The 57,671-nt window shown below is 73.0% G+C and carries 29 protein-coding genes and 4 pseudogenes (1 of these 33 running past the window's edge); 23 read left to right on the forward strand and 10 right to left on the reverse strand.

Annotation, left to right across the window (positions count from 1 at the left end; all coding sequences use genetic code 11):
- Positions 1 to 92: 92 nt before the first annotated feature.
- Together IG78_RS0126910 and IG78_RS0126915 are read right to left on the reverse strand one after the other, a co-directional pair.
- Positions 93 to 2,072: a hypothetical protein gene (locus IG78_RS0126910; RefSeq protein WP_030567653.1), complete on the reverse strand. Its 1,980-nt coding sequence runs from the start codon at positions 2,070 to 2,072 to the stop codon at positions 93 to 95.
- Positions 2,073 to 2,227: 155 nt separating this feature from the next.
- Positions 2,228 to 3,166: a helix-turn-helix domain-containing protein gene (locus IG78_RS0126915; RefSeq protein ID WP_037686410.1), complete on the reverse strand. Its 939-nt coding sequence runs from the start codon at positions 3,164 to 3,166 to the stop codon at positions 2,228 to 2,230.
- Between the two features lie 218 nt (positions 3,167 to 3,384).
- Here IG78_RS0126915 and IG78_RS0126920 point away from each other — a divergent pair, with 218 nt between their 5' ends.
- From IG78_RS0126920 to IG78_RS50665, 4 genes are all read left to right on the forward strand, one after another.
- Positions 3,385 to 4,428: a saccharopine dehydrogenase family protein gene (locus IG78_RS0126920; RefSeq protein WP_030567658.1), complete on the forward strand. Its 1,044-nt coding sequence runs from the start codon at positions 3,385 to 3,387 to the stop codon at positions 4,426 to 4,428.
- Positions 4,429 to 4,610: 182 nt separating this feature from the next.
- Positions 4,611 to 5,855 carry a cytochrome P450 family protein gene (locus tag IG78_RS0126925; protein WP_030567660.1) on the forward strand — a complete coding sequence of 415 codons (1,245 nt, stop codon included), beginning with the start codon at positions 4,611 to 4,613 and terminating at the stop codon, positions 5,853 to 5,855.
- Positions 5,856 to 6,034: 179 nt separating this feature from the next.
- Positions 6,035 to 6,991, forward strand: coding sequence for a non-homologous end-joining DNA ligase (gene ligD / locus IG78_RS0126935; RefSeq protein ID WP_030567662.1), 957 nt, complete (start codon positions 6,035 to 6,037; stop codon positions 6,989 to 6,991).
- A 268-nt stretch (positions 6,992 to 7,259) separates the two neighbouring features.
- Complete coding sequence (locus tag IG78_RS50665) at positions 7,260 to 8,348, forward strand: hypothetical protein (protein ID WP_030567664.1); 1,089 nt, start codon at positions 7,260 to 7,262, stop codon at positions 8,346 to 8,348.
- 191 nt (positions 8,349 to 8,539) lie between these two features.
- Here IG78_RS50665 and IG78_RS49430 read toward each other — a convergent pair whose 3' ends face one another.
- The gene (locus IG78_RS49430; RefSeq protein WP_030567666.1) at positions 8,540 to 8,944 is read right to left on the reverse strand and encodes an ATP-binding protein; all 405 of its coding nucleotides are present in this window, start codon (positions 8,942 to 8,944) and stop codon (positions 8,540 to 8,542) included.
- A gap of 333 nt (positions 8,945 to 9,277) precedes the next feature.
- Between IG78_RS49430 and IG78_RS49435 the strand changes: the two genes are divergently transcribed.
- The 11 genes from IG78_RS49435 (at position 9,278) to IG78_RS0127000 (ending at position 22,072) form a co-directional block, all read left to right on the forward strand.
- The gene (locus IG78_RS49435; protein ID WP_051852975.1) at positions 9,278 to 10,144 is read left to right on the forward strand and encodes a Scr1 family TA system antitoxin-like transcriptional regulator; all 867 of its coding nucleotides are present in this window, start codon (positions 9,278 to 9,280) and stop codon (positions 10,142 to 10,144) included.
- The gene (locus tag IG78_RS0126955; RefSeq protein ID WP_030567670.1) at positions 10,137 to 10,931 is read left to right on the forward strand and encodes an SAM-dependent methyltransferase; all 795 of its coding nucleotides are present in this window, start codon (positions 10,137 to 10,139) and stop codon (positions 10,929 to 10,931) included. The genes IG78_RS49435 and IG78_RS0126955 overlap by 8 nt, the downstream gene beginning before the upstream one ends.
- 153 nt (positions 10,932 to 11,084) lie before the next feature.
- Entirely contained in the window at positions 11,085 to 11,693 is a 609-nt protein-coding gene (locus IG78_RS0126960) for a class I SAM-dependent methyltransferase (RefSeq protein ID WP_030567672.1), read from the forward strand.
- A 134-nt stretch (positions 11,694 to 11,827) separates the two neighbouring features.
- Positions 11,828 to 12,271 carry a cupin domain-containing protein gene (locus IG78_RS0126965; RefSeq protein WP_030567674.1) on the forward strand — a complete coding sequence of 148 codons (444 nt, stop codon included), beginning with the start codon at positions 11,828 to 11,830 and terminating at the stop codon, positions 12,269 to 12,271.
- Between the two features lie 208 nt (positions 12,272 to 12,479).
- Positions 12,480 to 14,885 carry a sensor histidine kinase gene (locus IG78_RS0126970; RefSeq protein ID WP_051852976.1) on the forward strand — a complete coding sequence of 802 codons (2,406 nt, stop codon included), beginning with the start codon at positions 12,480 to 12,482 and terminating at the stop codon, positions 14,883 to 14,885.
- Entirely contained in the window at positions 14,870 to 15,544 is a 675-nt protein-coding gene (locus IG78_RS0126975) for a response regulator (RefSeq protein ID WP_030567678.1), read from the forward strand. Before IG78_RS0126970 ends, IG78_RS0126975 begins: the two co-directional genes overlap by 16 nt.
- Before the next feature lie 66 nt (positions 15,545 to 15,610).
- A complete protein-coding gene (locus IG78_RS0126980; protein ID WP_030567680.1) occupies positions 15,611 to 15,928 on the forward strand; it encodes an SCO4225 family membrane protein in 318 nt (105 codons plus the stop codon).
- Positions 15,929 to 15,995: 67 nt separating this feature from the next.
- On the forward strand, positions 15,996 to 17,144 hold the full coding sequence (locus IG78_RS0126985; protein ID WP_078965594.1) for a sulfotransferase: 1,149 nt from the start codon (positions 15,996 to 15,998) through the stop codon (positions 17,142 to 17,144).
- Positions 17,145 to 17,327: 183 nt separating this feature from the next.
- The gene (locus tag IG78_RS0126990) at positions 17,328 to 18,986 is read left to right on the forward strand and encodes an ABC-F family ATP-binding cassette domain-containing protein (protein ID WP_030567684.1); all 1,659 of its coding nucleotides are present in this window, start codon (positions 17,328 to 17,330) and stop codon (positions 18,984 to 18,986) included.
- Between the two features lie 399 nt (positions 18,987 to 19,385).
- Positions 19,386 to 21,347 (forward strand): Kelch repeat-containing protein, encoded by a 1,962-nt coding sequence (locus IG78_RS44295; RefSeq protein ID WP_169749720.1) that lies wholly within the window; start codon positions 19,386 to 19,388, stop codon positions 21,345 to 21,347.
- Positions 21,348 to 21,580: 233 nt separating this feature from the next.
- On the forward strand, positions 21,581 to 22,072 hold the full coding sequence (locus IG78_RS0127000) for a hypothetical protein (protein ID WP_157855879.1): 492 nt from the start codon (positions 21,581 to 21,583) through the stop codon (positions 22,070 to 22,072).
- Between the two features lie 91 nt (positions 22,073 to 22,163).
- On the opposite strand, the gene IG78_RS0127005 is transcribed toward IG78_RS0127000, so the two are convergent.
- Both IG78_RS0127005 and IG78_RS0127010 read right to left on the reverse strand, forming a co-directional pair.
- Entirely contained in the window at positions 22,164 to 22,622 is a 459-nt protein-coding gene (locus tag IG78_RS0127005) for a DinB family protein (protein ID WP_030567691.1), read from the reverse strand.
- Positions 22,623 to 22,809: 187 nt separating this feature from the next.
- Positions 22,810 to 23,793, reverse strand: coding sequence for an ArsR/SmtB family transcription factor (locus IG78_RS0127010; RefSeq protein WP_107055009.1), 984 nt, complete (start codon positions 23,791 to 23,793; stop codon positions 22,810 to 22,812).
- A 195-nt stretch (positions 23,794 to 23,988) separates the two neighbouring features.
- Here IG78_RS0127010 and IG78_RS46330 point away from each other — a divergent pair, with 195 nt between their 5' ends.
- The gene (locus IG78_RS46330) at positions 23,989 to 24,546 is read left to right on the forward strand and encodes a hypothetical protein (protein ID WP_199813310.1); all 558 of its coding nucleotides are present in this window, start codon (positions 23,989 to 23,991) and stop codon (positions 24,544 to 24,546) included.
- 474 nt (positions 24,547 to 25,020) lie between these two features.
- On the opposite strand, the pseudogene IG78_RS46335 reads toward IG78_RS46330, so the two are convergent.
- From IG78_RS46335 to IG78_RS0127035, 5 genes and pseudogenes are all read right to left on the reverse strand, one after another.
- Positions 25,021 to 25,339 (reverse strand): annotated as a pseudogene (locus IG78_RS46335) (transposase); the annotation flags it as partial.
- A gap of 85 nt (positions 25,340 to 25,424) precedes the next feature.
- A complete protein-coding gene (locus IG78_RS52460) occupies positions 25,425 to 25,985 on the reverse strand; it encodes a site-specific integrase (RefSeq protein ID WP_318657885.1) in 561 nt (186 codons plus the stop codon).
- A complete protein-coding gene (locus tag IG78_RS52465) occupies positions 25,985 to 26,941 on the reverse strand; it encodes a hypothetical protein (RefSeq protein WP_318657886.1) in 957 nt (318 codons plus the stop codon). The genes IG78_RS52460 and IG78_RS52465 overlap by 1 nt, the downstream gene beginning before the upstream one ends.
- Positions 26,942 to 26,986: 45 nt before the next feature.
- Entirely contained in the window at positions 26,987 to 27,562 is a 576-nt protein-coding gene (locus IG78_RS42725) for a tyrosine-type recombinase/integrase (RefSeq protein WP_051852978.1), read from the reverse strand.
- A gap of 511 nt (positions 27,563 to 28,073) precedes the next feature.
- A pseudogene (locus IG78_RS0127035) lies at positions 28,074 to 28,748 on the reverse strand (DNA polymerase ligase N-terminal domain-containing protein); the annotation flags it as partial.
- Between the two features lie 1,301 nt (positions 28,749 to 30,049).
- Between IG78_RS0127035 and IG78_RS0127040 the strand changes: the two are divergent.
- From IG78_RS0127040 to IG78_RS0127060, 7 genes and pseudogenes are all read left to right on the forward strand, one after another.
- Positions 30,050 to 31,258 (forward strand): cytochrome P450, encoded by a 1,209-nt coding sequence (locus tag IG78_RS0127040; protein ID WP_030567697.1) that lies wholly within the window; start codon positions 30,050 to 30,052, stop codon positions 31,256 to 31,258.
- Positions 31,259 to 31,348: 90 nt separating this feature from the next.
- On the forward strand, positions 31,349 to 32,698 hold the full coding sequence (locus IG78_RS0127045; protein ID WP_030567699.1) for a serine hydrolase domain-containing protein: 1,350 nt from the start codon (positions 31,349 to 31,351) through the stop codon (positions 32,696 to 32,698).
- A 113-nt stretch (positions 32,699 to 32,811) separates the two neighbouring features.
- Entirely contained in the window at positions 32,812 to 45,891 is a 13,080-nt protein-coding gene (locus IG78_RS42730) for a non-ribosomal peptide synthetase (protein ID WP_249926142.1), read from the forward strand.
- Between the two features lie 450 nt (positions 45,892 to 46,341).
- Positions 46,342 to 47,084, forward strand: a pseudogene (locus IG78_RS52760) (AMP-binding protein); the annotation flags it as partial.
- Positions 47,001 to 50,682: pseudogene (locus IG78_RS51650) on the forward strand (condensation domain-containing protein); the annotation flags it as partial. The pseudogenes IG78_RS52760 and IG78_RS51650, both read left to right, overlap by 84 nt.
- A gap of 226 nt (positions 50,683 to 50,908) precedes the next feature.
- Positions 50,909 to 51,433, forward strand: coding sequence for a phosphopantetheine-binding protein (locus IG78_RS51655; protein ID WP_030567701.1), 525 nt, complete (start codon positions 50,909 to 50,911; stop codon positions 51,431 to 51,433).
- A 14-nt stretch (positions 51,434 to 51,447) separates the two neighbouring features.
- Positions 51,448 to 57,671 carry the 5' end (the start) of a non-ribosomal peptide synthase/polyketide synthase gene (locus IG78_RS0127060; RefSeq protein WP_037686399.1) on the forward strand. The gene runs 14,317 nt beyond the window's last position, so the window shows 6,224 of its 20,541 coding nt (coding positions 1-6,224); it begins with the start codon at positions 51,448 to 51,450; the stop codon falls past the right edge of the window.

The raw sequence follows: 57,671 nt of genomic DNA on the forward strand, positions 1-57,671 counted from the left end.
CGTGCGGTGAAGATTCGACACCTCCACCACACACGGGGGCCTTCGCCATGTTCAAGACCCAACCGTGTCAACAACGTCCGTGATCAATACACCTAGGGCCTGGGGCGTCCCACCCCCACCGGTGCCAGCGTCCCGCCCGTGCTGAGCCGTGCGCGCACCTGGACCCGGGCGCCCCGGGGCGCCCGTTCCGCGAGGGTCCGGCCCGACCCGGACGCGCTCACGTCCCCGGAGGCGTAGATGCCGGTGACCTCGCGGCTCCCGGCGGCCAGGACGTAACGCCTGCCGGAGTCCGCACGCCAGGTGGTGCTCGCGACCACGTGCCTGCCGAACCGGCCGCACGCGGCGGTGGACCGGGCCCGTGCCACCACCCGGGCAGCCCCGCCGTCCCCGGTCGCCGGTGCCGCGAACTGGAGGAGCACCTGGCCGGGGCCGCGCCAGGTGGTGGCGCGGGCGCAGGACCACACGGCCCGGCCTTCCGACTCGGGGAGGCCCTGCTCGGCGAAGTCCCAGACGTTGACGGACCGGGCCCCGGTGCCGAGTTCGGGCAGTTGGCAGGCGGTGCGGGCCCAGCTCCGCAGCGCTCGCGGGCTGCTCACCTCGCGCGGCCGGCGTGCGGGAGCGCCGGAGCGGGGCAGGGGGGTGTAGGTGAGATGGACGGGCAGCAGGTCGCCCAGGTCGCTGACGAGGAACGCGTGTTTCTCCACGATGCGCGGTGATGAGCGCAGCCACAGCACCGGCCAGGTGTCACAGCCACCACCGGCCACGGGGCCGCGTACGGGGGCTGTGAGGCCGTCGGACGACACCTTCAGGGGACGGTTCGGGGAGTCGGACCTGAGCAGGTCGCGGGTCCGTGTCTCGGTGATCCACGGAGCTGTCAGATACCGGACGCGGCCGTCGTCGCGGCGCAGGGCAAGGGCTGCGGCGGTGGTCACGCCGGCGTTGTCGGCGCGGGCGAAGTGCACGGAGGGCGGTGCGCCGCGGTCCCCGGCGAGGGGTTCGCCGTAGTGGACGACGCGCTCACCGTCGTGGAAGAGGACGACCGCACGGCCGTCGACGTCGCCCGCGTACAGCAACCGCGGTGAGCGGCCCGGCGGTTCGGTGCTCGTGGCCGGGGCCGAGGTGACCCGGGCGCCGCGCGGTGGCGAGGCCCAGGCGGACAGGCCACGGGTGAGCAGCTCGCGGTCGTCGGTCCGTGCGCCACGGGCGGGCCAGGCGGTGAAGTCGACACGTGCGGTGTCGGACCACTCCTGGGCGGGGGCCCGGACCAGGCCGTCCGCACGGGCGGCCGCAGGTCCCGCCGAGGGCGTCGAACGCCCGCCCTTGGCGTCGAGGCCGGTCAGGACCACCGCGCTGAGTACGACAAGACCCACGGCGATCCGGACGAGCCGCACCCGGCGCCTGCGCCGCAGCAGGTCGGTGGGGCGCGTCTGCACGGTGCAGGCGTCGAACTCCCGTGAGCGCAGCAGCGCTTCGGCCGCCTTGCCCGCCACCGTCTCCAGCCGATGGGAGGCGCGCAGCGCGTCCTGCGGTTGCTCGGCGCCCGCGGCGGTCAGGAGGTCCTCGATCTGTGTGTCCGTCATGCCGTCGAGGCGCCGCAGCACGAAGGCGGCGCGGGCCGCGGGGCGGACCTGGGCGCAGGCCTGCCCGAGTGTGACCTCGTCGACGCCGCCCGCCCGGGGGAACAGGCGCAGCCCCCACACCACGGGGAGCATCACACGCAGCGCCCGTGGCGGAGGCAGTTGCTTCGGCCAGCCGCGCGGGCGCCGCTCGTGGGCAAGGGCCGCCCGCAGCACGCGCAGCAGCAGCCACCCGGGAACGGAAGCACCACGGCCCCCGCGCTGCGCCGGTACCCGGGCCGTCGCGTCCCGCCCGCTGCACCGCCACAGGCCCGGCAGCGCACGTTGGACCAGGGCGTGCGCGACGAGGACGCGTCGGTGCCGGGAGAGCGTGACCGGAAGAATCAGATAGGCGAGCCGCACCAGGTCGGTGTACTGGTCGACGAGGGCGGCCTCGGCTTGGCCGAGCGAGACCCGTTCGAAGGGGCCCGATGTTCGACGTGGGGACATGGGCATGAAAGGGGCCGCCTCCCGAAGGCTGATGACACCGTCAGCTTCCCTCCGTCAAACGAGTGAACTTGGGGATGGTCACAGACCGGCTCGCGCCCGCCGGAGCCCCCGAGCCCCGTGCGGTGCCGCTCGCCGTCCGGCCCGGGCCCGCCCCGCGGGTCTCAGCGTTCGCGGAAGGTGCGGCGGTAGGTGTCCGGGGGCACCCCGACGGTGCGGCTGAAGTGGCGGCGCAGGGTCGTCGCGGTGCCCATTCCGGTGGCCGACGCGATGGTCTCGACGCTGTCGTCGGTGGTCTCGAGCAACTCCTGTGCCCGGTGGATCCGTTGGGTCAGGAGCCACTGCAGCGGGCTGGTGCCGGTCACCGTCCTGAAGTGGCGGCCCAGGTGCCGCGAGCTCAGCCCGGCCCGCCGCGCCAGGTCCGTCACGGTCAGCGGCCGGTCGAGGCGCTCGACGGCCCACGGCAGCAGGTCGGCGAGCGGGTGGGTGTACCGGTCCGGCACGGGGGCCGTGACGAACTGCGCCTGGCCGCCCGCCCGGTGCGGCGGCACGACCAGGCGGCGGGCGACGGCGTTGGTGACCGACGAGCCGTGGTCGAGACGGACGAGGTGCAGGCACAGGTCGAGCGCGGCCGCCTTGCCCGCGGACGTGAGCACGCTGCCGTTGTCCACGTAGAGCACGTCCGGGTCGACCTCCACCCGCGGATGGCGGGCGGCAAGCACATCGGTGTGCGCCCAGTGCGTGGTCGCGCGCCTTCCGTCGAGCAGCCCGGCGGCCGCGAGCACGAACGCGCCGGTGCAGAGCGAGGCCACGCGCGCCCCCGCTTCGTGTGCCGCCCGCACCGCGTCGACCAGTTCCGCGGGCGGGGCCACGTCCACGTCCGCCCACCCGGGGACGATCACGGTGTCCGCCCCGGCGAGCCGGTCGAGCCCGTGGTCCGGCTCCAGCAGGAAGCGGCCGACCCGCACGGCGGCCGACCCGCACACCTCGACGTCGTACCAGGGGCCGGGAACGACGGCGGGCGCGGAGCCGAACACCTCGTACGCCACGGACAGTTCGAAGTGCAGCATTCCCTCGGTGACGGCCAGCGCGACAGTACCCATGTCCGGAAGTGTACGGGTCATGTCGTTCCGGACGCTGGTGGTGCGGGGGCACGCTCGACAGGATGGGCGCAGTGGATCAAGCGGGCCGGGAGCAGGCTCGACGGCTGATCGAAGGCAATCGAAGGCAATCGAAAGCATGCGAAGGCATGCGAGAGCGGGGAGATGTCATGACTACGGGGACTACGGGGACTACGGGGACTGCCGGGGCGGCGGGGGCGATGCGGACGTCGGCGGGGGACAGCGTCGTGGTGTTCGGCGCGTACGGTCACACCGGCCGGTTCGTGGTGGCTCATCTGCGGGAGCGCGGGTTCGTCCCCGTCCTTTCCGGCCGCGACGCGGGCAAGCTGCGAGCGCTGGCCGAGTCCGCGCCCGGAGCCGAGGTCCGGCCCGCGTCGGTGGACGACGCGGCCGCGCTCGACCGCGCACTCGCCGGTGCGGCGGCCGTGATCAACTGTGCGGGACCCTTCGCCACCACGGCCGCCCCGGTGATTGAGGCCGCCCTGCGCGCCGGGATCCCGTACGTGGACGTGGCCGCCGAGATCGAGGCCAACGTCGACACGTTCGCGCGGTTCACCGAGCGCGCCCGGGCCGCCGGAGCCGTCGTCGTGCCCGCGATGGCCTTCTACGGCGGCCTCGGCGACCTGTTGGCCACGGCCGCGCTCGGCGACTGGACGGCGGCCGACGACATCCACATCGCCTACGGCCTGAGCGGCTGGCACCCCACCGCGGGGACGCGCGCCGCGGGCGAGGTCTCGCACCGGCGGCGCGAAAGCCGACGCGTCCGGTACGCGAACGGACGCCTGGAGTACCACGACGACGCACCGGCCACCGTACGGTGGGCCTTCCCCGAGCCGATGGGGAAGCGGGCCGTCATCGATGACTTCACGATGGCCGACGCCGTCACCATCCCCAGCCATGTGTCCGTACCCGATGTGCACAGCTACATGACGGTCGAGGCAGCCAGGGATCTGGCGGCCCCCGACACGCCGTCACCGGCCGCGGTCGACGAGCGCGGGCGTTCCGACCAGCGCTTCCTCGTGGACGTGACCGTGCGCTTCGAGGGCGCCGAACGGCGGGCGGTGGCCAGGGGCCAGGACATCTACGCCGTCACCGCGCCGCTCGCGGTCGAAGCGGTGCACCGCATCCTCACCGGGCGCACCAGGGCGGTCGGGGTCGCGTCGGCGGGCGAGATCTTCGACGCGCGCGACTTCCTCCGCGCACTGTCCGGACACCTCACCGTCGACTTTGTGTCCGGTTCGTGAAGGCGTCAGAACGGGCCATGGCCGCACCGTGCGCCGAGCCGCGGACAGGACGCGGGTAATCGGGGGCTTGAGTCGTTCACAAGCGGAGCCCTCTCGCCGCCCGCTGTTGCTGGCATGCTGCGGAGGACCCGTATCCGCTGCCACCCGGGGCCTGGGTGGCACAGTGCCTGGAGGAGTCTGCAATGACCTCGTCCACTCCACGGATAGTCCTCGACCCCACCGGCGCCGACCGGCACGCGGAACACCGCCTGCTGCGCGCCCAGGGAAGCACGGCCCAGGTGGACGTACTCGGTGTGCCGGCCTGGTCCGTCACCGACCCCGAACTGCTCAGGACGCTCCTTTCGAGCCCCGACGTCTCCAAGGACGCCAGGGCGCACTGGCCGGGCTTCCAGGACGCCCTGGCCAACTGGCCGCTGATCCTGTGGGTCGCCGTCGAGAACATGTTCACCGCCTACGGACCCGAGCACCGGCGGCTGCGCCGGATGATCGCCCCCGCCTTCAGCGCGCGCCGCGTACAGGCCCTCAAGCCGACCGTCGACGACATCGTCGGACGGCTGCTCGACGACCTCGCGGCCCGCCCCGCCGCAGAGACCGTCGACCTGCGCGCCCAGCTCGCCCGGCCGCTGCCCGTCGCGGTCATCAGCCACCTCATGGGCGTACCCGCCGCACAGCGCCCGGACTTCGGCGCCACCGTCGACGGGGTCTTCGACACCACCCTCACCGCCGAGCAGGCGGCGGCCAACACCGAACGCCTCTACGCCCTGCTCGACGGCCTCATCGCCGCCAAGCGCGCCGCGCCCGGCGACGACATGACCTCGCTCCTCGTCAGTGTCCGCGACGACGAGGGCGACGGCAGCCGCCTGACCGACGCCGAACTGCGCGACACCCTGCTCCTCATGCTCAGCGCCGGGTACGAGACGACCGCCAACGTCATCGACCAGGCCGTCACCGCCCTGCTCACCCACCCCGAGCAGCTCGCCCACATCCGCGCGGGGCGTGGCACATGGGAGGACGCCGTCGAGGAGACCCTCCGCCACGAGGGGGCCGTCTCGCATCTGCCGCTGCGCTACGCCGTCACCGACATCCCCCTGCCCGACGGCCGGATCATCGCCAAGGGCGAGGCCATCCTCGCCTCGTACGCGGCCGCCAACCGCCACCCCGGCTGGCACGGCCCGGACGCCGACACGTTCGACATCACCCGCATCACCAAGGAGCACCTCTCCTTCGGGCACGGCGTCCATTTCTGCCTCGGCGCTCCGCTGGCCAGGATCGAAGTCGCCGCCGTGCTCCGCGCGCTGTTCGCGCGCTTCCCCGGGATCGAACTCGCCGTCCCCGCCGAGGAGCTGCGGCCCCTGCCGTCCCTGATCACCAACGGCCACCAGACGCTCCCCGTCCGCCTGCGCCCCGCCCCCGCGGCCTCCGCATGACCACCCGGCACCGGATGGACCCGCGCGATGGCTGCCCGCACTGTGGCTGCCCGCACGATGGCTGCCCGCACGCGGACAACGCCCGGCTGTTCGCGCGGAGCACCTGAGCCGTTGGACTGTCCGGGCGACAGCGGCGCGGACCGGGTATGAACCCCGGGGGTGCGGGTGAGGGGTGCATCATGGCTGTCCTGCCGCGGATCGCACCCATACTCGCCTCCCCGGGGCCTCTGCCGCCGCCCCGGGCCGACGCCCTGTGGAGCGCGGAGACCAAGTACGACGGGCAGCGGGCGATCGTCTACCTGGGCGGCGACGGCTCCATGCTGCTGCGCTCCCGCTCGGGGGCCGACATCACCGCCGCCTACCCCGAACTCACCGCCCTCGGCGCGCACGTGCACGCCCCCGCCGTCCTGGACGGGGAGATCGTGGTCCTCGACGAACAGGGCCGCCCGGACTTCGCGCGGCTGCAGCCCCGCATGGGCCTGGCCGCCGCCCCGGCGCGCGCGGCCCGGCTTGCCGCCCGGGACCCCGCGCACCTGGTCCTGTTCGACGTCATGTTCCTCGCCGGGCACGTGCTGACCGACCTGCCGTACACCGCGCGCCGCGACCACCTGAAGAACCTGGTGACGGCCGGGCCGCGCTGGTCCGTGCCGACCGCGGTCCCCGGACACAGCCGCGCCGCCCTGGAACTCACCCGTGCGCGGGGTCTGGAGGGCATCGTCCTCAAGCGTCTCGACTCGGTGTACGAGCCGGGGGTGCGCTCCCGCGCCTGGCTGAAGATCAGGAACGTCCGTACGGTGGACGCCGTCATCGGTGGCTGGCAACCCGGCCTCGGACGCCTCACGGGCCTGCCGGGAGCGGTCCTCGTGGGTGAGCACGTCGACGGAGCGCTGCGCTACCTGGGCAACGTGGGCACGGGATGGAGCGAACACGAACGGGTCACCCTCGCCCGGCTTCTCGACGTCGCCGCCGACGACACCTGCCCCTTCACCCCGCCCCCGCCCGCGCCCGCGGCCCACTGGGTGCTCCCGCGCCTGGTGGCCGAGATCCGCTACACCACCCGCACCCGCACCGGCCTCCTGCGCCAGCCGGTGTGGCACCGCCTTCGCCCCGACCTCGCACCCGACGACCCGGCCTGACGTCTGGCGGCGGGGGCACCCCGTGGAAGGGCGGCTTGCGAGACCGGTGGGAACCACGGCACCGAAGTACAGCGTCTCCAGGTGCGGGAAGCGGGGCGCCAGTGGATTGTCGCCGGTCCAGCCGTGCGGCAGGTCCACGGTGGCCGGCGCCGCCTCGCCGTTCACCAGGATGCGGTCGAGGCCCGCGGTGCCCGCACGGCTGAACGGCGCCGGGTCGAGACGCTCCAGGGACACAACTCATGACGTCAGGACACGACGGGGGAGACGCGTGCACCAGGTGATCTATGCCGAGAGGTCCCGCAACCCATTCGCCCAGGTGGTGGAGTTGAGCATCGCGGGACTGTGGAGCAGAGGACGTACGACGCCGCTGAGCGAACTGCATCTGCCCGCGATGGCGGACGCGTTCGTCCGCGGCAGTTGGCTGGGCGGCGGGGGCACGGAGCGCGGCCTCGCGGAGCTCGCGGAAGGGCCCGGCGTCGTGCCGGTCACGCGCGTCACCGGCACCACCAGGCCGGTCAAGGTCCGCAGGGCAGCCGAATTCGCCCATCGGCTGGGCGAGTTGGCCGTCCGGCAGTGCGGCGGCCCCGAGCAGGTCGCGGCGCTGGCCGCGCGGGCGGCGGTGGAGGGTGTGCCGCTGTGGCAGGCGCGGCGGTTCGCCCCCGGACCCGCGGGGCCGATCACCGTGGCCGTCGACCGGCGGCTGTTCCGCGTGGACGTGTGGGGCCCTGCCGCACCCGTCGTACGCATCCGCGCGCCGTACGGCCTTTTCGCCGCCGACCGGTCACCGAGCCGCGGGCTCGTCCTGACGGTGGGCGAGGTCGCGGCGTCGCTGACCCTGACCAAGGTCTGGCGCAAGTCCCGCAGTTCCGTGACCGCGCACAGCGCGCGGGGCCGCTGGGAACTGCGCCGGACGAGCACCCAGTCCTCGGAACTGCTGCGGGACGGCTACCGCGTCGCCTTCCTGACCCGTCCACGGCGCCGGCGCAGGCCGCGGGACGGTTCGGTCCTCCTGCCGCTCGCCCAGGTCCAGCACGACAGCCCCGACCCGCTGGACGCGGTCATGGCGCACACCTGCGCCGCCGCCTTCGGCCTCGGCGACACCACGGGCACGTATCGCTTCCGTGCCCTGCCACCGCGCCGGGACGGGCGCAGCGGGGAGCCGGTGACGATCGAGTGGGACGACCCCTGGTTCACCAACCTCGGCTGGGGGAGTGACGACAACGAGTCCGGTGGCAGGGACGGTTGGGGCTCCGACGGCGGCGAAGGCGGAGACGGCGGCGGGAGTGGCGGCGGAGACGGCGGGGGCGACGGTGGGGGAGGGGACGGCGGCGGGGGTGGCGGTGGCGGCGGGGACTGACCCTGCCTTCCCGGGGAGGGAACCGTAGCGCCGAAGCCAACGACCTGCTGGCAGGACACCACGAACGCAGGGCAACGGACGACTCCTCGAACGCCGAGGAGCACCGCAGCCGCGCCGGACGGGCCCGCCGGACCGCCCGGCGCATCCGCGAAGCCGTACGCCGCACGGAGTGATGGGTGGGTTGCTCCGGTTCACCCGACTCCGAGCGCCAGCTCCGCCCACACCGCCTTGTGGCCGGTGAAGCAACGGCAGCCGAATCGCGTCGCGAACGCGGTGACGAGTTCCAGGCCACGACCGCTCACATCGTCGGATGCCGGTGTGCGCAGTACCGGCATACGGGTGTTGGAGTCGGTGACGGTGATCAGCACGGAGGCGTCCCGCAGTTGGAGGCGGAGGGCGTCGGGTGTGCTGTGCCGCAGGGCGTTGGTGACCAGTTCCGTCGTGATCAGTGCGGCGGCGTCGACGACGTCGGCGTGGCCGGGCCCGGCGCCCAGCCACCGGTCGAGGACGGCGATGGTGTAGCTGCGGGCGAAGGGGGCGGCGGTGGGCCCGTCGTCGAGTGGCAGGACCGCGTCGTGGGGATGGTCGGAGGTCATCCGCGCGTGCCTCCCCCGGCACACCGGGGTGGGTGCGGGCGCGCGGTCGGGTGTGGGGGGAGGGCGGTGCAGGGGATGAGCATGATCAACCTCAGGGTTGGTGCTGCCGTGCTGCCGTGCTGCCGTGCTGCCGTGTCGCCGTGCTGCGAGCGTGCTGCATGCGTGCTGCCGTGCGTGGTGTGCGGGCCCCGTGCGGTTGCCGATGGCGGCAGCGCCACGCGGGGCGCGCACCCCTCCACCATGCGTGTGATTCACGCGCATGGCAATCTGGTGGGAGCGGATACCGCGAAACCGCGACGAGAACCGGCCGACGACCAGGACGGGGGTGGGACGGTGGCACAGGCGCCGCGCGCCAGCCCGACCGTGGCGCACCGGGTGCTCGCCCGCCGTCTTCAGCGGGTGCGCGTGGAGCAGGCCCGCCTCAGCCCCGCCCAGGCCGCGGCCCTCGTGGGGACGACCCACATGACCATCCGCCGTATCGAGAGCGCGGCCACCCGCATCAACCCCGACCAGATCGAGCGGTTGCTGCGGGCCTACGGCATGCACGGGAACGAACTCCGGGCGCTGCTCGATCAGACCCGTGAGGCGGCCGAGCCGGGCTGGTGGCACCCCCGCTATCAGAAGGTCATGACGGCGCCCTACCAGCACTGGATCGCGCTGGAGAGCGCGTCGTCCGCCATCCGCCTGTGGGCCCCGGGCCACGTGCCCGGCCTCCTACAGATCCCGGCATACACCGCGGCCCTGTACCGCGCGCTGCACCCCGACGCGCCCGCCGCCCGCGTCGAGCTCGCCGTGGAGCTCGTACAGGAGCGTCAGCGGCGCAGACGCGAACGCGGGGCCCGACTGTGGACCATCCTGTCCGCCGCCGCCCTGCACCCGGCCATCGGCGGCCCCGCCGTGCGCCGCGCCCAGCACCAGGCCCTCGAAGCGTCCCTCGCCGAGCCGCGCACCGCCCTGCAGATCCTTCCCCTGGCCGCCGAAGCACACCCGCTCCTGAGCGCGCCGCCGGTGCGGCACCTGCGCGTGGACGCCGACATCCCCGACCACGTCGTGGAACACCGGCCGGCCGCCACCACCGTCACCGACGACGAGGACACCGTCGCCCGCTGGCGCCTGGCCCTGGACCACACCGCGGCCGCCGCCACCTGGCCCACCACCCTCGCACCCCACCTGCCCCCCGAGGAGAACCGGCATGGCTGACCCGCGCACCGCCCCGACCGGCGTCGACCCCACCGTCCCGCACAGCGCACGCTGGTGGAACTACCTCCAGGGCGGCCCGTACTGGTATCCCGCCGACAAGCAGGCAGCGGACGAGTTCGCGCGCATGGTGCCCGAGATCGAGGACCTGGCCCGGTCGAGCCGCGAGTTCCTGTGGCGCTCCGTGCGCTTCGCCGCCGAACAGGAAGGCCTGCGTCAGTACCTCGACCTCGGCGCCGGTCTGCCCGCCGAACCCAACGTCCACGAACTCGCCCAGCGCGCCCACCCCGACGCCCGTGTCGTGTACGTGGACAACGACCCCATGGTCCTGCTGTACCAGCACGCCTACCTCGACAGCACGCCTCAGGGCCGCACCTCCTACCTGGACGCGGACATGCGCGACACCGACCGCATCCTGCGACAGACCTCCGCGGTCCTCGACTTCGACCAGCCCGTCGCCCTCGTCCTGTCCGACGTCCTCGGCCACGTCCACGACGACGCCGAAGCCCACGCCCTCGTCCGCCGCCTGGTGGAGCACGCGGCCCCGGGCAGCGTGCTCATCCTCAGCCACTCCGCCCCCAGCCCCCGGCTTTCCGCCGCCGCCGACCAGTACGCCGAGACAGGCGGCCTCGGCTACCGGCTGCGCCCCACCGAGCAGATCGCCGCCTTCTTCGAAGGGCTGCACCTGGTCGAGCCCGGCCTCGTGCCCATGCCCGAATGGCACCCGGACGGCAGCACCACCCCCACCCGCGAGGACGTCGGCCATGGAGCCGTCGCCCGCATCCCGTGAACCCCTGACCGCGCTCGGCCTTTGCGATTTCCGCAAAGAAGTTTGTCGGCTCCTCATGGCTGGAGGCACGTTGGCCACGTCCAGCAACGCCGTGGACACGCCATCCGTGTCAACGCCGTGGACACGCCATCCGTAGCAGCAAGGAGACCGACCATGGACGCTCAGTACTGGGACGAGAAGTACGGCAGCCGCGAGCAGCTCTTCAGCGGCGCGCCCAACGCCGTACTCGTCGCCGAGGCCGCCGGACTGCCGCCCGGACAGGCGCTCGACGTGGGCTGCGGCGAGGGCGCCGACGCGCTCTGGCTGGCCGGGCGCGGCTGGCAGGTCACCGCGATCGACATCTCACGGACGGCCCTGGAACGCGCCGCCGCGACGGCCGCGGCAGCCGCCGTCGAGGGGCCCGTGGCGTGGACGCGGACCGACCTGGCCGCCACCCCGCCCCCGGCCGGAGCCTTCGACCTGGTCTCCGCCCACTACTTCCCGCTTCCGCGCGAGCAGGAGCACACCGCCCTGCGCGGCCTCCTCGACGCCGTCGCCCCCGGCGGCACCCTGCTCTTCACGGGCCACGACCTCGCCGACCTGCCGCCGCGCCACGAGCTCGGCATCGACCCCTACGACTACTACCAGCCCGGCGACATCGCGGGTCTGCTCGACCACGACTGGGCGGTCCTGATCGACGAGACCCGTCCGCGCACCACCCCGGCCCCCGCCGGTACCCACCACACCCACGACACCGTCCTGCGGGCGCGCCGCCTGCGGTAGCAGCCCCGACGCACTGTCACCACCCGTCCGCTCTTTGCCGACTCGGCAACTTCAGTTGTCGGAACGGCTGCGTCCGACACACCCTGGTGACCGGCGGCCGTGAGGCCCTCGGAATCGACTCAGGAGGCCATGTGATGAACACCCTTGAGAACGTCGGCACCGTACCGGCCGCGGCCGGTGACACACCGCTGGTCAACCGCGTACGCCACGTCCGGTCCGACGAGCTGGACGGCTACGCCGCCATCAGCGGCTCCACGGTCGGCTCGAAGAGGCTCTGGATGGGCCGGGTGGAGAATCCGCCGCTGAGCGCGACGGACAACCACCACCACGGCGCGTCCGAGGCCGGGATCTTCGTGGTCAGCGGTCACCCCGTGTTCGTCTTCCACGACGGCACCCAGGAAGTGCGGATCACCGCGGACCCCGGTGACTTCGTCCTGGTGCCCCCGTTCGTCCCGCACCGCGAGGAGAACCCCGACCCCGACGAGCCGGTGGTCGTCGTGATCGCCCGCACCACACAGGAGCCGATCAAGGTGTCGGTGCCCGAGCTGTACCAGTACCAGGGAGCGGAAGCCGGCTGAGCGGGACCAGTGGCACGGGGGCAGTCGGGCCGCGTCCGCCTTCGGGCGCGACGCGGCCCGACTGCTCTCGCGGGCCGCCCCGCGGTCAAAGCCCGCGGACGAGGGGCGGCGACACAGTCGGGCGGTCGGCTCCATCTCTGGTTAGACATCCCCCTCACCCTCAAGCCCGATGCTCGTGCCCAGGTCACACCCCTAGCCTGGTGACACCATGGAACGACTGAACGACCGGTACGTGCCGGTCCTGCTGCTCGCCGTCCAGGCCGCGCTGTGGCCGGGAACGGCACTCGTCGCAGGGCGGCCGCCCACCGCCACCGAACTTCTCGCGGCCGCGCTGGCGGACGGCCTTGCCACCGCGGCCCTCGCCACCCGCCGCACGCACCCCGTGCCCGCCCTCATCCTGGTCGCGGTCGCGTGCGCGACGGTGGCCCAGGCCCTGCCCGCCCCCGCGGTGGCCGTCCTCGGCACCGCCGGTGTCGCCCTCGCCCTGCACACCGTCGCCGCCGAGCGCGACACCGCCACCGCACTGCTGTGCACGGGGACGCTCGCCGCGTGGCAGGCCCTGCACCAGCTCAGCCTGCACGGCCTGAGCGACCGCGACGGCCTCGACCTGGCGGTCACCGTCCTGCTGTACGCGACCGCCACGGCCACCGGCACGTATGCGCGCCGCTCCAGGGCCGCCCGGCACGCCACCGAACAGCACCTGTACCGGGCCAGGGCCGAACGCCACCGACTGCCCGCGGCCGAGCGGCGCCGTATGGAGCGGGAACTGCACGACATCAGCGCACACCACCTCACCGCCGTCGTCGTGACCGTGGAAGCCGCCCTCGAACTCCGCGAGAAGCGCCCGGAACTGGCCGTCGAGGCAGCCGAGTTCGCCGCGGAGACCGGCCGTGAGGTCACCCGCGCCCTGAGCGCAGTGAAGACCCCCACCCCGCACTCCCCGCAGGAGCAGCCCGCACCCCAGGACCGCCTTGAGGACCTCGTGGCCGGCTTCCGCGCCCTGGGGCAGCCGCTCACCTACGACATCCAGGCACCGCCCGACGGCACCACCGCCGACGCCGCGTACGGCATCATCCGCGAGGCCCTGACCAACGCCGTACGCCACGCCTTCGGCACCCCGACCACCGTGACATGCGTCTACGGCGACACGCACACCGAGATCACCGTCACCAACGAGCCCCCTCACCCGGCCCCCGACACCCCCGCGTCACCGGCCGGGGGCCTGGGCGGCGGCCGCGGCCAGAACCTCCTGCGCAGCCGCGCCCGCGAAGCCGGCGGCACCCTCACCACCGGTCCCACCCCCGAGGGCGGCTGGCGCGTCCACGCCGTACTCCCCGGGCGGACCGGCGCGGGACCGGCGGCGAGCGTTCCCCGCGGCTACCGGCTCGCCCAGTTCGTCGCCGCCGCCGGGCTGTGCCTGCAGCCGCTGCTGCCCACCGTCATCATCCGCGACCACGCCACCTCCGCGGGCGCCGACATCTCCGTCGGCGTGCTCTTCGCCCTCCTGGCCACGGCGCAGGCGACCACGCTGCTCTGGCTGCGCCGCGCACCACGCACCGCCCTGGCCGTGCTCCTCGTCCTTGGCGTGCTGTGGCCCGCGGCCACGGCCGCCGCCCCCTACACCGGCCCCGCGGTCCTGCCTGCCGCCCTGGGCGCGCTCGCCACCTGCGCGGCGCTGTTCGCCGTGGCGGCACACACCGCGTCGGACGGACCCACCCTCACCCTCGTCCTGCCGGGAAGGGCAGCACCGTACGAAACCGTACGGGCGATCCCGCGCTGGACCGTCCCGGCGGCCGCCGCGGCCGTGCACGCCGTCACGGTGTCCGTCGTGCTGCTCACCCGCACCTCACCGGCACCGGGCGCCACCGTCGTGGGCGCCGCCACCGCGGGCGCCGCGTTCGTCACCGCCGCCGCCTGGATCCTCGGCACCCGGCACGGCCTCCGTCGCCACCAGGCCCGGGCCACGCACGAGGACAGCCTCACCGCCTGGACGCACGAGGCCGTCCGGCACGCCTGGGCCGAGCGCCGCCGTATCACCGTCGGTCTGGAGACCACCGTGCTCGCCCGTACCGCCGAGGTCGTCGAGCAGGCCGAGGCCGGACACCTCCCGCAGACGGCGGAGCGGGCCCGGCACGCCCTGACCGCCATGCGCGCCCTGCTCGACACCGTCAGGAACGGCGAAGAGGACGAGGAGCCGAGCGACGGCCTGCGGCCACAGCCCACACTCCAGGCCCTCGACCTGCTCCTGCACCAGTACCGGGCCACCGGCCGCCAGGTCGACGTCCACATCACCGACCGCTTCCCCGCGACCCTGTCACCGGAGGTCGACCTGACCACCTACCGCGCCGCCGAGATCATCCTGGAAACATGTGGCGACGAGCCCGCCACCCTCGCCCTCGACCGTACGGACGACGTCCTGACCCTCACCGCCACCGGCGTCCCCCGCGCGACGCGGCCCCCGGCCCGGCAGCGCCTGGCCGCCCGGGCCGCCGCGCTCGGCGGCACCGTCACCACCCCGCGACCGGACACGGTCGAGATCCGGCTGCCGCACACCCCGTTGCCGCACACCCCCGGGCCACGCAGCAAGGAGGTACCCCGATGCCCCTCAGGGTGATGGTCGCCGATGATCAGCACGTCGTCCGCGCCGCCTTCGCCGCCGTCATCGACGCCGCCCCCGACATGACCGTCGTGGCACAGGCCGAGGACGGTGCCGCAGCCGTACGCCTCGCCGCGGAACACCACCCCGACGTGGTCGTCATGGACGTCCGCATGCCCGAACTCGACGGCATCGCCGCTACCCGCATCCTCACCGGCCGTCCCGAAGCGCCCCGCGTCCTGGTCCTGACCACGTTCGACCTCGACACCTACGTCTTCGGCGCGCTACAGGCCGGCGCCTCCGGCTTCCTCCTGAAAGACGTCCACGCGCCCGAACTGCTCCAGGCCATCCGCACCGTCGCCGCGGGCGACAGCATCCTCGCGCCCTCCGCGACCCGCCGTCTCATCAGCCACTACGCCGCCGGGCCGCATCCCGCGAGACCCGGCCCCGCCACCCTCGACGCACTCACCGCCCGGGAGCGGCACGTCCTCACCCTGGTCGCGGCGGGTCTGAACAACGCCGAGATCTCCGCCGACCTCGACATCACCGTCGGCACCGTCAAGTCCCACGTCAACGCGCTGCTGCGCAAGCTGGGCCTGCGTGACCGCGTGCAGGCCACGATCCTCGCCTACGACCTCGGCCTCGCCCGGGCCAATCCGCCGGGCCCCCACGACTGACCCCCACCCGTCACCGTCCGGAAAGGCCACCGCACCGTGCGCACCACACCCAAGGAACCGACCAGCGTGCCAAGGACCCGCACGCCCCGGACCCACCGCACCGTACTGACCAACCCCTTCGCCCTCGTCTACCTGGTCATCTGCGCGGGCCTGCTCGTCTGGGCGCTGATCGTCAGCTCAGCGGACACCCCGGACGCCTCCATGGCCGGGGTGGTACCGCTGCTCGCCACCGCGCCCGCCAGCCTGGTCCTCCTGGTGCTGCCGGACCACAGCGCCATGTTCATCGTCTCCGTCGTCGTCGGGGCCCTCGTCAACGCCTCCGTCATCGGCTGGTGCGCCCGTACCTTGAGCCGGTACCGCAACGGCCCCGGCTCCACGGCATGACGGACCACACCGGCTCGCCGGGACCGGGACAACCTCGCCGTCGCATCGAACGCCCTGGAAGGTGACCTTGACCCCGAGCCCCCTGACCTTCGTCATCGGTACGGGCCGCAGCGGTTCCACCGCCCTCTCCCGCATCCTCAACACCCACCCCGATGTGCTGAGCCTCAACGAGTACATGGCCTCGGTCGGCGACGCGGCCTTCCCCGAAGGCCCCGTGTCCGGCGCCGAGTTCTGGGAAGCGCTGTTCAGGCCCGCACCGCACTTCGAGCGCATGATCCGCAGCGGGCTGCCGCTGCCCGAGTTCCTCTACACCCGCCGCCCCGGCCGTTATACGCCGGAGACCACCGGCATCCCCGCGCTCTCCCACATGGTGCTGCCCCACCTCACCGACGACCCGGACGGCCTGCTCGACGAGATCCGCACAGCGGTCCTCGACCGGCCCATCGCCGCCGCGGCCGCGCACCACGAGGCGCTCTTCGCCTGGCTCCGTGCCCGGTTCGGGCGCACCGCCGTCGTGGAGCGCTCCGGCTACTCCACCGGCCGGGCCCCGGGACTGCGGACCGCTTTCCCCCACGCTAAGTTCGTGCACCTGTTCCGGGACGGACCGGACTGCGCGCTGTCCATGAGCCGCCACCCCGGGTACCGGACGATCACCTTGATGCGCGAGATCAAGGAACGGGCCGGTGTCGACAGCTTCCGCGACCTGACGGACGAGCAGGTGCGGTCCCTGCCGCCGGACCTCGCGCCCCTGCTCGGCGAACGCTTCGACCCCGCCCTCGTGCGCGACCGGGACCTGCCCCCGCGCCGGTTCGGCACCCTCTGGTCGGAACTCGTCGTCCAGGGCACCCGGTTCCTCGACACCCTCCCCGCCCACCAGCGCATGACACTCGCCTACGAGGACCTCCTCGACGCCCCCCGTGAGGAACTGACCCGCCTCGCCGCGTTCGCAGGCGTCGAGCCGTCACCTCGGTGGCTGGACCACGCGAGCACCCTGCTCGACGGCAGCCGACGCGGCACCGCCCACCGAGAGCTGACAGCCGCGGAACTGGACGAGCTGAGGGAGAGTTGCGCGGCGGGCACGCGGGCGTTGGGAGACCAGGAGCCCAGCACCTCCGACACCTCCGCACCTCCAAGACCCCTCCGACACCACCAACGCCCCCCGGATACCTCCAACGCCCCTCCGACACCACCAACGCCCCTCCAGCACCTGCAATAACTCGGACACCCCCGACAGTGTGGAGGTAGCATGAATGACATGGCACGAGGTATCTGGTCGCAGAAGGTTCGATCCGCCCGCTGACGGCGGCGCCTTCTCTCTGCTGAATTCGCGCTCGCCGTTCCGGTTCCCGCCGGGCGGCCATTCCCGCTGCCCGGCTCCACTGCGAGCTGCGGAGCACCGTTGAACACCACCCCGACCACCCCTCACGCCATGCCCCCGCCCGTCGAAGCGGGCGGCGGCGCCCATGTCCGTGCCGAAGGCATCACCGTCACCCGCGGATCCCGGCGGATCCTGAGCGCCCTCTCGGTCACCGTCTCCGCGCGGTCGCGCATCGCCGTCGTCGGCGAGAACGGCCGGGGCAAGACGACACTGCTGCACGCCCTGGCCGGGCTCGTCGAGCCCGACGAGGGCACCGTGCACCGGGCAGGCACGATCGGTCTGGCCCGGCAGGAGCTGTCCGCGCGCGACGGCGCGACCGTCGGCACGCTGACGTCCGAGGCCCTCGCCGCGTCCCTCGCGGCCCTCGCCGCACTCGACGAGGCCACCCTCGCCCTCGCCGCGGGCGACCCCGCCGCCGCCGACCGCTATGCCGCCGCACTCGACGCCGCGACGCGGCTCGACGCGTGGGACGCCGAACGCCGCGTCGACGTCGCCCTCGCGGCCCTCGGCGCCTGCTCCGACCGCGACCGTCCGCTGTCGACCCTGTCGGTCGGTCTGCGCTACCGGGTCCGGCTCGCCTGCCTGCTCGGCGCGCACCACGACGTCCTGCTCCTGGACGAGCCGACCAACCACCTCGACGCGGGCGGTCTCGACTTCCTCACCCGCAGGCTGCGCGCACACGAGGGCGGCCTCGCCCTCGTCAGCCACGACCGGGCGCTGCTGCGCGACGTCGCCGACAGGTTCCTCGACCTGGACCCGACCCGCGACGGCGCGCCGCGCCTGTACGCAGGCGGCTACGACGCCTGGCAGGACGCCCGCCGCCGCGAGCGTGAGCGCTGGGAGCGGGACCACGAAGAACAGCAGGCGGAGCACCGGCGGCTGCAAGAGTCCGCGGCCAGGGCCCGCGACCGGCTGTCCACCGGCTGGCGGCCCGACAAGGGGACCGGCAAGCACCAGCGCCAGTCCCGTGCGCCGGGTGTCGTACAGGCCCTGAAGCGGCAGCAGGACGCGCTTGAGGCACACCGGATCGACGTGCCGCAGCCGCCGCCCGCGCTGCGGTGGCCCGACCTCGGCGTGCGGCCGGGCGCGCCACAGTTGCGGGCGCACGGCGTCGCGGTCGCGGGGCGCCTCGCCGCGCCGGTGGACCTCACCCTCGACGGCGGCGACCGGCTGCTCGTCACCGGGCCGAACGGCGCCGGGAAGTCCACGCTGCTCGCGGTGCTCGCCGGTGCCCTCGACCCCACGGAGGGGTACGTCCGTACCGCCGCGGGCGCGCGGGTCGTCCGTGTGACCCAGGAGACCGCCGAGCAGGACCCCGCACTCACCGCCCGCGAGGTCCACGCCCGCCACGTGGGACGCCTCGTGGCCCGCGGAGCGCTCCGTGACACCGACGTCGTACCCCTCGGGGCGCTCGGTCTCCTGGACTCCGAGGCGCTGCGCACTCCGGTCGGGCGGATGTCGCAGGGGCAGCAGCGCCGCCTGGACCTCGCGCTCGCGCTGGCCGGGCGGCCCGGCCTCGTCCTGCTCGACGAGCCGACCAACCACCTGTCGTCGGCCCTGGTCGACGAGCTGACGGACGCTCTCCGCGCCACGAGCGCCGCCGTCGTCGTCGCGACGCACGACCGGCAGTTGCTACGGGACCTCGCCGACTGGCCGCGCCTTGAGGTCGGCACCGGCTGACAGCGGGAGGAGGAGAGAGCTGTGGGCGGGAGGAGGGGAGAGCTCTGGGCGGTCTCCCACGAGGCCGCTCACGGCTCTTCGCGCTCCCTGACGACCTGGTGCGGGTCCTTGTCCGCACGCAGCCCCTGATAACGGGGGTGCCGCAGCATTCCGCCGCGCGTCCGTCAGTACCACTGGTGGAGAAGCGGTATTCCGACCTTTCACTATTCCCCGACGCGCCCTCGCGAAGCCTGTGTTTCCTCAGGGCCGCTTTGAGGGTTGCGGTGGGCACGCGAAAAACAAGCAGGGACCGTCTGTAAATAGGCTGTTGCGCAGAGTAGGCGCGTTGGGAGGATCACAGTGCGTACTCCGCCCTTATGGACGAGTTGGGGGCGCCCTATGCCCAAAGGGGGCTTCAGCATGGTTCCTGCCTTCCTGTCCCAAAGTGAGCGTGTGGAGCGGCTGCGTGCGCAGATGCAGGGTCAGCCGGTCAGCCGCCGGGCCCGGCGTCTGGCAGCGGGGCCGAAGGACACGCGGTTGCTGTACGGGGTGCTGCTGCGGGCGGCGGCCCGGCTGGATGCGGGTCATGAGCTGACCGACCTGGAGGGGATGCTGCTGGCCCCGCTGGCGCACATGCTCAGCCAGGACGAGATCCGCGAGATGGGGCGGGTCTACGCGGAGGCGGGCTCGATGCGCCACGCCCCGGAGATGTTCCCGCAGGCAGTCAGCGCCCGGACGCTGGCTGACGGGTTCTCCCTCGCGGACCTGCTCAAAGAACTGCCGGCCGCGCAGGACGTCTCCGGGCAGCCGAACATCCGCGTGGTGGACGTGGCTTCCGGCACACCGCTGGACAGTGAGGAGTTCGCCCAGGCCGAGCGGGAGGCCGGGTACGGGCTCACGGTGGTGGACTCCTCCGATCAGGGCGATCAGGAGGCCGCCGCCAGCCCCACGTTCCACGCCCGCATCGACCTGGAGAAGTTCTACTGCAAGGACGACACCAACGAGAGCACCCGGGACGAGATCTACTGGACGATTGCCTCCAGCAGTGAGCCCGGCAAGAACCGGGCCTACCGCACCCGTGAGTACGGCAGCGTCGTCCAAGGCAGTACCAGGGAATTCGACGGCGGCACCGTGCTGTTCGACGGGCTCCTCAGCAAGCACACGGGCTGCCACATCTCCTGCTGGGAGGCCGATGACAGCCCTGATGGCTTCTACGCCGAACTGGCGCGCAAGCTGCACATCATCGCCGACGAACTGTTCAGGTTCCTCGACATCCTTGAAAAGTTCCCCTCCGGGCACTGGGAGAACCACGCCGACTGGATCAAGTTCGCCGCCATGGTCGCCCAGCTCATCGCCTACCTGATCGACTGGCTGCGCAACGACGACGACCTCGTCGAGGACCGCAAACTCGTCTTCACCCGCGCCGCCCTGAGCAGGCTGAACGGCACTTCGGACTACTGGAACTTCCGTGGCGACGGCGGCCACTTCCACCTGTACCTGAAGTTCAGCGTGCGCGGTGACACCCGCATCCTGACCAACACCTCCACGGGCAGCACCTGGACCGCGGACGCCACCATCACCGGCTCCACTCTCGGGGCCCCGGCCGTGGCGGTCTACGGCGACAAGCTGTACGGCATGATCCGCGGCGGCGACAGCGAAGGAGCCCTGTACTGGAACCGCCACGACGGCACCTCCTGGAACCGCTACACCAAACTCACCGTGCCCTACAGCCCCAACGGGCCAGCGCTCGCGGCCTACAACAACAAGCTCTACGCCGCCTACACGCACTACGGCTCACCAGGGTTTCAGGTGAGCTGGTCGCACTTCGACGGCCAGACCTGGGCGGCCTTCACCTCGCTGCCCACCGAGGTACGCACCCTGTCCACACCAGCGCTCGCGGCCCACAACGGCAAGCTCTACTGCATGATCCGCAAGGCCATCCCCTTCCAATTCGGCAGCACCGTCATCTACCTCGACGGCAACGAGCTGAGCTGGGGCAGCTTCGACGGCCGCACCTGGAGCACCTTCATCACGATGCCCAACTACAGCTCCAGCACCCCAGCGATGGCGGTCTTCAACAACACCCTCTACACCGTCCACCACGGCACCAGCGACGGGGCGCTGTACTGGTCGACCCTCAGCGGCACCACCTGGCGCCCCTTCCAGAAGTTCCCCTCCGGATCGACCCGGACCACGCCCGCCCTGGCCGTCCACAACGGCAAGCTGTACTGCATGGTCCGCGGCGCCGACTCGGACTCCCTGTCCTGGGCGACCTTCAACGGCACCACCTGGACCGGGTTCACCCGCGTCGACACCCTCAGCTCCATGGCACCGGCCCTGGCCTCCCTCGGCGGCAAACTGCACTGCGTCCACCGCGGCTGACACCCAGCTACCCGGCAGGACTGATCGCACCTGCTCAGCACCCGCCCGTGCACTGCGCCGCCCCGCGCACTGCACGGACGGGCCCTCTTCACTCTCCGCTGCGCGGGCGGGCGGTGGTGCCGCATTGTGTCCGCGAGCCCCAGGGGGTTGCGTGGCCGTCCGGGGGTCTGGCCTGGCAGGAGGAAGGCGGGTCCGCTTCCCGGCTGGGTCCGCAGGCCTGCTGCCCGGCCCAGTTGCTTCTCGATGAGCCGGGCGAGGACTGGGGGGAGAAGCAGCGGATGATCTTTGGGGGTCAGGGAGGCGCCATTCTCATCCTGGTGGAAGTGCTCGGCAATCAGCTCGACGATCCGGGTGAGGTGGCGGGTGTCGAGCCAGATAAGAAAGTCGATCGCGGCGCGAATGTTGCTGCAGTCGCCTTTGTAGGCGGCGTAGGTGTAGCGGCCGCGGGCCGAGCGCCGGCGGGCGTCGCGGATGATGTGCCATTCGGCGAAGGGGCGGATCACCACGGCATGCTGGGCCGGCAGACGGGCCAGGGTGCGAGCGGTCCAGGTGCCCAGGAGGGCAAGGTTCTCATCGCGGGCCGGCAGGAGACGGGCGGCCACCAGCAGGCCGCGGACGTAGGCGGAGGCCTGCCGTTGAGGCTGCGCGTCCAGGGCTTCGTGGTTGAGCATGTCCGGTTGGCGGACCATCTGCTTCAGCAGGTACGCCGCAGGGCTGCGCCGTAGCCGGGCCAGGACCGAGTGGGGGTCGTCGGCTGCGGTCAGGACTTCGTCGAGCGGCAGAGATGCCCGGGCACCGTGACCCCCTCGCCGCTGATCAGTCCCGCGGATGATCGCCGGCTGTTCCGTCGATAAGCTCTCGCACGATGTCCATGTGGCCCGCGTGTCGCACGGTGTCCTCAATCATGTGAATCAGCACCCAACGCATGGACACGGTGGCGCCGTTCCAGGATGTGCCGAGGTCATCAAGGTGGAGTTCGTCGATCGCTTTGTCGGCGGCGGCTCGGGCACGGCCGTAGAACTCCACGATGTCTGCGGTGGCCTCGTGCAGCTCCACGCTCATGTCTTCGGTGTAGGGATCGAACCAGAACGGCTCGGTCTCGCGTCCGAACGTTGTGCAGAACCACCCGTATTCGACGGTCGCCAAGTGCTTCACCAGGGCCAGCAAATTGGTTCCTGACGGAGTCATCGGTCGCCGCAGCGCTTCATCGTCGAGGCCGTCGAGCTTCCATAGGACCGCATCGCGGTGCCGGTCGAGGCTGGCGTGGTTCGACAGCCGACGGGGCCGTCTCGGGAAGCGCGGGGTTGGTGGTCCATGGGTACAGCGGTAGCCGCGCCGGTATGGCTGAGTTTCCGGCGTGGTGACGAGTCCGTGGTGGAGGACCAGGAGTGGCTATCGGTGCCGCTCGGGCTGCTGCGGGAGGCCCAGCCGTGGCGGACGTTCCGCTGGGCGGGACACCATGTCAGTTGCGGGCTTCTTCCAGCAGAACTGCCGCATGTGTGGTCCGCTGGTACAGCACGTAGCGGCCGTCTCTGACCTTGGTGACCAGGCGTGCGCGGTGCAGGGCACTGAGGTGGTAGGAGACGTTGCCCGGTGCGCATCCGATCCGGGCGGCGAGTTCCGTGGTGGACCGGGGGGTTTCCAGGTCCGCCAGCAACGCCGCTCGGGTGTCGCCGACCACCTGCGCGATTCTTCCAGGCCGGTGGCCTCTGCCGGCACCGATGCGCTGGGCCGGGTAGTAGAGGACGAACTGTCCGGGGGTGTCGACCTGGACGATGACGTCGGGCCAGTTCAGCACGCCCGGGGCGAGGACTAGGTCCCGGCCGGTGGCATCTATTTCACCCTCCCACGAGGTGGCGAGGGTGACCGCGTCGCCCGCCCACCCCATGTCGGGATGGAGTGCTCCGAGTGCCCGACCGATGCCTTGGGTGGCGATGGCCGTCGCACGGTGGGCGATGTCCTGATCGAGGATCGAGCGTAACTCGGGCCAGCTTTCGGCGAGGGCATCGCGCCAGAACCGGGCGAGACCGTTGGCGAGACGTCGCTGCATCCGCCCCGACTCGGCGATCCGGCGGGTCGTGGCCAGCAGCGGCCTGTTCCAGTGGGTCCGGGTGTAGGTGAAGACCTGGGTTTCCAGGGCGTCCTGCGCTGTGGCCTCGATCTGCGCGATCTGCTCGCCCAGCAGGTCACGACCCTGCCTGTCCGCACCTGGCTGAGGGGTGAGCAGGTCAGGCGTGTAGGTGTCACCGGCTCGCGGCAACAGGTCCGCGAGCAGGGCAACATCCGGATGGGCAAGACAGGCGCGGGCCAACGGCCCGGGATCCCCGAACACCGGGTGCCGTTTCGAGGCGGCCGTGAGTCTCAGCCACGCCAGGGACTCCGCTGCGGGGGAAGGGGTCCACCGCGTCCTGGCCATGGTGTCGGCATCCACACGCACAGAGAGCACCACGCCGACGCTAGCAGCCGCCGCGATGGATTTGAACGGGCTTGAATCCTTTCCGCCGCGAGGCCCAGGCGTGGTTGAGTGGCGGCGGCGAACAACGCCGGCACCGCTCAGGGCCGACCGGAGGCGGTCGCCTCCGTACGACGTGAGGTTGTGCCCCCGTAACCCCAAAAACCCAACAACCTGGGAGTGGTTGTCATGGTGACACTGAACGACACCGGCACAGTGAAGAGCCGCACGAGGACAACCGGCACGGCCGGCAGGCGAGGCAGGCGAACCGGCGCAGGCTCGCTCCTCGCCATCACCGCTGTCCTCGGACTGAGCCTGGCAACCGCCGGCCCCGCCACCGCCACCGAGACCGGCCCCGCCGCGGATGCCGGCACCTGGCGTGCCTACGGCAACACCAACCCGATCACTTCCAGCTCCGCCACGTGGGCGTGTGCCGGCAGCAAAACCGTCGCCACCTCAGTCATCGCACAGGTCTGCGCGATTAGGTCAGCAACCGGAGGCAGCGTCCAGGCGGCAGTGATCGTCCGCAACAACCGATCCATGCTCTACAGCACCAGCGCATACGTGGAGCTGTATACCGCCACATCTGGCAGTTTCCTGGGCTCTTGGGAGTGCGCGTCATCGGGGGTCGGGGCGAACTCGTGGTCTGTGTGCTTCGGCAAAACCCTCAGCAAGCCCAGCTCCGTAAAGGTGGACTCCCCTGGATGGATCAAAGGCACTTACCTCGGCTGGTCACCCAGCATCTGAACCACACCCCACCAGTTGGCACGCACCCCGCGCGGTGCGGCCCGGACACCCGCTGCGTGCGGTGCGAGTAGCTCACGTGCTGGGTGTTCCGCTCTCCCAACTCAGTGAGTGACAGCTTCGATGAGGGGGTGCGGGGCCCCGCCCGTCCGCCGCGGGGGAACCGGATGGGCGGGGCCGGTTCAGATGTCCCAGGCCTCTGTCGGCTGGTCCAGCCAGGCACACTGGCCGTCCTGGGTGACCGTCAGCCCGAACCGTTCGCATCAAGGCTCGCCGTCCTCCCGCCACCAGTCAGTAGCAGGCGAACTCACCGGCCAGACCACCGGCAGCGCCTGCTATTGATCAGAAACTCATGGTATTCACTCGTCGATGACGTAGCGGACGTGTCGGCTGGAGCTCCGCATGGCGCTCAGGGCCACCGGTGGCCTGCTGGCAGCCGAGATCGAACTCTGGGACGCCGCACTCGCACACCGGCTCGGGCCGGCCGCCCCGGGAACCCTTCTTCATTCCGGTTGGCGGCCTGGTCCTTCTTCTCCGGGATCACTGCCTTGATGCCGCGTTGCCGCAGGTGGGCTCGGTTGCCGCGGGACGAGTAGGCCTTGTCCCCGGCGACCGCGTCGGGCCGGGTGCGCGGGCGGCCGACGGGCCCGTGGACCCGTAACTTTCCCAGCACCGGGATGAACTGCGGACTGTCCGCGGCCTGGCCCGCGGTCAGCACGAACACCAGCGGGCGACACTTGCGGTCGGCGGCCAGACGGATCTTGCTGGTCTGCCCGCCCCTGGAGCGTCCCAGGAGAGGCCGTCCAGCGAGAACGCCGCACGGCTTCCGTCACTGAATACGCAGGTGATTCCCAGGGGTTGGCCGATCAGCATGGTCGGCATCAGAGAGTCCCGTCCTCGATGTCGTCGTCGAACTCGGCGGCGGCTTCCCGATCGGCGCCCGCGTCGTCGGTCAGTCCGGCCGCGGCGCCGGCCCCCTCGTATGCCTCCCGGAAGATGCGCGTCGTATCCAAGCGCCGGAGGTACTTTTCCGTGGTCAGGACGGTGGAATGTCCTAGAAGATCACGAAGTACCAGCAGTGGGTCGGCCTTACTCAGGTAGAAGACCAGAGCGGCGTCGGCATCGGTGTCCCGCACGAGCTTCGCGGCCTGCCGACAATGCCCTGTGACCAGGTATTCCAGGGTCCTCATGGAGAAGGTGTGGCGGCATCGGTGGGGCCAGACGTGCGGGAACCGCGGTTCGAAGCAAGCCCGGATCCGGTCGGATGTCCGCTCGAAGACCGTGGCCCAGGCGGTGAACGGGCCGCCGCCGTTCTTCACCGCCAGCAGGCACGAACCGCCCTCCGGGGCGACGAGCCGACGCCGCTCGGCCGGAGTCAGTGACTCCCAGGGCCGCCGGATCCCGTTGATCGGCCCTCCCCGGGCGTCCGGCTCGGTCACCATCAGCGGTTCGCCCCACCGTCGTGGCGGCCGCCAGAGTGAGCCGTCCGTCGTGGCGGCCCGGTCCAGCTCGACATAATCGTGCAGCCCGACCAGGGCCTCGTAAGAAGTCCACGTGGTGCGAACTTCTTGCCCTTGGTGGTCCCGGCCGGCACCGGGAACGGAATGGGAGCCGCGGTCGGCTCCGGCGGCAGCGCGGAAATCTCCCAAGGCAGCAGATAGGTGAACTCCTGCAGCCGCATCCCGGTGGCCAGCGCGTGATCCCCGACCGTCCCGTTGCGGGTCAACTCCCGCCCGTGGAAACCGGTGTCCCGCGAGCCGTCCGGCGCCAGCCCCCGCAGCCCCTTGCGGAACAGCTCGGTGAAGTCCGGCTCCAGGTACTTGATCGTCACGTGCGGCTTCGGGGTGCGGCGGACCGCCAAATTCACCTTCACCTCCCGGCCGGTCCCGGCGAACAGGGCCCGCGCGGCGCGGTAGGTGAACGGCTCGGCCGTTGCGTACTCCTCGTGCATCACCCACCGGTAGATCAACGACAGGATGCTCATGTGCTGGCCCCACGTCGTCGCCGCGAACCGGGCCTTCAACGGACCCGCCGCCCGGTGCTCGGCGTACCGGCTCAACGCAGCCTTCAGCCGAACCCGCGGAGTCGAACAGCCCCGCCCCGTGTACGGCCAGGAACTCCATCCACTCCTTGACCACCCGTGCGTAGTTCTCCCACGAGCTCGGCGCCGGCGCCCCACTGACGGGAGTTCACGCAACCACCGGTTCACCACCGCCGCCGGACGCGGCGCGGCAGGGCCGTCCTCGAAGCGCAGATCGTTGTCGATGAGCACGGGCATCCCCTCGGAGATCAGCGGCCGATGCTCGATGTCCCAGGACTGCCAGCCCCGGGGCGAGAAGAAGTTCAGGATCATGAGTGGCGACTGTAGAAACACCACACGCCTCAACGCAAAGCCCAAACCCCCAGGCCATCACCACAGTTGGAGTCGATCGCCACACGGAAACTAAGCGCAGACAATGTGCCGCAGGCAGTGCAGGTCGAGCGCTGGATCGAGGCCGGCGGCATCATGGGCTGTCACGAACGCGTCGTTGATCGAGCGCGGTGTCATACGGCCCGCCCGCTCCGTCACCCACAGCGCCGGGTGCCGCCCGGGCGCCAGCCGCGGCCGGACCTCGCGCATCCAGTCGTCCAGGACGTCGACGACCCAGTCCATCTCCGGCACCAGGAGCACAGTCCGCCGCTTGGGCGGGGCGCCTTTCGACGACTTGCCGTAGCGCACCGCCATGGAGCCGAACTGCCTGAACTGCGGCGTCTTTCGATGGCGGCGCAGGTCCACCAAGTCGATTCTGGAGGACTCGGTGCGTCGTGTGCCGTAGGCGTAGACCGTCTTGAGGGCCGCGGCACCGCGCAGCGCGGTCAGCACGCCCTTGCGGTCTCGCGCCTGGATGAGGCGCGGTCGAGCATCAGATGCGTCGAACAGCGCCTGGACCTCGTCGTAGCTGAGCGGCCGACGCCGGGGGTCGCCCTCGTACTCCGCCGTGTGCAGATGGATCGGCTTGGCCCCGCTGATCAGGTGCACGATGAACGCCTCGCCATCCGCAGGAGTCCACTGCCACGGATACAGCCCGGTGAACTGTTCAAGCGGTTGATCAATCGCAGGCGGGGCTGGATCGTCGAAGCCTGGAGAAAGCGCGCGGACTGCTGTCTGGCCCAGCCCTCCTTCATCGCGGCGAAGAAAGCTGGCTCCGGCTCCAGGTGCACCACATTCGGCGCCAGGACAAGGCGCACCGAACCCGGTGCCTCAGCAACCATGAGGCTGTTGTACCAAACGCAACATTGTTGCGTTCACCGTGTCGCGGCTGGTCAACTGCCCGTGCGCTCCCGAATCATCTCGTTTTGCAGCTTGAGCCAGTCGTCCGAGCGGCACGCCTGGTACGTGCTGTCGGTCCGTTTGGCGATGAGGCCCTCCCAGCCGCGTCGGCACGCGTCGGCGCGGTCCTGCGCGGCGAGCGCGTCGACGATCTCCGGGTAGGTGGCGTTGAGCCGCCGCCCGGTGTGCTCCCGCCGCCGTCCGGGTCCCACGTCGGGGCGTCCGGGGTCTCGGCGACCTGGCGCAGCGTGCGGCCGCTGAGCGCGGAGCGGGCTCGCCGCGGATCGGGTGTGCCGCCGCCGGAGGAGCCGTGCCCGGACTTGTTCCGTACGAGTGAGGAGCCGTCCCCGGACTTGGTCCGCACGAGCAGCCACGTCGGCTTCCGCGCGGACCCGCCGCTCTTCTCCTCGCGGCCGTGGAAGCGGGTAAGCGCGTACTGCCCGCGGAGCTTCTCGCCGTGCAGTTCGAACGTGGCGTGGCCGTGCTCCAGGGACTCCGCGAACGGCACCGGGCGGTTCTTCTTGTCGTGGCTGGTCGGCCGGTAGGTGCCGCGGTCCCAGACGATGACGGTGCCCCCGCCGTACTCGCCCTCGGGGATCACGCCCTCGAAGGTCTCGTACGCAAGCGGGTGGTCCTCGGTGGGGAGCGCGAGGCGCTTGTCCCGCGGGTCGGTGGAGGGGCCCTTGGGGACCGACCAGGACTTCAGCACGCCGTCGACCTCGAGGCGGAAGTCGAAGTGCATGGTGCTCGCGTCGTGGATCTGCACCACGAAGGCGGGCTCGTCGCCCGCGTCCGACGTGCCCCCGTGCTGCCCCGGGTGCTCGCCGCTCGGCTCCTTCGTCCTGTCGAAGTGCCGCTTCCCCCGGTAGGTCCGAAGTCCGTCCGCCTCGCTCACGGCAGCTCCCTTCTCTGGCAACCGCTTCCGTCCGGTCCGCGGCCGCGGGTCCGTCCCGGCGGGGTACCCGAGATCGTCACGCGGCACACGGCGGCGGTTCGGACGAAGGCGATCAATGAGGGATTCCGGGTGACGACAGCAGCCATTCCCGGCCGTTTCGGTATACGCGGAGGGGAACAGCCGGGCTCGCGAACCTTTGAGCGAGTGCGGCGCAGCGCATGCGGGCGGGCGTTCGGGGCGGCTTTGGCATGGCGAACGCTACTTTGGTAAGGGGCGTGCGCCCGCGCACGCTGTGTGATCGTGCGCCCCCTAATGCTCCCCCTTGGGGCAGGTCGGAGGCGCTCTGGGCCCCGGCCGTCGCACCCGGGGTAGCGCCGGACTTGTCGGGCCGCTGTCAATGCCGCACGCCCGAAACCGGGCAGTCAACGGCGGAAACCGGTCAACCGGTGTTCGACGGCTCTCCGAACAGGCTTCCATCGCTGGTCAGAACCGTTTCGGTCACTTGTCCGCAGGAGGGAACGCGCCGTCTTGGAAAGGCGCGCGTTTGTGCGGGAGGGTGCGGGGCACACGCGAGAGGCGAAGGCCCGGACGAGGTCGTCGTACGAGGTTGCAGCCTCGCGGAAGCTACTCGTCGGTTACTGCGTGCGGCAGCGGAAGCACTATCCGTTCAACTTTGGGGGGTTGCTATCCGGTGACCCACCGTGAAGACTGTGGCCGAGTTCGACCGGGACGAAGGTGGTTTCGAGTGCGCATGGGGCAGAGTGTCGAACGGCGTCCGGCCCACGTGTGCACCGCCCCACCCGTCCCTGGGCGTCCGGCCCCTGCGGGTCCGCCACCTGTTCGTAAGTGCATGGGGAGTACACGCGCAACGGTTGCGTGAACGTTTCACTGGGGGATGTTGTGATGTCGGCAAGGTTCGCACCAAGGGGGCCGTCCCATGCTCGGGGACGGGCGAAGCACCGACGTGCGTTGCGGCGGACGTGTTGAGCCGGCCCGCACGGTGCCGGTGACGTAGGGCTGAACGCCGTACGTCCCGGAGGGGACGCCACCGATACCAAATTGAGCGCCGCGCCCGCCCGGGCGTGCGCGCTGCGCGAGCCGACAGGACCGCCCGTACGCCGGGCGCGGGCCCGCGACGCATCGGTGGCACACATGCCAGGACCCCGCTGTCCCCGCCCTGGCGGGCACTTCGCCCGCACCGGGTCGCACGGTGCCCACCACCCGAAGCGCCGCACGCGGCCGTTCCGCAAGAGTCCGCCCGTGGCCCCGTCCTGCCCGCGCGCCCCGTCCGAGGGAGAGAAGTGACCAGCAACGAAACGGCACAGCCGCATTTACCCTTCGCCGACCTCACCGACCGCTGGCGGTCCCTGCGTGAGACCGGTCCGGTCCGGCACGACGAAGCGCAGGGCGTGTGGCGGGTCGTCGACTACCAGGGGGTCGCCGCCGTGCTCGCCGACCAGGCGACGTACTCCTCGGACATGACCCCGATCGCCCCCACACAGGAGGACTTCGCCGCCTTCACACAGGGCAACTTCGTCGGTATGGACCCGCCGGAGCACCGCAAGTTCCGCACTCTGGTGAGCCAGGCGTTCACCCCACGCGTGGTGCACGGCCTCGAACCGCGCATAGAAGCCGTGTGCAGACGTCTGCTCGACACCGTCGCGGACCACGACAGATTCGACGTCGTCGACACCCTCGCCCACCCACTGCCGATCATCGTGATCGCCGAACTGCTCGGCATCCCGGCGGAGGACCACCCGCTGTTCCAGGAGTGGGCCGCCACCCTCTTCGGCGGCGACCAGCTCGGCGACGCGCCCGACGCCGCCGACCTGGAGCGCGCCCTCGAAGCCATCGCGCCGACCGTGCGCGAGATGCACGGCTACGTCCTCGACCACATCAGGCACCGCCGCGCGCACCCCGCCGACGACCTCATCAGCAAGCTCATAGCCGCCGATGTGGACGGAGTGCGCCTGACGGACCAGGAGATGGTCGGTTTCGTCGCCCTGCTCCTGGTCGCGGGACACATCACCACCACCGCCCTCCTCGGCAACGCCCTGGTCGCCTTCGACCAGAACCCCGGCACGCTCACCGCCCTGCGTGCCGAGCCCGACCAACTGCCGGAGGCCGTCGAAGAGATCCTTCGGCTGCTGCCGCCCTTCCCCGAACTGGGACGCCGCGTCAACCGGCCCGTGGTGCTCGACGGACACGAACTGCCCGTCAACAGCCTCGTCATGGCCCACCTGGGTGCCGCCAACCGCGACCCCGGCCGCTTCGCCGCACCCGACAGTCTCGACATCAACCGCAGCCCCAACAACCACCTGACGTTCGGGCACGGCATCCACTTCTGTTTCGGCGCGCCCCTGGCCCGCCTGGAGGCACGGATCGCGCTGCGCATGCTGCTCGACGACTACAGCGACCTCGCCATCCCCTCCTACCACGACATCACGTACCAGAACCCCGCCGTCATCGTCGGCGTGCGCCACCTGCCGGTCCAGGTCAAAAGGCCTTAGCCGCCGTACCGCGGCGCGGCCGACCTCCGCCCACCCCGCCGGTCGGCGTGTCACCTTCCACGAGCCACAGCCAACGGGAGTGCCCTTCTCATGCCGTATCCCACCGCCACACCGGTCATCGACCGGCAAGCGCCTCTCCTACGCCAGGAGTTGCAGCACCGGCTCAACAGCCTCGCCCACACCCACCGGGTGCCCGGGGCCCACCTCGCCGTGGACACCGGTACGGAAGTCATCAGCGTCCACACCGGCACGGCCGACGCCGCCACCGGCAGCGCGTACACCGCAGACACGGCCGTCCCGCTGGGCTCCGTCACCAAGGTGTACACCGCCGCCGCCGTCCTCCTCCTGGCCGACGACGGCGACCTCGACCTGGACGACGCCGTCGCCTCGTACCTGCCCGAACTGCGCGAGTTACCGGAGGTGACGGTTCGTCATCTGCTGTGCCACACCGCCGGGTTTCCGACAGGCCCGGACTCTGACACCGCGGCCCGTACCACCGTCTCGCGCTATCTGGCGGGCGTGTGCACCGCACGGGACGCGCTGTTCACGCCCGGCACCGGGTTCTCCTACTCCAACGCCGGTTACATAGCCGCCGGCCGGCTCGTGGAGCAGGTCACCGGCATGACCTGGCAGGAAGCCGTCCAGGCCCTGCTCCTCGACCCCCTGGGCACCGAACCCGCCTTCCTCGGCGACCCGGTCCCCGCCCGTCCGAGCGCGGCAGGACACGCCGTGAACACGGCGACAGGACGACTGCGTCCCGCCCACCAGAACCTGGCCCCGGTGGAGGCACCGGCCGGAGCCCTGCTGGCAAGCGCACTGGACCTGATGGACCTCGGAAGAGCCCTGGCGGGCCGGTCCGCCGTGCTCCCGCCCGACGTCGCCGCCCGCATGCGGCAGCCCGAACCCGGCGCCCTCCCGGGTGCCCTGGCGGACGCCTGGGGTCTCGGCGTCGCGCTGTTCGACCAGGACGGCCGCCGCTGGTGCGGCCACGACGGCAACGCCCAGGGCACCTCCTGCCATCTGCGGGCCGAGCCGGAAAGCGGCGTGGTCGTCGCCTTCACCGGCAACGCAGGCGGCGCCACCGCGCTGTGGCAGGACCTCGCCGACGACCTCACCCGGCTCACCGGCGTACGCGTGCCGACCGCTCCGGCACCCGCGCACCGCGGCGACCCCATCGCCCTCCCCGAGTGCGCCGGCGTGTACCACAACGGCCCCACCGAGTACCGGATCACCCTCGCCGCGGACGGTGCCCCCACGCTGTCCGTCGACGGTGACCTGCCGCTGCCCCTGGTCTGCTACCCGGACCTGTCGTGCGATCTCGTCGACCCGGCCACCGGCAAGCACGAGCCCGGCGGGCGCTTCCACCGCGACGCCGCCACCGGCGTCATCGACCACGTGCAGATCTCGGGCCGCGCCGCGCGGCGCACCGGCACCGTCTGAACCGACCGCTCCGCCGTCTTCCCGCGCCCGCGGCACCCCCACGGCCACGCCGTCGAGAGGTTCCTGCCGCACCGGCGCGCCCAGCATCGTCCCCGCTCCGAAGGACTGCCCCGATGACCGAGCCGCATGACACATCCTCTCCGGCGCCGCACCGGCCGCTCGCCGAACTGTTCGCCGCGTGGGTGACGCGCACGCCGGAGGCGCCCGCGCTGACCGACGGCCGACGGACGTGGTCCTACCGGGAACTGGCGGAGCGGATCGAGCGGCTCGCCGACGAACTCCGGCGGCGCGGTGCGGGCCCCGAGCGGACCGTGGCCCTGGTCCTGCCGCGCTCCATGGAACTCATCGCCGCCGAACTGGCCGTGGCCCGCGCGGGCGCCGCCTTCCTGCCCGTGGACCCCGACTACCCCGCCGAGCGACGCGAACTGATGCTGGGCGACGCCACGCCCGCGGTGATCCTGGACGACCCGCACCGGGTCCGTGCGGTGCTTGAGGGGTGGGGTGGTACGGGCGGGGCTTACGGTACGCGGGGTGCGTGCGGCGGGGGTGCCGATCCCGGCGGGGGTGCCGCGTACGGGGAGAACGCCGCGTACGGCAAAGACGCCGACCATGGCGGGGGTGCCGCGTACGGCGGGGGTGCCGACCCCGGCGGGGGCGCCGGGCACAGCGGGGGCGCCGCGTACGGCGGGGGTGCCGACCCCGGCGGGGGCGCCGGGCACAGCGGGGGCGCCGCGTACGGCGGAGATGCCCCGTACGGCGGAGATGCCCCGTACGGCGGAGATGCCGCGTACGGCGGGGGTGCCGACCTCGGCGGGGGCGCCGGGCACAGCGGGGTCGCCGCGTACGGCGGAGATGCCCCGTACGGCGGGGACGCCGACCCCGGCGGGGGTGCCGCGTACGGCGGGGGTGCCGCGTACGGCGGGGGCGCCGACCCCGGCGGGGGCGCCGACCCCGGCGGGGACGCCGACCACGGCGGGGACGCCGACCAAGGCAGGGGCGCCGACCGCGGTGCGGGTGCCGAGGGGGCGCGTGGCGGGGTGGTGGGCGTGCCGGGGGGTGTCGACCATGCTGCCTACGTCATCTACACCTCCGGTTCGACCGGCAGGCCCAAGGGTGTGACGGTCACGCACCGCGGCATCGCGGGCTTCGCCGCGGCGGCGGCCGAACGGTACGCGGTGGGCCCGGGCGACCGCGTGCTCCAGTTCTCCTCACCCAGCTTCGACGCCTCCGTGCTCGAACTGTTCATCTCCGTCCTGACCGGCGCCACCCTTGTGCTCCCGCCGGACGGGCCCTGGCTCGGCGACGAACTCGCCGCCGTCCTGGACGAGCACCGCATCAGCCACACCCTCATCCCCCCGGCAGCCCTCGCCACCCTGCCCGCGCCGGGCCCCGGCGGCGCACCCCACCTGCGCACGCTGATCGTGGGCGCCGAGGCCTGCCCGGCGCACCTCGTCGACACCTGGGCGCCGGGCCGCCGGATGATCAACTCCTACGGTCCGACCGAGGCCACCATCGTCGCCACCTGGACCGGACCCCTGACCGCGGGGACCGGCACCCCGACGATCGGCGGCCCGCTGCCCGGCACCCGCGCCCATGTCCTGGACGCGGAGATGCGCCCGGTGCCGCCCGGCGGCGACGGCGAACTGTTCGTGGGCGGCGACGGCGTGGCCCGCGGCTACCTCGGCCGGCCAGGACTGACCGCGGGCCGCTTCGTCGCCGACCCCTTCGGTCCGCCGGGCGCCCGCCTCTACCGCACCGGGGACCGCGCACGCCGGACCGCCGACGGCGACCTCGAATACCTCGGCCGCGTCGACCGCCAGGTGAAGGTGCGCGGATTCCGCATCGAACCCGGCGAGGTCGAGGCGGCACTCCTCGCCCATACCGGCGTCCGTGAAGCCGTGGTCGTGGTGCGCGAGGACGAGCCCGGACACCGCAGGCTGGTCGGCTACGTCACCCCCACCCACCCCGAACAGGCGCCGAAACCGTCGGAGTTGCTGGCCCGCACGGCCGCCGCCCTGCCCGCGCACATGGTCCCCGCCGCCGTCGTCGTCCTGGACGAACTCCCGCTCACCCCGCAGCACAAGATCGACCGGCGTGCCCTGCCCGCGCCCACCCGCACCCCCGCCCCGGGCCGCGTCCTGCCCCGCACCCCCGAGGAGGAGGCACTCGCCGCCATCTGGGCGGACGTCCTCGGCGTCGGCGGGCTCGGCGTGCAGGACGACTTCTTCGACCTGGGCGGCGACTCCATCCTCGCCGCCAGGACCCTGTCGCGGATCCGCGACGAACTGGGCGTCCGCCTCCTGGTACGGGACGTCTTCACCGCACGCAACGTCGCCGCGCTCGCCCCGCTGCTCGCCGACCCGGCCGCCGCCGTGGCCGCGGAGCCGATCCCGCCCGCCCCGCGCGACCGGCCGCTGCCGCTGTCCAGCGCCCAGCGGCGGCTGTGGTTCCTCGACGACCTCTCCGACGGCGGCAGCGAGTACAACACCGGCGTGGCGCTGCGGCTGCGCGGCGAGCCGGACGTGGCGGCACTGCGCCGCGCCCTCGACCGCCTCGCCGCACGCCACGACGCGCTGCGCACCACCTTCGACACCGTCGACGGGCACGGCGTACAGCGGGTGAGCGGCGAGTCCGCGCTGCCGCTGCGCACCGCCGACGTACGGGAACTGCCCGCCGACCGGCGCGCCGAGGCCGCGGAGCGGCTCCTCACCGACGAGTTGAGCCGCCCCTACGACCTGGCGGCGGGGCCGCTGACCCGGGCCCTGCTCGTCCACCGCGCCGACGACGACCATCTGCTGCTGCTCGCCCAGCACCACATCGTCACCGACGGCTGGTCGGTGGGCATCCTCACCCGGGACCTGACCGCGCTCTACCGCGCGGAGGTCTCCGGCACACCGGACGGGCTGCCCGCACCCGGCGTGCAGTACCCGGACTTCGCCGTGTGGGAGCACGAGCGGTCCGGCGAAGGGCACGCCGACGACCTCGCGTACTGGAAGCGGCACCTGACGGGCATGCAGCAACTGGACCTGCCCACCGACAGGCCGCGGCCCGCGGTGCGCACCAGCGCGGGCGCCGCGCACCGCCACCCGCTCCCCGCCGAACTGATCGCCCGACTGCGGCGGTTGGCAGGCGGGCGCGGCACCACCGTCTTCACCCTGTTCGCCGGGGCGGCGGCCCTGCTGTTCTCCCGCTACTCAGGGCAGCGGGACGTGGCCTTCGGTACCGTCACCAACGGGCGGGGCCGCCGGGACCTGGAGGACGTCACCGGATTCTTCGCCAACACCGTGGTGCTGCGCGAAGAAGTGGACGACACCCTGACCGTCGACGCCTTCGTGGAGAGCATGCGCGCGACCGTCCTCGACGCCTTCGCCCACGACGGGGTGCCGTTCGACCGCGTCGTCGAGGAACTCGCGCCGCCCCGCGACCCGAGCCGCACCCCCCTGGTGCAGGCCCTCGTCGTCCAGCAGACCGCGGGGGAGCACTCCCGGGACTGCGGCGGTGTGCGCGTCGAGGAGCACCCGCTGCCGCGCCCGGCCGCCCGCTTCGACCTGGTCCTCGAATTCTCGCCGCGGCCGGACGGGAGCTGCGAGCTGACGGTCGAGTACAACACCGACCTCTTCGGTGCGGACACCGTCGCCCGCATGACCGGCCATCTGCACCGCCTCCTCGACGGCATGGCGGAGAGCCCGCACCGGACCCTTGCCAAACTGCCGCTCCTGTCGGCGGACGAGCGGAGCACCCTGCTCGAAGCCTGGAATCCGCCCGCGCCCGTGGGGCAGCACCAGGAGCACGGCGACACGCTGCCCGCGCTGTTCGAGGCGCAGGTCGCCGCCACCCCCGACCGCACCGCCGTCCTCTGCGGACCCACCCGCCTCGACTACACCGAGGTGAACCGGCGCGCCAACCGCATCGCCCGCCGCCTCGTGGCCCGCGGCGCCGGACCCGAGACGCTCGTCGCACTGTGCCTGCCCCGCTCCGCCGACCTGTTGCCCGCCCTGTGGGCGGTCCTGAAGTCCGGTGCCGGATATCTGCCCGTGGACCCCGGCTACCCGCGCGAGCGCATCTCCTTCATGCTCGACGACGCAGCCCCCGCCCTCGTCGTGGCCGCCCGGGAGACCGCGCACGCACTGCCCGACGGCTGCGATCCGCTGCTCATCGAGGACTGCCTGGCCGACGACACCGAGGGCCCGGCAGCGGAGCATGCGTACGACACCGACCCGACCGACGCCGACCGCCTGCGGCCGCTGCTTCCTGACCATCCCGCGTACGTCATCTACACCTCGGGCTCGACCGGCCGCCCCAAGGGCGTCGTGGTCACCCACCGCACCGTCGCCACGCTCGCCGCCTGGGCGGCGGAGCGGTTCGGGCCGCGGCGCCTCGCGCACGTCGTGGCCTCCACCTCCCTCAACTTCGACGTGTCCGTCTTCGAACTGTTCTGCCCGCTGCTCGCGGGCGGCAGCGTCGAGGTCATAGCCGACCTGGCGGCACTCGCCGACGCGGACGGACCGAAGCGCGCCGGGCTCCTCAGCGGCGTGCCCTCGGTGGTCTCCAGGCTGCTCAGTGCGGGCAGTGCGGGCAGTGCGGGAGCGGGTGGTGCGGGCGGCGCGGTTCTGGAGGCCGACACCGTGGTCCTCGCGGGTGAGGCGCTGCCCGCGCAGACGGTGCGTGACCTGCGCGCGGCCATGCCGTCCTGCGAGGTGGCCAACATCTACGGCCCCACCGAGGCCACCGTCTACGCCACCGCCTGGTTCGCGGGCGCGGACGTGCCCGGCCAGGCCCCGCCCATCGGCAAGCCCGTGGCCCGTACCCGCACCTACGTCCTGGACCGGCTCCTGCGCCCCCAGCCCCCGGGCGTGACGGGCGAGCTGTACCTGGGCGGCGGCGGTCTCGCGCGCGGCTACCTGCGACGCCCAGGCCTGACCGCCACCCGCTTCATCGCCGACCCGTTCGGCCTGCCGGGGGACCGCATGTACCGCACCGGAGACCTGGTGCGCTGGTCCGCGAGCGGAGAACTGGAGTACCTCGGCCGGATCGACCAGCAGGTCAAGGTGCGCGGCTTCCGCATCGAACTCGGCGAGGTCGAGGAGGCGCTGCGCAGTTGCGCGGGCGTGGCGCAGAGCGCCGCCACCGTCCTGGAGAGCGATGGCCACCGGCGTCTCGTCGGCTATGTCGTGCCGGCCCCGGGGGCGCGCCCCGAACCGGAGGCGGTGCGCAGGACACTGGGCCGTACCCTGCCCGACTACCTGGTCCCCGCGGCCGTCGTGGTGCTGCCCGCGCTGCCGCTGAACCCCAACGGCAAGCTGGACCGAGGCCGCCTCCCGGCACCGGCGTCCGCCGGGCACACCACACGGCACGTCGCGCCCCGCACGCCCACCGAGCGGGTCCTCGCCGGGATCTGGGCGCAGGTCCTGCGCGTGGAGCGGGTCGGCGCCGACGACAACTTCTTCGCCCTCGGCGGGGACTCCATCCTCAGCATCCAAGTGGTGGCCCAGGCCCGGCAGGCGGGGCTCACGGTGACCTCCCGCGACGTGTACCGGCACCAGACGGTCGCCGCACTCGCCCGCTGCGCCGACGCCTCAGGGCCCCGCAGTACCGCGGCCCCCGCCGTCGTGCCCGCCACCGGCACGGCACCGCTGACGCCCATCCAGCGCTGGCTGTTCGACAGCGCGGGCGAACGGGCGGGCCACTTCGCGCAGACCCTGTCCACGGAGCTGACGGGCACCGTCGACGCGACGGCCCTGGAGCACGCCCTGAACGACGTCGTCGACCACCACGACGCCCTGCGCTCCCGCTTCCCCCGCGGCGACGAGCAGTTGGCAGGCGCCGGATGGCACATCGACGCACGTGTGCCGCGGCTGCGCCTCACCCGCCACACCGGCCCCGGCGCCGACATGCCGCACCTGGGCCCCTTCGACCTGGACCACGGCCCGCTGCTCCGTGCCGTCCTGCACGACCGCGGCGACGACCTGCCCGCCGTCCTGCACCTGGCCGTCCACCACCTCGTGGTCGACGGCGTCTCCTGGCGCATCCTCCTTGAGGACCTCGAACGGGCCTACCGGGCCCGCCGCGATGGCCGCGAGGGGACGGGGGCGCTGCCCGCCAAGTCCTCGCCGCTGCGGCACTGGGCCCGGCGCCTGACCGCCCTGGCCACCGAGGGCGGCTTCGACGACGAGGCGGCGTACTGGACCGGGGCCACCGCGGGCGCCGCCGTCGACCTGCCGCGGGACCGCACGGGCGCCAACACCTACGCATCGGCGCGCTCGGTGACCGTACGCCTGAACGCCGATGACACCTCCGCCCTGCTGCGCACGCTGCCGGACACCTACCGCACCCGGGTCAACGACGTACTCCTGAGCGCTCTCGGCAGGGTGCTGTGCGCGTGGACCGGCCATGAGCGCGTGCTCGTGGACGTCGAGGGGCACGGCCGCGAGGAACTCTTCGCGGACGTCGACACCAGCCGTACCGTCGGCTGGTTCACCACCCGCCACCCCGTCGCCCTCGCCGTCCCGCCGGACGCCGAGTGGGACGCCGTGCTCAAGCAGGTCAAGGAGCAGCTCCGCGCGGTGCCACGGCACGGCCTGGGCCACGACGTCCTGCGGTACCTGGCAGGGACCGGCGTGCTGCCGCAGGCGCCCGGCGCGCAGGTCAGTTTCAACTACCTGGGCCGGTTCGGGACCGGTGGCACGCCCGATGGCCTGTACGGGGGCACGTTCCGCCCCCTTGAACTGGACGCCGACCCGCTCTCCACCCGCCCCCACGCCCTCGAAGTGGTGGGCCAATTGGACGGGGAGGAGCTGGAGTTCACCTGGTTCTACTCCGCCGAACTGCACCAGGAGGCCACCGTCACCGGCCTCGCGGGGCGGTTCGCCGACGCGCTGACCGGCATCGCCCGGCACGCCGTCACCCCCGGCACCGGCGGCCGGACGCCGTCGGACTTCCCGCTGGCCGCACTCGACCAGGCGGCCGTCGACCGCATCACGGGTGATGACCCCGGTGCGGTGGAGGACGCCCACCCGCTCACGCCCACCCAGGCGGGCATGCTCTTCCACGGCCTGTCGCAGAACGACCGGCGTGTGTACTTCCAGCAGCTCTCGTTCGTCCTGGACGGAGTGGCCGACCCCCACGTGTTCGCGGCGGCCTGGCAGCAGGTCACGGACCGCACCCCGGTGCTTCGCGGCCATGTCATGTGGCAGGACGTCCCCGAGCCGCTCTTCGTGGTGCGGCGGCACGCCGCCGTCCCCGTCACCCACCTCGACTGGCGGGACCTGGGCGAGGACGAGCGCGACGCGGCACTGCGGGACTTCCTCGACCGGGACCGCGAGCGCGGCGTCGACCTGACACCGGCCCCGCTCCAGCGCCTGGCCCTCGCCCGCCTTTCCGACACCTCCGTGCGCGTGGTGTGGTCCTTCCACCACCTGATCCTCGACGGCTGGAGCCTGTTCCAGGTCCTGTCCGACGTCTTCGCCCGCCACGCCCGCCTCACCGCGGCGCCGGACGCCGACGACACCCCCGGGGAGCGGCCCGACCGGCGCCCCTACCGCGACTACGTGGCCTGGCTGCGCGAACGCGACTGGGCCGAGGCCGAACGCCACTGGCAGGACCGCCTCGCCTCGCTGAGCGAGACCACCGCGCTGCCCTACGACCGCGAGCCGCGCGAGAGCCACCACGCCGAGTCCACGGACGCGGTCCGCGTCACCGTGCCCGAGGCCACGAGCCGGGCCCTCGAAGACCTCGCGAGGACGGCGGGACTGACCCTCAACACCCTCGTCCAGGGCGCGTGGGCACTGCTCCTGAGCCGGCAGGCGGGCCGGGCGGACGTCGTCTTCGGAACCACCGTCTCGGGGCGGCCGCCCGAGCTGCCCGGCGCCGAGGACATGACCGGGCTGTTCATCGCGACCCTGCCCACCCGGGTCACCGTGGAGCGCGAAGGCACCCTGCTCGACTGGCTGCGCGACCTCCAGCGCGACCAGAGCGAGGACCGCCGCTTCGACTACGTGGCGCTCACGCGGATGAAGGCCCTCACCGAACTCCCCGAGCGGGCCGCCCTGTTCGACAGCATCGTCGTCTTCGAGAACTATCCGGTGGACGACGACCTCGCCGCCGCCCACGGCCTGCGTCTGAGCGGACTCGACGGCATCGAGACCACCAACTACCCGCTCTGCCTGGTCGCGTACCCCGGTACGGAACTGACCCTGAGGCTCGGGTACGACCCCGAGCTGTTCGACGCCGCCACCGTCGCGCGGACGGCCGAGTATCTGACGGTCCTCCTGGAGGGCATGACGACCGGCCCGGAACGCGCGCCCGCGCGGCTTCCCCTGCTCACGCCCACCCGCCGCCACCAGGTGCTCGACACCTGGAACGACACCGCCGCGCACATCCCGGACGTCACGGCGGCGGACCTGTTCGCCGCCCAGGCGCGGCGCACGCCCGACGCCCCCGCCCTGGAAGCCGGGGACGAACGGCTCACCTACGGCGACCTCGACGACCGGTCCGCTGCCCTCGCCACCCGGCTCACCGCGCTCGGCGTCACCGCCGAAGTCCCGGTCGGCGTCCTGATGGACCGGTCCGTCGCCCTCGTCGTCACCCAGCTCGCCCTCGCCCGCACCGGCGGCGTGTACGTACCGCTGGACGGCAGGGCACCGGGGGAGCGGCTGCGGCACCTGCTCACCGACGTGGGCGCGGCGCTGCTGCTCACCGACGAGGCCTGGCGGGAGCGCGCGCGGGACGTGCTGCCCGACGGCAGCGTGCTGCGCGTCGACGGCGACGGCGACGTGGACGACGGCTTCGGCGGTGCGGCGGCCCACGGGGCTTCCGGCGACGCAACGGTGGACGGGATCTCCGGCGACGCGGCGGCTTTCGGGGCTTCCGGCGCAGGGATACCCGCCGTGCCGGACATCCCCTTCGTGCACCCCGACAACGTCCAGTACCTGATGTTCACCTCGGGCTCCACCGGCGTCCCCAAGGGGGTCGCCGTGCGCCACCGGGACGTCGCCGCGCTCGCACTCGACCGGGCGTTCGCCGGGCACGAGCGGGTCCTTGTGCACTCCCCGCACGCCTTCGACGCCTCGACGTACGAGCTGTGGGTGCCGCTGCTGCACGGCGGTACTGCTGTGCTCGCGCCGCCGGAGGACCTCGACGCGGCCGGTGTGCGCCGCGCGATCACCGAGCAGGGCGTGCGGTGCCTGTGGCTGACCGCGGGGCTCTTCCGGCTGCTCGCCCAGGAGGACCCGACCTGTCTGCGCGGCGCCACCGAGGTGTGGACCGGCGGCGAGGCCGTGCCGGGCGCGGTGGTCGCGCGGGTCCTCGACGCCTGCCCCGGCCTGACCGTCGTCGACGGCTACGGCCCCACCGAGACCACCACGTTCGCCACCCGCCGCCCCTTCCGCGCCGGTGACCCGCTGCCCGCGGTGCTCCCCATCGGGCGGCCCCTCGACAACACCCGCGTGTACGTACTCGACGACGCCCTGGACCCCCAACCGCCCGGCGTGCCGGGCGAGTTGTATGTCGCGGGCGCCGGTCTCGCCCGTGGCTACGCGGGCCTGCCCGGCGCCACCGCCGGGCGCTATCTCGCCGACCCGTTCGGCCCGCCAGGCACCCGTATGTACCGCACCGGCGACATCGTGCGCTGGAGCGGCGACGGCGAACTGCACTTCGTGGGCCGCGCGGACGACCAGATCAAGATCCGTGGCTTCCGTGTCGAGCCCGCCGAGATCGAGGCCCGGCTCACGGCACACCCCGCCGTCGCCGAAGCGGTCGTGTCCCTGTACGAGCAGGAGGGGCGCAAACGCCTCGCCGCCCACCTCGTACCGGCCCCGGGCACGGCGGTACCGGCAGCGGCCGAACTGCGCGACCGGCTCGCGGCGGACCTGCCCGACTACATGCTGCCCGCCGCCTTCGTCACCGTGCCGGAACTGCCCCTGACGGCCAACGGCAAGGTGGACCGGCGCCAACTGCCCGAGCCCGACTGGGCGGCGACGGGTGACACCGCCTACCGGGCCCCGCGCGCCGGGGCCGAGCAGATCCTCAGCGAGATCTGGGCGGAACTGCTCGGCGTGGCACGTGTCGGCGCCGACGACCACTTCTTCATGCTGGGCGGCGACTCGATCCTCAGCATCCAGGTCGTCTCGCGCGCCCGCGCAGCGGGCCTCGCCCTCACCCCGCGCGACCTGTTCCGGCACCCCACCGTCGCCGCCCTCGCGGCCGCCGGCGGCACCGCCGCACCCGTCGCCGGTACCGACCCGGTGGCCGGGGACGTCGCGCTCACCCCCATCCAGCACTGGTTCCTGGACGCCGGGCCGCACCGCCCCGAGTTCTTCAACCAGTCCGTCGTCGTGGAGACGGCCGACGACGTCGACCCCGAAGCCCTGCGCAGCGCGCTCGCCGCGCTGTGGGCCCACCACGACGCCCTGCGCTGCCGCTTCGACCGGCAGGACGACGGCACGTGGCGGCAGACGTGCGCCGACGCCGGGGCCGCGGCGCCCGAGCTGCTCGCGGTCCACGACCTGTCCGGCCTGACCCCCGCGGACGCCGAGGCCGCCGAGTCCCGGCTCACGGCCGCAGCACACGCCGCCTTCCGCCTCGACACCGGGCCGCTCCTCGCCGCCCGCCTGTTCACCGGGGCCCGCCCGCGGCTGCTCCTCACGGTGCACCACCTGGTGGTCGACGGCGTCTCCTGGCGCGTGCTCCTGGAGGACCTGGACACCGCGTACCGGCAGGCGCGCGCCGGTGACGGGGTACGCCTCGCCGAGCGCACCACCTCCGTCCAGGAGTGGGCGCGCCGCCTGCGCGCGCACACGGGCGCCGGTGGCTTCGACGGCCAGCGCGCGTACTGGGAGGACGTCGCACGGCACTGCGCCGCACCGCTGCCCGTGGAGCTTGTCCACGGCGAGGGCGACGGCGGCAACACCATGGCCGACGTCCGTGAGGTCACCGTACGTCTCGACCGGCGACGCACCGACGCGCTGCTGCGCGAGGTGCCAGGCATCTATCGCACCCGGATCGACGACGTGCTGCTCACCGCCCTCGGCCGGGTCCTCGCCGGGTGGGCGGGGCGGCGGCCCTTCGCTGTCGACCTGGAGGGGCACGGCCGTGAGGACCAGTTGTTCGACGACGTCGACCTGTCGCGCACGGTCGGCTGGTTCACGTCCCTGTACCCGGTCGCGCTCGATGTGCCGGACGGCGACTGGGGCACCGCCCTGAAGGCCGTGAAGGAACAGCTTCGCTCGGTCCCCGACCGGGGCATCGGCCACGGCGCGCTGCGTCACCTGGCCGATGAGGGGCCGCTCGACGGCTCGCCCGCGGCCGCCGTCAGCTTCAACTATCTGGGCCGGTTCGGCTGGTCCGGCGGCAGCGGGGACGTCGACGACGGCGCGCTCGTGCGCTCCGTGCCCGGCGGCCTCGACGGCGCCGATGCTCCGGAGTCGGTGCGCCCGCACCTCCTCGACGTGGTGGCCCGCGTCGAGAACGACAGGCTGGAGATCACCTGGTACTACAGCCACCGACTGCACCGCGAGGAGACGATCGCGGGCCTCGCGTCCGGCATGCTCCAGGCCCTGGAAGGCGTCGTCGCCCACTGCGCCCGCCCGGACGCGGGCGGCAGGACCCCGTCGGACTTCCCGCTGGCCCGCCTCGACCAGACGGCCCTCGACCGGGTCGTGGGGGACGGCCGCACCGTCGCCGACCTGTACCCGCTGACGCCGATGCAGGCGGGCATGCTGTTCCACAGCCTCCTCGACCCGGACGGCCGCACCTACGTCAACCAGGTGCAACTGGTGCTGCGCGGCGTCACGGACCCGCACGCCCTGGCCGAGGCGTGGCAGCACACGGCGGACGCCAACCCCGTCCTGCGCACCCGCCTGGAGTGGCAGGAGACCACCGAACCCCTCCAGGTCGTGCAGCGGCGGGCCACCGTGCCCGTCACCCACCACGACTGGACCACCTGGTCCGCCGAGCGCGGCGAACAGGAGATGGACCGGCTGCTCGCCGCGGACCGCGCGGCAGGCATCGACCTCGGCACGGCACCGCTGATGCGGCTCACCTTCATCCGGCTCGCGCCGGACCGGGTGCGGATGGTGTGGACGTTCCACCACGTCCTGCTCGACGGGTGGAGCGCGGCCCAGGTCTTTGATGAGGTGTGCGAGCGCTATGCCGCCCTGACCGCGGGACGCCGACCCGAGGTTCCCCAGCGGGCGGCCTTCGCCGACTATCTGGGCTGGCTGACAGGCCAGGACACCGAGCGCGCCGAACAGTATTGGCGTACCGCACTCGCCGGGTTCTCCACGCCCACGGCGCTGCCCCGGGACCGGTGGCCCGCCGAGGCACACCGGGCGTCCTCGTCCGGTTCGGTCCGGGTGCTGCTCGACGCCGGTGTGTCGGCGCGGCTGCGGGAGACCGCGCAGCAGGCGGGACTGACCGTCAACACCATGCTCCAGGGCGCCTGGGCGCTGCTCCTGTCCCGCTACGGCGGCGGTGACGACGTGGTGTTCGGCACGACCGTCTCCGGCCGGCCTGCCGACCTGCCGGGAGTGACCTCCATGGTCGGCCTGTTCATCAACACGCTGCCGACCCGGGCGCGCGTCGACGGACAGCGGCGCCTCCTGGACTGGCTCGGCGACCTCCAGACCGCCCAGTCGGAGTCCCGGCGCCACGACTTCGTCTCCCTCGCCCAGTTGCAGACCTGGAGCGACATCCCCGGCGGCACCACCCTGTTCGACAGCATCGTGGTGTTCGAGAACTACCCGTTCGACGCGAACGCCCTGGCGCGGCACGGCCTGGCCATCGAGCAGGAACGCGACCTGGAGCCGACCAACTACCCGCTCACGGTGATGATCTCCCCCGGCGAGCAGCTCACCGTCGAACTCGGCTTCGACCCGCACTGCTTCGAGGAGTCCACGGCTCGTTCCCTGGCGGACCAGCTCCTGCACACGCTGCACGTGCTGGCCGAGGCGACGGGCACGACGCGTCTGGACGCTGTCGACGTCCTGCCGCCCGCCGAGCGGAGCCGTCTGCTGGCGGGTCCGGCCCGTCCGGGGTCGCACACCGGCTCATCGCGCAGGGTGTGGGCCCCGGCGACCTGGTCGCCCTCACCCTGCCGCGTTCGGCGGAGATGTTCCTCGCCCAGGTTGCGGTCACGAAGGCGGGCGCGGCGTTCCTGCCGGTCGACCCCGGATACCCGGAGGAGCGGATCGCGCTGATGCTGCGCGACGCTGCGCCCGCTGTGACGTTGGGCGCCAAGGAGGTCGGCGGCCTGCTCGTCGGCGTACCGGTCGACGAGCCGGGGCATCGGCCCACGGACGCCGACCGGGTGCGTCCGTTGCGGCTCGATGATCCCGCGTACGTCATCTACACGTCGGGGCGACCGCGTCCTGGCGTTCGCCACGCCCAGCTTCGACGCCTCGGTCCTCGAACTGTGCATGTCGCTGCCGCAGGGGGCGAGCCTGGTGGTGCCCCCGCCCGGCCCGCTGCTCGGCGCCGAGCTGGCGGAGGTGCTGCGTGGCGGGCGTGTCACGCACACGCTGTTGCCACCGGCCGCGCTGGCCACGCTGCCGCCGGACACGCCCGGCTCGCTGCCCGACCTGAAGACGCTGACCGTCGGAGCCGATGCGTGTGGGGCGGAGCTGGTCGCGCGGTGGGCGCCGTACCACCGTCTGGTCAACTCCTACGGGCCCACCGAAGCCACGGTCGTCGCCACCTGGTCGGACCCGCTGGAGCCCGACGATGCCGCGCCACCCATCGGCAGGAGGCTGCCCCACACCGGCACCTACGTACTGGACGCGCGGTTGCGGCCGGTCCCCGACGGCGTACCCGGCGAACTGTGGCTCAGCGGCCCGTCCCTGGCCCGCGGTTACCTCAACCGGCCCGGTCTGACCGCGTCCCGCTTCACCGCCGACCCGTTCGGGCCGCCCGGCACCCGCATGTACCGCACGGGAGACCTCGTACGCCGCGACGCACACGGCGAACTGCACTACCTGGGCCGCACCGACTGTCCGCGGCCGCCGCCCAGGTGGTCGAACACGACGGCCACCACCGCCTCGTGGCCTACGCGGTCCCCGAGGGCGCCGACGTGCCGGACTCCGCCGAGCTGCGCGCCTACCTCGCACGGACACTGCCCGAGCATCTCGTCCCGTCCGTGGTGATGCCCATCGAGCGGCTGCCGCTCGGCGCCACCGGCAAGCTCGACCGCGGCGCGCTGCCCGAACCGGAGTGGCCCACAGGCACCATCGGCGACGGGGAGCACGCGCCGCGCACCGGCGCCGAGAAGACGCTCGCCACCATCTGGTCCGAGGTGCTTCGCGTGCCCGCCGTGGGCGTACGCGACAACTACTTCACCCTCGGCGGCGACTCCATCCTCGGCATCCAGATCGTCTCCGCCGCCCGCAGGGCCGGTCTGAACCTCACCCCGCGGCACCTGTTCAAGCACCAGACGGTCGCGGAGCTCGCCGCGGCGGCCGAGGACCTGCCCGCCACGGCGGTCCGCGCCGAACAGGGCCCGGTCGTGGGCGAGACACCGCTGACACCCGTACAGCACTACCTGTTCGACACCCTCACCGGCGACCCGGCGCACCTCACCCAGGCGGTCTCCCACCAGCTCGCATCCGACACCGACGAGACGCTGCTGCGCGGCGCCCTGACAGCCGTCCTGGAACATCACGACGCCCTGCGGCTGCGCTTCGAGAAGGACGGCGAAGGGCGCTGGCACCAGCACGTCACCGCCCCCGAGGGACCGGCCCACCTGGAGGTGCTCGACCTGCCGCCGCGCAGCCCGGCAGGCACCGACGCGGCGCTGCGCGAGCTCGCCGAGCGCCTCAGCGGCGGGTTCGACCTGTCCGTCGCCCCGCTGTTCAGGGCCGCGCTGTGCCGCCCCGCCGGCGACCAGCGGCCCGTACTGATCCTGGCCGCCCACCACCTGGCCGTCGACGCCGTGTCGTGGCACATACTCCTGGAGGACCTGGACACCGCCTACCGGGCGCTGCGCGACGGCCACCGGGTGGACCTCGGGGTCAAGACCACGTCCTTCCGGGCGTGGGCGCACCGCCTCCTCGACCACACCGCGGGCGGCGGCTTCGACGACGAACTCGCCCACTGGCAGTCCGCTTCGCAGGACGGCGCGCTGCCCACCGACCTGGCTGGAGCCAACACCGCGGCCCACGAGGAGACGGTCACGGTCCGCCTCGACCGCGAGGACACCCGCAGGCTGCTCCAGGACGTGCCCGACGCCTACCGCACCCGCGTCAACGACGTCCTGCTCTGCGCCCTCGGCCGGGTCGTGGCGCGCTGGACAGGACGGGACCGGGTGGCGGTCACCCTGGAGGGCCACGGCCGTGCGGAACTGTTCGACGGCGTCGACCTGTCCCGTACGGTCGGCTGGTTCACCAGCGTGTACCCCGTCGTCCTCGACGTGCCCCGGCACGCGGACACCGGCGCCGCCCTGAAGTCCGCCAAGGAGAGCCTGCGCGCCGTGCCGGGCGACGGCCTCGGGTACGGCGCCCTGCGCCATCTGCGCGCCACGGCGGGGGACCGGCTGCCCGACCTGCCGCAGCTCGGCTTCAACTACCTCGGGCAGCAGGACGGCAACGCCCCCACGGGCGGCCTGCTGCACGCACCCCACGGCGGGCTCGTCGGCGGCATGGACCGGGCCGCGGAGCGCCCGCACCTCATCGACGTACTCGGCCGTGTCACCGACAAACGCCTGGAGTTCACCTGGGCGTACTCGCGCGAGGTGTACCGGCGTGACACCGTCGACCGCCTCGCCGCCGAGCTGGCCGATGAGCTGCGGGCGATCGTGCGGCACTGCGCCGGACCCGGCGCCGGGGGCCGCACCCCGTCGGACTTCCCGCTGGCCCCCCTCGACCAGGAGGCCGTCGACCGCCTCGTGGGCACCGGGCGCGACATCGTGGACGTCTACCCGCTCACCCCCACCCAGTCCGGCATGGTCGTCCACGGCATGGACGAGCCCGCCGGCGGCGTGTACACCGAGCAGGTCACGTTCGTGATGGACGGGGTGCGCGACACCGGCGTCCTGGCCGCCGCCTGGCAGCACGTCGTCGACCGCACCCCCGTGCTGCGCACCGCCGTGGTCCTGAGCGGCGTACCCGTACCGCTCCAGGCCGTGCACCGCACCGCGGTCCTGCCCGTCACCGAGCACGACTGGAGCGCCCTGACGCCCGAGCGGCGCACCGCGGAACTGGAGCGGCTGCTCGCCGACGACAAGGCGCGCGGCATCACCCTGGACACCGCGCCCCTGCTGCGCGTCACCCTGATCAGGACCGCCCCGGACGAGGTGCGCGTGGTGTGGACCTTTCACCACGTCCTGCTCGACGGCTGGAGCGTCTTCCACGTCCTGTCGGACGTCGTGGCCTGCCACGCCGCGCTCGCCGCGGGCGACGAGCCGCGCCTGCCGGACCGCCGCCCGTTCGCGGACTACGCGGCCTGGTTCGCCGGCCGCGACACCGTCCGCGCCGAGGAGCACTGGCGCACCGCCCTCGCCGGACTCACCGCTCCCACCGCCCTGCCCTACGACCGCAGGCCCGCCCCCGGCGCCTCGGCCTCCTCGGGCACCTGGCTGTCGCAGCGGCTCGGCGAGGACTCCACCCGGCGGCTCCAGGAGTTCGCCCGCAGGCACCGGCTGACCCTCAACACCGTGGTGGAGGGCGCCTGGGGGCTGCTCCTCTCCCGGTGGAGCGGCGAGAGCGAGGTGTGCTACGGCACCACCGTCTCCGGCCGTCCTTCGGACCTGCCCGGCGCCGACACCATCACCGGCCTGTTCATCACCACGCTGCCCGCCCGGGCCACCGTGGACGGCGGGGACACGTGCGACGCGTGGCTGCGCAGGACGCAGGCCGCGCGGGCCGACGACCGCCGCTTCGGGCACGTACCGCTGACCCGGCTGCACACCTTCAGTGACCTGCCCGCGGGGACGTCCCTGTTCGACAGCCTGCTCGTCTTCGAGAACTACCCGGTGGACGACAGCACCGCGGGCGCCCACGGCGTACAGATGCGCGACCTGGAGGCCCGCGAGGCCACCAACTACCCCATCACGGTGGTGATCTCCCCCGGCGAGCGGCTCTCCGTCGAACTCGGCTACGACCCCCGCTACTTCGAGGAGTCCACGGCTCGTTCCCTGGCGGACCAGCTCCTGCATACCCTGCATGTGCTGGCCGAGGCGACGGGCACGACGCGTCTGGACGCTGTCGACGTCCTGCCGCCCGCCGAGCGGAGCCGTCTGCTGGCGGGTCCGGCCCGTCCGGGGGGCGACCTCGTGGCCCTGACCCTGCCGCGTTCGGCCGAGACGATCCTCGCGCAGCTCGCGGTCACCAAGGCGGGAGCCGCGTTCCTGCCGGTCGACCCCGGGTATCCGCAGGACCGGATCGCCTTGATGTTGCGGGACGCTGCGCCTTCCGTGACGTTGGGTTCGGAAGAGGTCAGCGGTCTGATCACCGGCGTACCGGTCGACGAGCCGGGGCATCGGCCCACGGACGCCGACCGGGTGCGTCCGTTGCGGCTCGATGATCCCGCGTACGTCATCTACACGTCGGGAGGTCGGCGCGGGCGACCGCGTCCTCGTCTTCGCCACGCCCAGCTTCGACGCCTCCGTGCTCGAACTGTGCATGTCGCTGCCGCAGGGGGCGAGTTTGGTGGTGCCCCCGCCCGGCCCGCTGCTCGGTGCCGAGCTGGCGGAGGTGCTGCGTGGCGGGCGTGTCACGCACACGCTGTTGCCACCGGCCGCGCTGGCCACGCTGCCGCCGGACACGCCCGGCACGCTGCCCGACCTCAAGACCCTGACCGTCGGAGCCGATGCCTGCGGGGCGGAGTTGGTCGCGCGGTGGGCGCCGTACCACCGTCTGGTCAATTCGTACGGGCCCACCGAAGCCACCGTCGTCGCCACCTGGTCGGACCCGCTGGAGCCGGGCGGTACGGCCCCGCCCATCGGCAGGAGGCTGCCGCACACCGGCACCTACGTACTGGACGCACGGCTGCGTCCCGTGCCCGACGGAGTGGCCGGTGAACTCTGGCTGAGCGGCCCGTCCCTGGCGCGCGGCTACCTCAACCGGCCGGGACTGACCGCGTCCCGCTTCACGGCCGACCCGTTCGGGCCGCCCGGCACCCGCATGTACCGCACGGGAGACCTCGTACGCCGCGACGCACACGGCGAACTGCACTACCTGGGCCGCACCGACTCTCGCCCGCCACCCCGCCGTCCTGGACGCCGTGGTGACCGTACGCGAGGACGAGCAGGACCTGCCGCGCCTGGTCGCCCACCTCCTTGCCGCACCGGGCGCCGAGCCGCCCCCGGCAGCCGAACTGCGGGCCCTGGCCGCGAGTTCCCTGCCAGGGCCGATGGTGCCGTCCGCGTTCGTCGTCATGGAGCGCTTCCCGCTCACCGACAACGGCAAGACCGACCGGGCCGCGCTGCCCGCGCCCCCCACGGACCTGGAGGAGACACCCGTCCGTGTCGCACCCCGCACCCCCACCGAGGAGGTCCTTGCCGACATCTGGGAGGAGGTCCTGCACACGACCGTGGGAGCCGAGGACGACTACCTCCTGCTCGGCGGTGACTCCCTGCGCGCCCTGCACATCGTCTCGCGGGCCAACGACGCCTTCGGCGTGAGCCTCACCCCCCGCGACGTCCTGGTCCACCGCACGGTCGCCGCCCTGGCCGACCTGGTGGAGGAGCAGGTGCTCAGCGAACTCGAAGACGCCGCGCGCGGCGACAGCGACGACCACGACGAACGGTAAGGACCCTCACGACCATGACGTCTTCGAAGCGAGACCGCACCGACGCGCTGCCCCAGGACCTCAAAGAGGCGCTGCGCCGCCGCCTTGCCGGACGGGCCGGGGCCCCCGGTGCGGCGGGCCGGGACGGGGCACCGGACGCGGCCCGGCGTGGCATCCCGCGCGCGGACCGCACCCGTCCGCTGCCGCTGTCCTTCGCCCAGCAGCGGCTGTGGTTCCTCGACCGGCTGAGCCCCGGCGACGCCGGATACAACAGCGCGGTCGCCCTGCGGCTCACCGGTCCGCTGGACCGCGCCGCCCTGTCCCGCGCCATCGACACCCTGGTGGCCCGGCACGAGGCGCTGCGCACCACGTTCGAGGAGAGCGAGGGGCGGCCTACGCAGATCGTGCGTCCGGCGGGTCCTGTGGCGCTGCCGGTCCGGGATCTGGCCGTGGCGGACGGGGGTGCCCCGGTCGCCGCGGCTGCCCCGGCGGGCGGGGGTGCGCCGGTCGCCCCGGCTGCCCCGGCGGGCGGGGGCGCTCCGGTCGCCCCGGCTGCCTCGGCCGCCCGGAACGGGCACGCCCCGAGCGCGTCGGGGGCCGACGGTGGCGCAGTCCTGGACGCCGCGCTCCTCCAGGAGTACAACCGCCCCTTCGACCTCGACGCCGACGAGCTGCTGCGCGCACTGCTGCTGCGGGAGTCGGACACCTCGCACGTCCTGATGCTGACCGCACATCACATCGTGACCGACGGCTGGTCGATGGGCGTGCTCCTGGAAGAGCTGTGCACCGCCTACGACGCCTTCGCCCGTGGCGCGGAGCCGGACCTGCCGCCGGTGGCGACGCAGTACCCGGACTTCGCGGTGTGGCAGCGCGAACAGCTCTCCGGCGCCCGCCTCGAACGCCAGATCGCGTACTGGAAGAAGCAGTTGACCGGCTCCGTGCCGCCCGCGCTGCCGCTGGACCGGCCGCGGGGCGGGGAGGGACCCGGGGCGGGCGCGATCCACCACTTCACCGTGCCCGCCGACATCACGGCTCGGCTGCGCGCCCTCGCCACCGGGCAGCACACCACCCTGTTCACCTCCCTGGTCGCCGCCTGCCAGACCCTGCTCGCCCGCTGGTCCGGGCAGGACGACATCACCGTCGGCTCCCTGACACCCGGACGCCCCCGTACCGACCTGGAACGCGCCGTCGGCTTCTTCGCCCACACCGTCGTCCTGCGCACTCCCGTGGAGCCCGGCGGCACCTTCCGCGACCTGCTCACGGCCGCCGCCGACACCGTCAACGAGGCCTTCGCGCACGGCGACACCCCGTTCGAACGCCTGGTGGATGCCGTCGGCGCGCCCCGCGAGGCAGGCCGCAACCCACTGTTCGACGTCATGGTCCTGCTGCACCCGGACCCGCCCGCGGCGCCCGCCCTGCACGGCCTGACCGTCGCCCCGGTGACCGTGCCGCGGCAGGCCGCCGCGTTCGACCTGAGCGTGGAGTTCGCCCCCGAGGGCGACCGGCTCGCCGGCATGCTCGAATACCGCACCGACCTGTTCGACACGGCCACCGCCGAGCGGATGGCGGACCAGCTCCTGCGGCTGCTCGACGCCGCCACCACGGAACCGGACCGGCCCCTGGGCGTGCTGCCCCTGCTCTCCCCGGACGAGGCACGGCGCGTCACGGACGAGTGGAACGCCACCGCGCGCCCCGTCCCCACCACGACCTGCCCCGAGCTGTTCGCGCGCAGGGCCGCGCGCACTCCGCACGCCACCGCCCTGGTCGCGGGCGGTGAGCGCCTCGACTACGCGACGCTCGACGCCCGCGCCACCCGGCTCGCCCAGCACCTCGCCGCCCGGGGCGCGGGCCCCGAACGGCTCGTCGCACTGCGCCTGCCGCGCACCGCCGACATGGTCGTGGCGATCCTCGCCGTGTGGAAGTCCGGCGCAGGCTATCTGCCGCTCGACCTCGCGCTGCCCGAGGAGCGTGTCCGGTTCCTGCTCGACGACGCGCGACCGGCCCTCGTCCTCGACGAGCAGACACTCCGGGCGCTGCCCGACGCGACCGCCGAGCCGGTCACCGCGGACGTACCTGGTGTGCTGGACCCGGCGGGTCCCCCCGCCCTGCGCGATCCCGACCCCGACACCACCGCCTACGTCATCTACACCTCCGGCTCCACCGGCCGCCCCAAGGGTGTCGCCGTGTCCCACCGCTCCGCGGCGAACCTCCTCGCGGGGCACCGCGAGGGGTTCGTCGCCGACGCGGGCGGCGGGCCGCTGCGGGTGGCGCTGACCGCGTCGTTCTCCTTCGACACCTCGCTGGAGGGCGTGCTCCTGATGGCCGACGGCCATCCGCTGCACCTCGTCGACGAGACGACCCGGCTCGACGCCGCCGCCCTCGTCGAGTACGTCGTCGAGCACCGCGTCGACTTCCTCGACCTGACGCCCTCCTACCTGCGGCAGTTGCTGCCCGCCGGGCTCCTCACCGACCCGCGCCACCACCCGCGCGTCCTGATGCTCGGCGGCGAGGCCATCGGCCCCGGCCTGTGGCGCGAACTCGCCGCGCACCGGGACGTGGCCGCGTACAACTTCTACGGCCCCACCGAGTGCACGGTCGACGCCCTGGCCTGCCGCATCGACGGCGACGACCGGCCGCTGGTGGGGCGGCCGCTGCCCAACGTGCGGGCCTACGTCCTCGACGCGGGCCTTCGGCCCGTGCCGCCCGGCGTCGGCGGCGAGCTGTACCTCGCGGGCGAGCAACTGGCCCGCGGCTACGCCGGACGCCCCGGCCTCACCGCCGCCCGCTTCCTCCCCGACCCCTACGGTCCGCCCGGCACCCGCATGTACCGCACCGGCGACCTGGCCCGCTGGACCGCCGACGGCCGCCTCGACTACCTCGGGCGCGCCGACGACCAGGTGAAGGTGCGCGGTCACCGCATCGAGCCCGGCGAGGTCGAGGCGGCGCTGCTCGACCTGCCGGAGATCACCGCCGCCGCGGTCGTCGCGGTGCCCGACGCCCACGGCCAACCGCGCCTCGCCGCCTACCTCGTACCCGCAGCGGACGCGGCCCGGCCGCAGGCCTCGGAGCTACGGGCCGCCTGCCGCCGGGTGCTGCCCGACCACATGGTGCCGTCGTCCTTCACCCTGCTCGACGCGCTGCCCCTGACCACCAGCGGCAAGCTCGACCGCCGTGCCCTGCCCGCCCCCGACCTCGACGCCGCCCCGCGCGAACGGGAGCTCGTCGCCCCGCGCACCGGCGACGAGCAGACGCTCGCCGACATCTGGTCCGACGTCCTCGGCATCGCCCGGGTCGGTGTCACCGACAACTTCTTCGAGCTGGGCGGCGACTCCATCCTCAGCATCCAGGCCGTCTCGCGCGCCCGCGCGGCCGGACTCAAGCTGACCTCGCAGGACGTCTTCCGCCACCAGACCGTCGCCGACCTGGCCGCCGCCGTGTCCCGCAGGGCCGCCGCGACCCCCGCGCCCCGGCGGCCCCGCGCCGAAGGGCCCGCCCCGCTGACCCCCGTACAGGAGTGGTTCCTCACCACCCACGGCGCGCTCGGCCACTTCAGCATGTCGATGCTCCTCGACCTGCCGTACGACGTCGACGAGCAGGCACTGGAGCGCGCCCTGACCGCCATCACCGCGCAGCACGCGGCGCTGCGCACCCGGTTCGTGCGCGACGGCGACACCTGGGAACAGCACCCCGGCACCGTCCCGTCCTCCGGCCCGCTCGCCCGCCACGACCTGTCCGCCGCCCCCGACCCCACGGCGGCCCGCACGAAGGCCGCGGACGCGGCCCGCGCCGCACTCGACCCGGCCACCGGCGCCCTGCTCCGCGCCGTCCTGCTGCTGCCCACGCCCGGTGAGCGCCCCCAGCTCTTCCTGACCGCCCACCACCTGGCCGTCGACAGCGTCTCCTGGCGCATCCTCCTGCCCGACCTCGAACAGGCCTACCGGCAGGCGGCCGCCGGGAATCCCGTGCGACTGGAGCCCGTCACCGCCGAATTCACCGACTGGGCCCATCATCTGTCGGGCCTGGTGCGCGCCGGTGATTTCGACGACGACCTGCCGTACTGGACGGCCGAGGCCGCCGAACCCCGCACCCCGCTGCCCGTCGACCGCACCGCGACCCCGCTCGCCGGATCGGTGCGCACCGTCCGCACCCGCGTGGACCGCGTCACCACCGCGGCACTCCTGCGCAAGGTGCCCGGCGTCTACCGCACCCAGGTCAACGACGTGCTGCTCAGCGCACTCGGCCGGGCGCTCGCCGACTGGACGGGCACCGAGCGCGTGACCGTCGCCCTGGAGGGGCACGGCCGCGAGAACGACACGGACGACACGGTCGACGTGTCCCGCACGGTGGGCTGGTTCACCACCCAGTACCCCGTCACCCTCACCCCCGCGGGACCGGCCGCCGCACCCGACTGGGGCGCCACCCTGAAGGCCGTCAAGGAACGGCTGCGCGCCGTGCCCCGGCGCGGCCTGAGCTACGAGGCCCTGGCCCGCCTCGGCTCGCCCGACCCCGCCGCGCGGGCGCTGCGCGAACTGCCGCTGCCCCAGGTGTGCTTCAACTACCACGGCCAGTGGGACACCTCCGGCGGCCAGGAGTTCGCACCGGCAGCCGACGTGCCGGGCCGGGACATGACGGCCGACGCGCCCCTCGACCACCTCCTGGACGTCGCGGCCGTGGTGGCCGACGGCGAACTGGAGATCATCTGGCACTACAGCGAGCAGACCCACGACGCCGACACCGTCCGGAGCCTGGCCGACGGCATGGTCAGGGCGCTCGGCGCGATCACCGAGCACTGCGCGCGCCCCGACGCGGGCGGCCGCACCCCCTCCGACTTCCCGCTCACCCGCCTCGACCAGGCGGGCGTGGACCGCCTCGTCGGTGACGGCCGCGTCGTGGAAGACCTGCTTCCGCTGACGTCGCTCCAGGAAGGCATGCTCTTCCACCGTCTGGTCGGCGGCCCCGACGACGTGTACGTGGACCAGGCCGACCTGCTCCTGGAGGGCGTCGAAGACCCGGAAGCCTTCGCCGCGGCCTGGCAGGGCGTCACCGACCGGACGCCCGCGCTGCGGACCTCCGTGGTCTGGGAGGACGTACCCGTACCGCTCCAGGTCGTGCACCGCTCCGTACGCGTGCCGGTCACCCACCTGGACTGGCGCGAGCTCGACGAGGACGAGCGGGCCGAGCGCCTCGACCGGTTCCGCGCCGAGGACCTCGAACGCGGCATCGACCTCGCCGCCGCCCCGCTGATGCGCCTCGCCCTGATCCGACTGCCCGCCGCGCGCCTGCGCCTGCTGTGGACCTCCCACCACCTGATCCTGGACGGCTGGAGCCTCGCCCAGGTGCTCACCGAAGTGTGCGAGGAGTACGCGGCCCGCAGCACCGGAAGCAGCCCGCAGCCGGTGCTGCGCCGCCCCTTCGCCGACTATGTGCGATGGCTTGCCGAGCAGGACGCCGACGCCGGGCGCGCGCACTGGAGCACGGCCCTCGACGGTTTCGCCACGCCCACCCCGCTGCCCCTCGACCGCCCCCTGGGCGAGGCCCACCAGGCACGCTCCGCGGGCCTGCACAAGGGCGGCCTGTCCGACACGGACTCCGCCACGCTCGCCCGCACCGCCCGGCAGGCCGGACTCACCGTCAACACCGTGGTCCAGGGCGCCTGGGCGCTGCTCCTGTCCCGCTACAGCGCCGAGCAGGACGTGGTGTTCGGGACCACGGTGTCCGGCCGCCCCGACGACCTGCCGGGTGTCGAGTCCATGGTGGGCATGTTCATCAACACCGTGCCCACCCGGGTACGGGTCGACAGCGGCGCCACCGCGAGCGCGTGGCTGCGCGAACTACAGGAGGCCCAGGCCGAGTCGCGCCGGTTCGCCGCGGTCTCCCTGGCCGAACTGACCTCGCTCAGCGACGTGCCGTCCGGCACCCCGCTGTTCCACAGCATGGTCGCCTTCGAGAACTACCCCTTCGACGAGGCCCGCACGGCCGCCTCAGGCGTGCGCCTGGCGGACGTCACCTCGCGCGACGCCACCAACTACCCCCTGGTCCTGCGCGCCTACCAGGGCGAGCGCGTCGGCTTCGACCTCGCCTACGACCCCGACCTGTTCGACGACGGCACCGCGCGGGCCATCGCCGACCGGCTGTGCCTGCTGCTCGCCGCGATCGCCGCGGACCCCGAACGGCCGCTGCGCGCCCTGCCCTGGACGACCGCCGAGGAACGGGACGCCGCCCTCGCCGAAGCGGGCGCCACCCGACACGCCCGCCCCAC

Origin of the sequence: Streptomyces aureocirculatus (genome assembly GCF_000720475.1) — a bacterium.
In the GTDB taxonomy this organism is placed as follows: Bacteria; Actinomycetota; Actinomycetes; order Streptomycetales; family Streptomycetaceae; genus Streptomyces; species Streptomyces aureocirculatus.

Coding starts and splice junctions, on each gene's coding strand:
- IG78_RS0126910 (WP_030567653.1), bottom strand. CDS start 2,072: ATGCCCATGTCCCCACGTCGAACATCGGGCCCCTTCGAACGGGTCTCG.
- IG78_RS0126915 (WP_037686410.1), bottom strand. CDS start 3,166: ATGGGTACTGTCGCGCTGGCCGTCACCGAGGGAATGCTGCACTTCGAA.
- IG78_RS0126920 (WP_030567658.1), top strand. CDS start 3,385: ATGCGGACGTCGGCGGGGGACAGCGTCGTGGTGTTCGGCGCGTACGGT.
- IG78_RS0126925 (WP_030567660.1), top strand. CDS start 4,611: ATGACCTCGTCCACTCCACGGATAGTCCTCGACCCCACCGGCGCCGAC.
- ligD (WP_030567662.1), top strand. CDS start 6,035: ATGGCTGTCCTGCCGCGGATCGCACCCATACTCGCCTCCCCGGGGCCT.
- IG78_RS49430 (WP_030567666.1), bottom strand. CDS start 8,944: ATGACCTCCGACCATCCCCACGACGCGGTCCTGCCACTCGACGACGGG.
- IG78_RS0126955 (WP_030567670.1), top strand. CDS start 10,137: ATGGCTGACCCGCGCACCGCCCCGACCGGCGTCGACCCCACCGTCCCG.
- IG78_RS0126960 (WP_030567672.1), top strand. CDS start 11,085: ATGGACGCTCAGTACTGGGACGAGAAGTACGGCAGCCGCGAGCAGCTC.
- IG78_RS0126965 (WP_030567674.1), top strand. CDS start 11,828: ATGAACACCCTTGAGAACGTCGGCACCGTACCGGCCGCGGCCGGTGAC.
- IG78_RS0126970 (WP_051852976.1), top strand. CDS start 12,480: ATGGAACGACTGAACGACCGGTACGTGCCGGTCCTGCTGCTCGCCGTC.
- IG78_RS0126975 (WP_030567678.1), top strand. CDS start 14,870: ATGCCCCTCAGGGTGATGGTCGCCGATGATCAGCACGTCGTCCGCGCC.
- IG78_RS44295 (WP_169749720.1), top strand. CDS start 19,386: ATGGTTCCTGCCTTCCTGTCCCAAAGTGAGCGTGTGGAGCGGCTGCGT.
- IG78_RS46330 (WP_199813310.1), top strand. CDS start 23,989: ATGGTGACACTGAACGACACCGGCACAGTGAAGAGCCGCACGAGGACA.
- IG78_RS52460 (WP_318657885.1), bottom strand. CDS start 25,985: ATGGTGACCGAGCCGGACGCCCGGGGAGGGCCGATCAACGGGATCCGG.
- IG78_RS0127045 (WP_030567699.1), top strand. CDS start 31,349: ATGCCGTATCCCACCGCCACACCGGTCATCGACCGGCAAGCGCCTCTC.
- IG78_RS42730 (WP_249926142.1), top strand. CDS start 32,812: ATGACCGAGCCGCATGACACATCCTCTCCGGCGCCGCACCGGCCGCTC.